This window comes from Paenibacillus sp. MABNR03 (genome assembly GCF_050455445.1).
GTDB lineage: Bacteria > Bacillota > Bacilli > Paenibacillales > Paenibacillaceae > Paenibacillus > Paenibacillus xylanilyticus.
Genome location: NZ_JBCIYR010000014.1, coordinates 1 through 41,729, shown reverse-complemented (window position 1 = coordinate 41,729; position 41,729 = coordinate 1). Strand labels below are relative to the sequence as shown.

Genomic DNA, 41,729 nt, shown 5'->3' with positions numbered 1-41,729 from the left:
TCTTTCGAAGCTTATTTGGTTTGCTTACCGCACCGTGTTTCTCGTGTTTTCTTGGCCGGAATTAGAATATACCATGTTCATATTTTTTATGCAAGTACTTTTTTTAAAAAAATCTTCAATCTCGATTCTCCCCTCCCTTTCTTTGCTTATCTTCTATATATAGCACCATATATCATCTTAAACACTATCGCTTATACAAACCCTAACAAAAGCCAGGCAAGCCCCATCCTCCTCCATCAGGAAGATACAGTTGAGACTCGTATCTGGCTTTTTATAAAACTCTTTTCTTCTATATAAGACACGTTTCGAATCATGTGATATAAGCACTCCATCAAGAGACCGTTATAAGATGCGTTTACCGAGCAGTGAAGCGATCAGTTCTACACCTAATCTTGCGGTATGTCTATTGTGGTCAAACAGCGGATTTACCTCTACAAGTTCCATGGATGTTATCCGGTTTGTCGAAGCCAATAACTCTAGAGCAAAATGAGCTTCCCGGTAATTCAATCCGCCAGGCACCGGCGTACCGACGCCCGGAGCTTCACGAGGATCAAGACAATCCATATCAAAGCTAAGATGAATCCCATCACTTCCTTTTCCTGCTACGGCCAATGCTTGTTCAACAACACACTGTATCCCCATTCGGTCTATATCATGCATCGTGAAGCTTTTAATTCCATGTGCTCTAATCTGCTCTTTCTCATACTCATCCAGATCACGCAGACCAACGTATACCAGATTGGAAGGATTAATGAACGGACCCACTCCAGGAATATGAGACAAATTAAAGGCAGAATGCCCAAGCGCTGCTGCCAAACTCATCCCGTGCATGTTACCAGACAGACTGCGTTCTTCGGTATTCAGATCTGCATGTGCATCAAACCAGATTACACCCAGGTTGGAATAATGGGACGTGAGCCCGGCAAGAGTACCGATCGCCACACTGTGATCCCCGCCGAGAACAAGTGGAAAAGAGCCATCTGCCACGGCACGCGATACTTCAGTGCATACTCGCTCACTCACTTGTCGCACTTCATCTAAATACTTTACACGGTTACGCTCAATCGGAGCATCGGATACCGAAGGACATTCCACTCGCACTTCCTCTGAGAGAACCAATCCCAGTCTCGCAATCTCCCGCTTCAGTCCAGCTGTAATTAGCTCATCAGGGCCTAACTCAGCACCACCTCTTGCACCACCGAGACCAAAAGGAACTTTGATAATGGCTACCTGGCGTTGTTCCATAGATAACAGACTCGTTTCATTACAAGTACTTAGGATGTCTGCAGCTTCCGTTTTATGATTCCCCATTGAGGTCAGCTCCTTCACTGCTTAATTAAGAAGTAATGAATTTAATAATAAGAACCGATGGATACCGCCTAACCTAGACCTCAGTCTCTTAATACCTGTTCAATCCTCTCTACTGCCCAATTGATTTCATCCTCTGTAATGGTAAGCGGCGGCGCAAATCGAATCGTTGTTTCATGCGTTTCCTTGCACAGCAATCCTGCCGACATCAGTTGCTCGCAATACGGGCGGGCAGGCACATGAAGATCAACACCAATAAACAACCCTCTTCCACGTATCTCTTTCACAGCCGTACTCCTAATCCCCTCAAGTCTCTTCATAAAATAATTCCCAAGACGCTCCGATCGCTCCGCCAGCCGCTCATCTTCATAAACCTGCAGCGCTGCAACCGCCACTGCACAAGCAAGCGGATTGCCACCAAACGTGGAACCATGAGAACCTGGCTCAAACAAATTAAGAATCTCAGCATCCGCTGCCACAGCCGAGATCGGCATGATCCCTCCGCCAAGCGCTTTACCCATGATCCAGAGATCAGGCACGGCCCCCTCCCAATCAGAGGCAAAACGACGTCCTGTTCGTCCGAACCCTGTCTGGATTTCATCCGCTACCGTCAATACCTGCATCTCCCTGCATAGAGCAAAGGCTTCCGCAAGATAGCCATCCGGCGGAATGATTATGCCAGCCTCTCCCTGAATCGGCTCCACAAGAAATGCCGCAGTATAAGGAGTGATTGCTTGCCTCAACGCCTCGACATCCCCATAAGGAATAATCCGAAACCCGGGTGTAAAGGGACCAAAGTCTTTTTTGTACTCCGGGGAAGATGAGAAAGACGTGACAGTCAACGTTCTTCCGTGAAAGTTACCAGAGCATACGATAATCTCAGCTTGGTTCTCAGGTACTCCTTTGCAACGATAAGCCCATCTGCGCACTGCCTTAACCGCGGTTTCCACCGCTTCAGCTCCCGTGTTCATAGCAAGAATCTTCGATTTGCCTGTAAATTGCGAAAGTTTTTGATAAAAAAGAGAGGCTGCACTGCTGTGAAATGCCCGCGATGTCAACGTAACCAGGTCAGCCTGGTCCTTCAGCGCCTGAATAAGGACTGGATGTCTATGTCCATGATTCAACGCCGAATAGGCACTTAACATATCCATATACCGAAGGCCCTCGGGATCTTCAACCCAAACTCCCTCGGCCTTTTCAATGACAATGGGGAGCGGATGATAGTTAGGCGCAGCATAATGTTCCGACCATTCTAACCATTTTTGCGAGTCTGACATAACCCCCAGCACCTCCTGCCGATTTTGTATACAAAATACAATATCAATGTATGCTCTGCCATCCCCATTTACGACCCCAATACAGCTATTTCCACAACAGCCCGGTGGTTCCACATATTCATACACCATAGCCCCTGTTTAACGGGAAGTGGAAATTTTGCGTTCCACCCAGGCGAGCAGATTTGCCAGTGTAAATGTGATCACAAAATAGAGAGCAGCGGCAACGAGAAGCGGGGCAAGCGGTTGGAAAGTGACACCTTGAACAGCCCTGGCCGTATAGATAATTTCAGCAATTCCAATCATGGAAACAAGGGAGGAGTCTTTAATGATAATAATGAATTCATTGCCGATTGCCGGCAGCATATTGCGGAATGCTTGTGGTAGTATAATGTAGCGAAGCGTCATGCCATGAGTCAAACCAAGTGAACGGGAAGCTTCCGTCTGCCCTTTATCGATCGCCTGGATTCCAGCTCGGAACACTTCGGCCATATAAGCAGAACTATTCATGGTCAGAGCTACAACCCCAGACATAAATGCTGGCAGATTCACACCGATAACAGTCAGACCATAATGAATGATAAGAATTTGCACCAGCATCGGCGTGCCCCGAATGAGCTCGATATAAGCTGACACCACAAATTTGATTGGCCATACGCGTGATATACGCATCAGTGCAACAATAACGCCAAGGATCGTCCCCAGCAGGACACCAAAGAAAGATAACTCCAGCGTCACCCACGCACTTCGTGCGTAATCCTGCCAATGCTCCGAAAGAAAAGAAAAATCTAAATTCACGGCATATCCCTCACTCGCCCGGTTTAGTCACCGACCAACTCATTCGCTTCAACGACGAACCGTTCGATATCACCATTACTTTTGAGCTTTGCCAGAGTGCTGTTGATCTGATCAACCAACTCCTGATTTCCTTTTTTCACAGCGATCGCCGAACCGGCTTCATCTTCAGCTTGTTCAATCTTCACATCCGACAAGGCTAGCCCCTGCTGATTTTTCACATATTGTTCCGCGACCGGTTTCTCCAGAATAAGGGCATCCACACGACCAGTCTGCAATTCCAGGATCAACTCAGGAATTTTGGCCAGAGATGTAAGCTTGGCACCTTCTACTGCTTGAGCAATCCCTTCTTGAATGGAACTTTTCTGTACACCGACCAGTTTGCCAGACAGATCATCCAACGAGTTTAATGCATCACCTTCACCTTCCCTGACAAGCACGGCCTGCTCTGCATAGTAATAGATGTCCGTGAAATCAACATTCTTCTTCCGCTCTTCTGTAGGAGTCAAACCCGAAATCACAAAATCAACCTTTCCCGTATCGAGCGCCATTAGCAGACCGTCAAAATCCATGTCTTCAATCTTCAATTCAGCTCCCAGATCGGCTGCTATGGCCTTGGCTATCTCGATATCGAAACCTACAATGGTGTCTTTGCCATCCATACTCTTGTGAAATTCATAGGGTGCGTAATCTGCACTGGTACCGAGCACAATCACTTCCTTCTCTTTGGCATCTCCTCCAGCGGAGGAAGCAGGTTCCGAAGCGCTGCCTGTGGTTTGTTTCTGCCCACAAGCCGACATGATTACAACCATTAACATCAGTATCACTGGCAAAAGCACTCTTTTCACAAATCATACCCCTATTCTTTTTTTGGATGATAAGCATTTTAAATTTGTATACAATATACATAACACAATATAAGGGCTTTTATGTAAGTTATACTAACAAACATTTGAATTTTCAGCAATGGTTTTTACACATTTATGGACTTATATTCCAAATTAGCAGCAATACATTACATACACATGACGCAAAATAGGTATTTAAGTTTGCTTGCCCAACTTCCCCCTCGGTGTTAAGATGATAAAAACTTGTTACACCTGAACGGCGCACTACACTGGGCTTATGCCCCACACATCCTATCATCACTATATACAGAAGGGGGGATTCGGTATGGAAGTACCTAAATACCGGTCCTTGAAAGATCACGTTTACGATTACATTGCCCAGAAGATTCAGGATGGAACACTGCTTCCCAATCAAAAGATCAATGAAGCGGAGATATGCAAAAAGCTGGACATCAGCCGCACCCCCACAAGAGAGGCATTGTTCCAGCTTACATCAGACAATTTGCTGCAATACATTCCGCGCCGGGGATTCATCGTTGCACCGTTTGATTCCGGCAAGAAACTCGAATTCTCCCAGGCCATCGGGGTACTGGAGGCACTTGCTGCCACGCTCGCAGCAGATAATCTGAGAACATCTGACCTACTGGAGATGGAAGCACTCGTTGCGAGAATGGACGAGGACATCGCCCAGCTCGATCTCACCGCCTACAGCAAAGATCAATATCAATTCCACAACTTGTACATCCAGCGCTGCGGGAACGCAACGGTGATCGAGATGTTAAATACGCTGAAAAACAGCTTTATTCGCCAGTCGTATGTTAGTGATAATAAACCGAAGTTATCCAGTGTGCTTCAGGAAGTTAACGAAGAGCATCGCCAGATTCTAGGCGCTTTTCGCACCAAAGACAAACCGCAATTGGAGGCCCTTCTCAAACACCACTGGCGCATTATCGACAATGATATGCTGTAAAGCCTCCGTCTGCTATCAGCCCATCAGCAAAATGCAGCGCAAACAAGGCAACTCACGTCGTGGGTTGCCTTTTCTTTTACGTTTTCCCATACATCGACAACGTTCATAGCGTCTGAAACTCATCTTATCCCTTCTCTGTCTCGTTAAGCGGTGCTCTTGCTTCCAACACAGCGTACCCCAACTTTTTACCATACCTTGCGAGCAATCGATCATTGGTTTGACTCATTCGCCGGACCTGCTCATCCTCGAACAGCGCCATATCCAGCTCCCGGTGTGGATCATGATCCACACCCCATTTCCCAATGGAACGCGAATGCTCATGAACTGACACATCCGCAAATCCGCTCTGTTTGAGACGCTTCTTCCATTCCGTCATCGTAGCCAGTGTCCTCATACCGTAAAACCGCTTCAACCTGCGTCGCATCAGATCGGTCTTCCGTCCACACAATATCATCTCACGATCTATTAAACGTCCACCCGGTTTCAAAACTCGCCTATATTCGGCAAGCGCAGCGCGCCAGCGGGTAAATATCGTAACCGACTCTACAAACACCAGATCGAAGCGGTGATCCGGAAAGGGTAATGCAGTGACATCCGCCTGAATAAAACGAATATCCAGGCGTTCTCGTCTTGCTCGCCTCACTGCTTTCTCCAGCATTTCGCGGTGAAGATCAACCGCAGTCACCCGATAACCATTTCGTGCGAGATAACAAGCCGTTCTCCCTGTACCACATCCTACTTCCAGCACTTGACCATGCGCCGGGAGAGACAAGGAATCTATAAGTTGAACTGTTGCTGTAAATCCACCAGGATGCGCGCTTCCTTCACCAAGTTTTGCCAATAAGTCATGATAATCCACAATCTCCAGCTCCTTTCCTCCCTTCAGTGTATGGAGCAACTTCAAAAGCGGCACATCCCTATGCATTTTCCGGGTACTCGTCCATACCATTTCGTTCTTTTTTTACTATGATATACAAACCGTTGATTCAAGCGGCAAACCGCAAAATCTGAGGGGGATATGCATGCACAGAATTCATCCGGTATGTGAAGAGACGGTGTCTCCGCACGTAGGACGCCCTGTTTGTATGATTATGAAAGACGGCAAGCACATATACGGCACACTTGGGGGATGCCGGGATGGCAAGATTTATGTAAGCGGAAGTTTCGAAGGGCCACGTTTATGCTCTGTCAAATCCAAACAACAGCTCCGCAGAAAAGGGAAAAGCAACGCCGTTGCAGCCAAGAAAGTGAAGTCTTCAGCTTTCGGTCCTTACGGTTACGGATATGGCGGAGGTTATGGCTACGGGGCTGGATATGATCTTGCTCTGGTGACCACATTACTGCTGCTTCCATTCCTTTTCATCTAAATCAACAAACCCTTTTCACCTTTTATGCCTAGTTAACAGCAAAAATCCCCCACATTGCACTGCTGCAATAAGGGGGATTTTTGTTATCGTAATCCTCTGCAAAATAAAAAAAGGCATTCGCCATAACGAATGCCGGGAACTTCATATTTTCAAACCCTTATCTTTGCACAAGATGTCAGGTCTTAATTAAAAAAAAACACCTCGTAAGAGGCGGGTAAGCTATGTTAAATCCGATTTCCTTTAGACATCGTTTTCAGGTTGCTATTCGAATTTTCAAGCAATGGCAGCATCCTAGTCGTGCTAACCATCTCAGAAGCACATATCGGACAAGTAGGCACGCTATCAAACGCAAAATTGTCCCGCATCCATCCTTTGCACGTATCACTCGTACACTCCCAGATTGCCGCATCCGCTTGTGGAATCTCTTCCAATGGCTTTTTGCGATTATACATGACTTCTACCCCCTTTGTTATGGAAAAACATCTAACCGACGTTATTTCACAGAAGCCTATACTTAGCTGAAGTTTTGCATCCCGCTTAGGCTACTGCCTCGACAACTTATTGGGCCGACTTTCATCTATCTGCTCAAAAAAAAGAAGCTGCCTTTACCATTATAACATGTTAAAGGCAGCTATGCTTTAATTACAGTTTTACAACTTCTTCTGCTTGAGGACCACGGTTTCCTTGTACAATTTTAAATTGCACGCGTTGACCTTCGTCCAGCGTTTTGAAGCCTTCGCCTGTAATAGCGCTGAAGTGTACGAATACATCTTCTCCGCCTTCAACTTCGATGAAACCGAAGCCTTTATCAGCGTTGAACCATTTTACTGTTCCGTTTTGCATGTGAATTACACCTCCAAATAAAGATTAACATGTTCCTTTGTTCTTTGCAGCAAGCAAATAAAAATTCACACATTGAAAAAGGTACCAGTCATAACCTATAAGTGATCGCCCTTTACAATATGTGAATTAGGTTTTCCACTCTCTCTACAACTTGTTCTTATTATAACTCCATTTCTGCCAAAAAGCAAATCTTTGTATTTTCTTTTCAAACAGCTTTGGAAATACATGTTATTGCTGCGTACTTGGACAAGTCTTGTTCAGTAGGTCTGCCGCTGTTGTGCGGTCTTATGAAAGGATATGCAGATTCGAACCAACTTATACATTTTTTATAAAAGATTTTGGCATGCATATCCATTTCAACTGGAATCACCTGTTCCAATACATCAATAAAACTACGTCCAGGCCCACATGAAGGCATCCCGATCCCAGGCAATTTGCCCGCCATGAAGTTTCCGGAACGCTTTCTTCACCTCTTTCGATAAAGAAGCATTGCCATTCTCATTTACAAAAACAAACTCATCGCCAAAATGAGTCTTCACATATTCAATTGCGGCTTCCTGACGGAGTGTTCCAGTAAATTTAATTTCCTGAACCATCCACTCAGCTACGTCCTGTGCTGTTTTTTCCATTCTTATCACCTGCCGTCTATCCCATTGTGCGGAGGAATGACTACAACAGCAACCCCAGTCAGCCTTACCGCCAGACTGAGTATACCACGAGTACACCGCTGACGGTAAATGGAGCTGGCAAGCTACACTAACGAAGCCCTTAATGAATAACCTTATGTCCTGTAGTCCCTGGATCAGATGAGGATCGTTTCGTTGTCCGGACACTAAATGTTAACCATATACAGTAAAAAACAAGAACAACTAATAGGAAAAGATCATACGGCAAGGTATTGGCATCCTGGAGGTCATCGCTCAGGAATTGAATCAGATTATGTATGAAATGAAACAGAATCAGGGGAATGATGTTCCCATTTTTGAGCATTAGCAGTGCCAGTACGGCTCCGAGCAGCAGTGCATAGACCAGCTGCAGCATCGTATCAGCCACGCTTTGGCCCGAGAGTGCATTCAACATATGCGTAACGGAAAACAAGATGCTCGAGGTCACTACCGCTGCCATTGCACTCCTGCGAAGTAATGTCTTGAATATGAGTCCACGGTAGACGGTTTCTTCCACAAAAGCGACAAGAAGGGTGAAAAAGACAAAAAAGATCACTTTCGTCAAAGTCAGTGTTGTAAAACCTTTCAGGGCGATTGTACCCAGTACAAGGAGTAACGGAATATAATACCTTGCATGCTGAACCGGAATCGTCCGAAGCGAACGAAAACCGGTCTCCCCCCACTTACGCCGCACAGTTAGATAAATCATGAGTACAACAGCCATCGGTGTAAAAGACATCAGTACAGGCGAAGTATAGTCCAGCTGCTTCACTGTCGCTACAGCTCCTGCCGCAAATACAGCGAGCAAGAGCAGCAGTTCAATGATGATTACGGTCAACACCGGTTTGCGCTCGGAAAAAGACGGATTTCTACCAGTTTGCGGGGATGTCATGGTTGGATCAGCCTCATTTCATCTTCATTTGTCGTTGTCATACGAAATGATATGACCATTTAGTTGTATCACATCAACGGAATTTCGAATATCCTTATTTGGATAAAATTATAAAAGTAACAAAATAGAGACTTTCTCCAACTTCTTTTCCCCTAAAATCAGGTATGGCTTGTGTTCCAAACTGTCATCATAGTAGTACGCAAGTTAGCGGCTGCAGGGTTACCTCAACTCCGCAACGTCTTATATAGAGAGAAAATAACGAACATGCACGATGCATAACAAATCAGGGGGTCACTATGAAAGAACTATTTCTGCGCTGGGGGCATCTGCTGGCTATACTGTGTATACCGCTTCAAGGCACCATATATGTAATCCTTGGCAGCAATACGGGGAACGATGTCTTCTACAATTACGCCTGGATCGATACACAAATTCCATTTATCAAAGAATTTATTTACCCATACATCAGTTGGATGCCGATTCTGTATCTTGGATTCATCTATTTGGGACTGACGAATAAAACGTTATTTTGGCGCACACTGCTCACATACAATGTCGGGGTGATTGCGGCCAACATCTGTTTCGCAGTTTTTCCAACGCATGTACCGCGTCCCTTGGTTGGCGGAACAGACCTGAGCAGCACGCTTGTACAATTTATCTATGCAAATGATGCTCCGTTCAACTGTTTCCCAAGCATTCACTGTCTCACAAGTTATCTGCTGTTCATCATCATCAACCGGCACTTGAATTTCAGACCACTCGCAAGAATCTCCTGGTCCGTGTGGCTCTGGCTGATCATCGCTTCAACGGTGTTTGTGAAGCAGCATTCCCTGCTGGATGTGGCAGGTGGAATTCTGTTTGCGGAAGCAGCATATTGGGTGGTTCATGTTTTCTTGGTTCGCAGCGGCCTTGCTCGCAAAAAAGCAAAGCAGCGCGTTGGTGCCACCAACACAAGCAGCAACGCCTAACATTTTCAAAGGCAGACATGAAACATGCTGCATGAAATCAAAAGAGGGCCGAGGCCCTCTTTTTTTAACATAAGTATATTATAGAAGAAACCGATAAACTGTGGCCCAAATTCCGTGATGCATTCTTTCAAATGTTAGATCACCGGTGGACGCTCATGGAGCCAGTCGGAAGGCTGGGTTCCGGTTATGCGTTTGAATATCCGGTAAAAGTATGACAAATCACGATATCCAAGAAATTCAGCAATTTCCTGTATAGAGAGCTGCGACTCAGTGAGCAGATATAATGCCCGTTTCATCCGCTGGTCATGTACATACTGGCTGATCGTTTGGTTCGTCACGCTTTTGAACAACGCTGCTGCGTAGTTGGGTGTCTTGCCAATCTCATCTCCGAGATCTTCCTTCGTCAGTTTCTCCCGGTAATGCCGCTCGATATATCGTTTCATTCGCTCTGCATGCATATGCTTCTCTGGTGGAATGACTCCCCGATCCAGTTCACGATTCACATAAATCAATACTTCCATCAATAAGGCCTGGCTCATCATGACATAATAAGACTGACGTTCCTGCCACTGCTGGTGAATCGCCTTCATGCGTTCATGGATTAGCTCGTAACATCCCGGTTTATGGCGCACAACTTCCGTTCGTTCCAATGCAGGCAATGCATCTGCCTGATCTCCTTGCAAATGCACAACAATTTGCGTATGCGTTACCGTGGGAATGCTTTTGCCATAATAGGAGACACCACCAGGAATCAAGAGCAATTCACCCTTCTCCATGATCTGTTTCTCACCGTTCACCCAATATACACATTTCCCATAAGTAACCAAGCTCAGTCGCCATATCCCTTCGGACTGCACTGCTTCTTCGTACCAACCGACACCATTAATGTGCCGGACTTCTAACGGAGTGATCATAACACACCTCATTACTGGACTATACTCCAATCATTGTACTATAGTTCATACCCTGATTCGACAGAAAACGCTACAATACACACATAAGCAAAACATATGAGGAGGAAATCAGCATGTTGAAAACAAAGATTATTTGTACTATGGGACCTGCTTGTGACTCGATCGAAACATTGAAGGTAATGATTCAGGAAGGGATGACGGTTGCCCGTCTGAATATGGCTCACGGCGAGCTGGAAGATCACGTTACCCGGATCAACAACATTCGCAAAGCGGCTTCCGAACTGAACAAATATATACCCATTATGATGGATATCAAAGGACCTGAAGTTCGTATTGGCAAACTGAAAGAAGCATCCTGCCACCTGCAGGCTGGCAAAGAACTGATCCTGACAACGGAAGAAATTCTTGGTGACGCAGAACGGATCTCGGTAAACTACCCGGAACTGAATCTCGTTGTGAAACCTGGCGATCGCATCCTGATTGATGATGGTCTGGTAGATCTGACTGTACTCTCTGTAGAAGGTTCGGATATTCATTGCAAAATCATCAGCGGAGGCATCCTGAAACCACGTAAAGGTGTAAACCTGCCAGGGATCAAAACGACACTGCCGGGTGTAACCGAGCGTGACGTCATGCATATCGGATTCGGAATCGAAAACGATATCGAAATTATTGCAGCTTCTTTTGTTCGTAAAGGCGATGACATCCGTGAAATTCGCAGCATTTTGAAAGAACGCGGTGCTGAGCACGTACAAATCATCTCCAAAATCGAAAACCAGGAAGGTATGACCAACCTGAACGACATCATCGAGGCATCTGACGGTATCATGGTAGCTCGTGGTGATCTCGGGGTTGAAGTACCGATTGAAGACGTACCTATGATGCAAAAAGAAATGATCGACAAATGTAACCGTGTCGGTAAACCGGTTATCGTTGCTACACACATGCTGGAATCCATGCAGGTTAATCCGCGTCCAACACGCTCCGAGGTCAGTGACGTTGCAAACGCAGTACTCCAAGGCGCAGACGTTGTCATGTTGTCAGGTGAATCGGCCGCAGGTAAATATCCTGTACAATCGGTTCGCACGATGGCTGCTGTTGCCCGCCGTGCAGAAACGATGATTGATTACAAAGAGCAATTTGGACAAAAGTCAGCTCAACAAGTAGCCGACATTACAGAAGTAATCAGCCAGGGAGCTGTAAGCTCTTCCCTCGTACTGAATGCCAAAGCGATTATTACTTCAACAGAGAGTGGCTTCACGGCGCGCATGATCTCCAAATACCGTCCAAAGGCGCCCATCATCGCCGTTACTCAGCATGAAGAAGTACTCGCTAAAATCTGCCTGCTCTCCGGTGTCATTCCGGTTATGGGCGATAAAGTAACGACAACAGACGAAATGTTTGAGTCCGCTACACGTAACGCAATCAAAACGGGCTATATCGAAAAAGGTGACATCATTGTATTGTCTGCAGGTGTACCTATCGGCCAATCCGGTAATACAAACCTGATCAAGGTTCAACAAGTCTAATTCATTTCACGCAGTTAAATTAAACAAATAAAATCCACCGAGGCTCAAATGCCATCCGGTGGATTTTTTATATCAGACTATAGTTTATAACGTTCTACCAGCCAAAATTCAATGTCTTTCCTGTTTCGGCCCAGGATTTGATACTGCTCAAAATCATCCACCAGCTGCTCTGCGCATTCGCAAAGGAAGGATGGTTGTCTGTAAATTGATCATTGATCAAGGTCAGCTTCGTACATTCACCCACGGTCTCGAGCTGGAAGACCACTCTGGATTCAAGCTCGGTATGATTCGCATGGTACGATGGTCCGGGATGCTCACGATAGCTGAGTCTGGACAACGGTTCAAATTCCAAAATATCACCGTACACATGGACTGTTTCAGTACCATCATTGCCAGGCCCTACATAAGCAAACGGCTGACCCGGTTGAAAATTGGAACGAAGTTCACTGCCAAAGAAACTGCTTCGTGTGCCGTCAGGAGAAATCAGGGCATTCCACACGTCTTCCAGCCCGGCATTGATATAAAATTCATATTTCAATTCCATGAACTCACTCCCCTATGCATTGGATGTGCGATCTACCAACTCGCATACCTATCCTACCGTTATACCCTTAACTTCGTATTGTAAAAACACGACAACGGAAAAATAAAATTCATTTTTGAATGCTGACAGCCCCATCCATATACAAGGATTATATCCCCGTATAGTGCTTTCCCAGAAGATCAGATATACTAAAATGGAATGAAATAACAGCTTGTTCCCTATGTATTGATAGGGCTTAATCAGAAAGGAAACGAGACATGAGCCAAACCACAAATATCATGGGCATTTCTTTTCCCAATGTAACGATGGATCAAACCGTTGCCATCCTTAGCCATGTTGTCGAACAGCGCAGAACGGAACTCTTCCATGTGATTACGGGAAACCCGGAAATCGTCATGTCCTGTCAAAAGAACCGCACACTTCGCGCGGTGGTGGACCAAGCTGGATTGGTGACTGCAGACGGGGCAGGCATCGTAATGGTATCACGCGTTCGAGGTGGACAATTAACCGAGCGGGTAACCGGCTGTGATCTTTTATTTCGTTTACTGGAAGAAGGAAACCGGAAAAGGTGGTCCTTTTATATGCTCGGAGCAGAGGAACATGTCAGTGAACGGGCATTGGAAGTCATTGAGCAGAATTATCCAAACGTGGTGGTTAGCGGCAGACACCATGGTTACTTCTCAACCGATGAGGAGCAACAGATTGTGGAGGAGATTCGCGATGCAAATCCCGACTTTCTCATCGTGGCGCTTGGGGCACCCAATGCAGAACAATGGATCGATAAATACCGTCACCAACTGAACGCTCGTGTAGCTATAGGCGTCGGCGGAAGTCTGGATATCGTCGCAGGCAAAACCAAACGCGCTCCCGCCCTGTGGCAGAAACTTAACCTGGAATGGTTGTATCGACTTCTCAGCCAGCCTTCAAGATGGCGCAGACAGCTTATTTTGCCTCGTTTTGCTGTTCGAGCGCTGCTGTTCAGAGAGCAAAAGTGACAGGATAACACCTACACGTTTCAACATCTTCACAGGAACAGGAAGGGACAGCCACACCAAATGCAGAGGGGATGAACAGAATGGATTCCACAACTCATTTCAGCAGGCCCAGCATGGGACTGTTGAATCTGAATGAAGGCGATAAAAGATATCAGCTGACACGGCATGCTCCTTCCGAAGCACTTAGCCCTTTTGTTAAACATTTCTGGGTGGTATCGTGGGATCTCAATGGACTTGATTCGTATCCCCAACATGTGGTGCCGAATCCCTGTGTCAATCTGGTCATAGAGCGGGGCAACACCTTCTTCTTCGGACCTTCCGGACGCAAATTCTCCTATTTGATCAACGGAAAGGGCAGTGTGTTTGGTGTGAAATTCAAACCAGGTGGATTCTTTCCATTCATTCGGGTTCCTGTCTCATCACTGTATGGACAACCCATGGAGGTTTCCGGTGTTCTTGACGTCAGCGCTGAATCATTGGAAGAACGACTGCTAGGAGATGGCTGTGATGCGGATAAAGCCCGTTATATGGATTCGCTTTTATGCGCACACCTTCCAGCTGAGGATGCGCAAGCGAGGCTGGTTCACAATATCGTGCAGCAGATTGAGCAGGATCGGGAGATGTTGCGAGTGGATGACCTGTCATCTTCTTGGAACATTCACACCAGAAAACTCCAACGTCTGTTTAATCAATATGTGGGAATCGGCCCCAAAACCGTAATCAAGCTGTATCGTCTGCAAAATGCCGCCGATCTGATTGACCGCGGTCTTCACTGCGATCTGGTTAAGCTCTCTCAGGAGCTCGGATATCATGATCAGTCCCATTTCATCAAAGACTTCAAATCGATTATCGGGAGTACGCCCGAAGAATACGTCAACTCACGAAAAAACCTGTCCTCAAATATCAGGACAGGCGGATAACTTCAATCGTATCACCCGTATGGATTACACCTTCCCGTTCAACCGAACAGACGATACCGCGTTTTTTGCGGGCGGCTGGCACGAATTTTTTACGCAAACCATCCTGTTCATACACTTGCTCAATGACTTTTCCCGGATGTAAACAAGGAAGATTCTCCCCTTCGCATATCAAACCCGTTCCATCAGGAAACAGAAGCCGCGTTCCGGCAGGCAGCTCAGTCAATTGATCAATGCCTCGGACCAGCATGTTGGCCCCAAGCCATTCCGGACGCACTTCAGGAATATTCATTTTCTCGGCAATAAGAGCGCATTCCTCTTCAGAAACAATACTGATCTGCCGACGATTGGCAATCGGTGTGCCTCGCTTATATATTTTCTGTCTGGAGTCCGCTGGACGCAGCAGACCGTAATGGCGGTCTCCCGGAATACCAGCGAGCTCAATATCAATAAAGGGTACTACCCGTGTAACAAATGTCGCCGGATTATCCGCAAGCAGCACAAATTGAACGGTCCCCATGCCAATCCCCTCTTTTCCATGAGCTTTTCATTTCCCATGATATACATTATTACCCAATGGGGATATTTCAGCAATCGGCATATGTTGATCTTGAGACCTGACTCGCGCGCTGAGCATCATTCGTCATGTAAAATCTGCTGACTTCCTTCCCTTCGGCAGCACTGGCCCCAAAATGGACGCCCCTGCCAGAAACAGCACACCACTCACGGTAAATACCGTCACTAGGCTCAACTGATCCATCAAATAACCTGCGAACGACATGCTAATTACCATCATGCCCATAAATACCGGGGTAACCGCTCCCCCCACACGGCCAATAAAGGCTGTATCCGTATTACGCATGATCATCGTCTGAATCCCTACATGAATCCAAGGGTAAAAGAATCCATTGATCATCTGTGCCGCCATGGTAAGCAGAATGCTCTCGGACCATCCCATCATAACCGTTCCCAATGCACTGAGTAGCAGCCCTACCGCGAGCAGGACCTGCGGCTGAAGTTTTTTGGCTGCACTCATGATAACCCCGCCTCCAATCAGCATGGCCGCTCCATTAACCATGAGCAACCACTGAAGAAAGGTTTTGTCCTGACCTAGATTATCGATGGCAACAAAAAGCATTAACGGCTGAATCAACCCTGCTGCAAGCCCGGATACAGCAAAGGTCATAACCAGTGTCCGCAAAGCCGAACTCGCATACACATATCGAAATCCTTCAGCCAGCTCTTGACGAAAAGACCCCTGAATGACTGCACCTACAGACGTCATTTCATCCTTAGGTAACCGCGAAAGGACAAAACCCGAAACGAGGAACATCACCGCTGTAACGACAAGAGATACTTCAATCCCGTAGTTCTGATAGATGACCGTTCCGATCATGGGGCCAACCACCATAAAGACTGCCACCATTGTTTGGAACATAGCCATTACTCCCTGCAGTTCCTCACCCGGCACGTGCTGCTTGAACAGCTTCATTGCCGAAGGCTGAGAGAACTGGGAAAAAACAGCCGACACCAAGGTACCCAGCAATACTGAATACCATGGACCAAACATTAATGCAACCAGCACAGCCACCGCAGACAATGAGGAGAGCACATCACACCACACCATGGTACGCTTGGGCCTCCAGCGATCCGCAAACGTTCCTCCGATGATGGCAAACACAAAAATCGGAGCATACTCCGCTACAGAGATCCAAGATACGGCCTGCGGGTCATTGTTGGTCAGATCCGTCACATACAACAGAATGGCAAAATTGCGTATCCAAATCCCCAACTGCAAAAGAATTCGCGAAACGACAATCGTTCGCACATACGGATTACGAAACAACTTCAACTCCTCCTTTAAATTCCACCAAACATAATTTTAATGAATTTTGTTTGTTTATTTATAGACAATATATAATAATGTTTGTTTATAAGCAACAAGTTTATCAGATCGTTCGCTTTGGATATATTTAATTACACAATTAATTTGTGCAAAATTAAATTTACACTTTTAGTTCTCGTTACGAACATTTATACTGAGAAGGCAATGAACTAAAATACATAAAAGAAAGCTAGGTGTTCCCATTGATTGGTGCAATTTTTGTAGCTCTCGTAGCCATTGAACACATCTATATCCTGGTGATGGAAATGTTTATGTGGACCCGCCCACGCACAATGAAAACCTTCGGTCTCACTCCTGAATTAGCAGAATCGACCAAGTCTCTGGCTGCCAATCAGGGGCTATACAATGGATTTCTCGCGGCGGGGCTAATCTGGGGGCTGTTGTACCCCGACCCCATTGTTAGTCAGCACATTCAGATCTTCTTCCTGGCTTGCGTAATCATTGCAGCCCTATATGGAGGGGCGACAGCTTCGCGGTCTATTATCGTCAAACAGGGATTGCCTGCGATTATCGCACTGCTCTTGGTCCTTTTCCTTTAATCACCGCATGCTTGGCAGCTCGCCGCCCTGATTCATTACAAACCAAGCATGGTATGGTAAGGTAATAGTGGCAACAAGTCATGCCAATCACCGTGATTGATCTGGAAAGGAGAACGTCTCATGGGACTGTTTGACAAGCTTCGGCGTCGCAAAAAGGAACCTGTACCCGCAGGCGGAGCCGTGGAATCTTCTTCGCATAGTGAAACCATTGTTGGTTTTATACTATTGGAACAGGATGACTGTGATTTTGATCGCTTCATCCAAACGATGAAGAATGATTGGGATATTCATATCGATGAGAATTCGGAAGAGGGCAATCTTTTCTTTGAGGTAGATGGAATGCAGGTGGTATGTGCTCATATCGGTGCCCCTGTCCCCAACCACGAAGTGGAGGAGAATGCCAAATTAAATATATTGTGGCGTGAAGCGGAGCAAGTTACTTCCAGGCATCAGTCACAGATTATCGTTTCTGTTCTGAACGCAGCGGATGCCATCCAGGGACATATCCTGTTTACCAAGACAGCGAGCGCCCTGTTGCAGCTTGACCACGCACTCGCCATATATTTGGCGCCGCTCGTTGTCGAGGCACGTCAATATGTGGAGACGAGTCACAGTCTCAAGCAGGATGAGCTGCCGGTCTCCCTTTGGATTTTTATCGGTATGTACCAGAGTCCTGAAGGCGCCTCAGCCTATACGCATGGATTGCGAAACTTCGGAAAAGAAGAGATCGAGATCATACATTCAGCCAACCCGTTAAGCGATGTTTTTGAAATGATGTTCATGACCATGACTTACGTGGTTGAAAATGATGTCACTTTGCATGACGGAGAGACTCTCGGATTTACAGCCGAGCAGAAGCTCTCGATCACCCGGTCCAAGGGAATAGCTGCTGAAGGAACCAGTTTGAAGATTGGATTTTAGTTGAGCCGTTTGAATTACATGCTGCAAAATGCAGCATGTATGAAATGAAAAGTTAGATTTTTCAATAAAAAATGAAGTGCTTATTGTAATCTCGATGGCATATATATTAACACAGGAGGGGATATGTTTGTTGACAAGCATATTCCCTCCCCCTATAATCTAAAAAAAACACCAGCTTCTACCTGTTAGCAGCTTAACAAATGAGGGATTTCGTTGGTTCAATCCATTGATCGCGCAATGCATATTGTTCAGCTTCTGTTATCCGGAAACACCCGCTCCGGCTGGGCTATATCAGACATCTCAGAACGTGTAGGCTTGCCTCTAAGCACCACCCACCGGCTCATCAGCTCCATGATGGAACACGGACTTGTCACGCAGATTCCGGATACCAAGCGCTACAAAACCGGGTCACGCTGGATGGAAGTCGGCCTACAGCAGTTGGAGGAATCCGATATGCGCCTTGCTGCGAGACCCATCATGGAACAATTGGCGGATGAAGTTAAAGAAACTGTATTTCTGAGCATGCCTTACGGGCTCTACTCCATGGGCGTGGACAAAGTAGAGAGCCAAACCAAGCTTCGCGTGGTAGAAAACCTGGGCGAGCGCATCGCCATGCATATCGGCGCACCCAACAAGGCCATGCTTGCCAGCATGGACCCCAGAGAAGCTGAGGCCATTCTCATTCGACTCATCGATGACACCAACAAGCGCAATGAGCTGTTGCAGACATTACCCTCGATTAAGCAGGCCGGCTATTGTGTCAGTTATGCGGAACTTACCGAAGGGACCGTGGCCATCTCCTCCCCCATTATGGGATTCGGCCGCAAAGTAGAGGGAGCCATTGGCATTGGTGTTGTCAGTTACCAGCTCACGGATGAACGGGTTGCCTTTCTTGGCAAGCTGGTCACCCATGCGGCGCTTGAAATATCCAACCGGATTGGCGGATAGCCCGCCTGATCCGGCCTGTACCGGGTCTCATTTTCAAGAAGTCTGTCTCTTCACATTCAACGATTCAGCCCCTTACATCATGACCACTTCACTCAACCCTACATCAAGATATTCAACCAGCACTCCAGTTACACACACTGATCCGCCTTCCTGAAGCTTTATTGTCCATCATCTCTGTCACTATAATCGGAAACACTTTCCGAATTACGGAAATTTCACTTGACATGAAAAGAGGGATTCGATGAATAACGTACAGACCACCATTGAACAGACAGAACGCTTGGGAGCACACAATTACCACCCCCTTCCCATTGTAATCGCCCAAGCAGAAGGCGTCTGGGTCGAGGATCCGGACGGCAAGCGTTATATGGATATGCTTAGCGGATACTCCGCCTTGAATCAAGGGCATCGTCATCCCCACATCATCGCAGCACTGCATAAGCAATCCGCCAAGGTCACACTCACCTCGCGCGCCTTCTACAATGAACCATTAGCCGAATTACTGGAGAAGCTGACCCAGTACACCGGCAAAAATATGATTTTGCCCATGAATACAGGTGTCGAAGCTGTAGAGACCGCCATCAAAGCGGCACGGCGCTGGGGTTACCGGGTAAAAGGAATTCCTCAAGGGCAGGCCGAGATTATTGTCTGTTCCGGCAATTTTCACGGGAGGACCCTTACGGTAACATCATTCTCCTCCGAACCTTCCTATCGGGAGGATTTTGGTCCATTTACACCGGGCTTTACCATTATTCCTTACGGTGATATTCGAGCTTTGGAGCAGGCCATCACAGCAAACACAGCAGCATTTCTCGTTGAACCGATCCAGGGTGAAGCTGGCATTGTCATCCCACCGGATGGGTATCTGCAGCAAGCGGCGGCGCTCTGTCGTCAGCATCATCTACTGCTCATTGCTGACGAGATCCAAACCGGATTTGGCCGAACCGGTAAACCCTTTGCCTGTGATTGGGAAGCAGTTGTCCCAGATATGTACCTGATGGGCAAGGCATTGGGCGGCGGTGTACTCCCTGTGTCTGCTGTCGCTGCAGATCGCAGTATTCTCGGTCTGTTCGAGCCCGGCTCCCACGGTTCCACCTTCGGCGGCAACCCGCTGGCTTGCGCCGTAGCCATAGCCGCACTTCAGGTGACTGAAGGTGAAAAACTGGCTGAGCGCTCTCTTCGGTTGGGCGAGCAACTCCTGTCCAGGTTAAAGGCCATTAACCATCCGATGATTATTGACATCCGCGGAAGGGGATTATTCATCGCCATTGAGCTGAGCGGTCCGGCAAGACCTGTATGTGAGAAGCTGCAGCACGCTGGACTGCTCTGCAAGGAAACACACGAGCATGTTATCCGCCTGGCACCCCCACTCATAATTTCCGAAGAAGACCTGCACTGGGCTGCAGATGCCATCATCGATGTTTTTGCCAGTCTATAACCAGAGCACACGTTTTCTTGCGACTCATCTGCACCATCATTCCATAAGAAGAGGTGTTCCCTATGAAAAAATGGTCTACTCCACAACAAATCGCCGCATTGCTAAGCGATCTGATCCGCATCCCGAGCATCAGCGAATCGGAAGCCGAGGCTGAATTTCCTCTTTTTATCACACAACAACTAAGCGAGCTCGATTATTACAGACAGCATCCTGAATATCTTCAATCCCATCCCACTGGAGATGGCCGCACACTCGTAACCGCTTTGGTCAAAAGCCAAATACCCACAGCACGAACGATTATTGTACTCAGCCATTTCGACGTGGTAGAGGTGGATTGTTACGGAGACTGGAAGCCTTATGCCTTCAATGTGGAGAAACTGACAGAACTTTTCCACAGCAACAAGGAGCGTCTGCCGGAGAAAGTCCGGGCCGATATTGAGACGGATGATTGGATCTTTGGACGTGGTGTAATGGACATGAAGTGCGGTCTCGCCCTCCAGATGTCCATGATCGAACGAGCTTGTCACGGAGAATTTGACGGCAATCTGCTGCTGCTTGCAGTCCCCGATGAGGAGGTTAATTCTGTTGGCATGCGCGCCTCCATTCCTGTATTGCTCGAACTTGCCAAACGCCACGGCCTGGAATATGCACTGCTGATTAATTCGGAATCCCATTTCGGGGATGGTGATGAAAGCGGACGATATCTGGAGAAAGGCTCGATCGGCAAAGCACTGCCCGGATTTTTGTGTTACGGCAAAGAAACCCATGTCGTTTATCCATTTAAAGGTCTCAATGGCAACTACATGGCTGCCGAAATTACAGCCGAGCTGGAGATGGACACCACCTTCAGCGAACATGTTGAGGGGCAATCCACTCCGCCTCCAACCAACCTGATTCAACACAGCATGATGAATGCCTATTCGGTAACGATCCCCTATCGTGCTGTGACCATGAGCAACCTTCTGCTGCTGGAGAAATCGGTGGATCAACTGATCGAACCCCTGCTGGATGTAGCTCGCCGCGCCGCTGCCCGTATTGAACAGAAATACCATGCACGCGCATCCGCCTACCTTGGTGATTCCTCAGAGGAGACAAACATTCAGGTAAAGGTGATGACGTATGAAGAGCTGCTCCGTTATGCCCATCAAACCTATGGTGAAGAGCAGGTAACAGCCGTCATCCAGGAGGCACTTCATCGCAACCCTGAAGCGGATGACCGCGGTAATACCTCAGCCGTTGTTGATGCTCTATCTCTTCTGTGCAAGACTCTGTCTCCCATGATCGTGCTGTTTTTCGCGCCGCCTTACTACCCGCCAAACAGCTCGTACCAGTCCCAGATGGTGACTGAAATATGCAACAGCCTGTCCGAGTATGCTCTGGCACACCATCAGTTCGAGCTTCATCATGCCAACTTTCATAGCGCCATGACTGATCTGAGTTATGTAGGCTCCACTTCAGGCACAATTTCACATGACCGCCTGGCAGACAACATGCCGCTGTGGAACAACGGTTATTCCATTCCGCTGAACGAAATGGAGCAGCTCGCCATACCTGTCATGAATTTGGGTCCTTACGGCAAGGATGCGCACAAATGGACTGAACGTCTGAATGTGCACTATGCCTTTGTTACGATGCCTGATTTGCTCTCCACCTGCATTACCATGGCGCTTGCAGCCGGAGCTTCTACACAAGCGGTATAGTTTCATATCGTACAGACTTCATAATACGACTCATGTTGACAGTATTCATGGCAAAAATGCATTACTCCGGCTATTAATGTACATTAATATGACACAATAAGTGATTTAATTATAAAACTCCGAACATTTTAGGGTGAATAAAAGATTTTGCGTCACTCATATGTTATTCTAATTGACACCGAATAACTTCTCTTTTATGATGTAAGAAAAATATCAGCCTGATCACACTCTATCACTTGGTAACCCTGTCAAGAGCGACCCGACTTATTGCTTGTTATATTTTCGGAAAAGTTTTCCGTATTACGGAAAGAAACAATTTCAAGCTAAATCTCACCGGAAGACGGAACGCACTAATGCTCACTCTCCACGCAGAGTATGCCCGCATAAACGGCGTTCCGGACCGTAAATCAGGAGGGAAGCGTGTGGGCAGATATATCGCAAGGCGAGCGGTCACCGGAACGCTGACTGTCATCGTGGCCATAGTGTTTAGCTTTTTGCTTATCCATCTCGCGCCTGGAGACCCCGTCAGCATTTTGTCAGGCCGGGATAACCCTTCGCCGGCAATGGAGCAGGCTCTGCGCGAAAAGTACGGGTTGGACCAGTCCGTCGGCATGCAGCTGCTCACGTATTTCAAAAACCTGCTTCAAGGAGATCTGGGACAGTCTATCTCCAATAATCGACCCGTCACCGAGATGATTGGCGAACGGATCGGACCTACCCTGCTGCTGTCACTCACCACGGCGATACTCTCCCTTATTATCGGAACAGTACTGGGAATCTACTGCGCCCGGCGCGCAGGCTCCAAACTGGATACTGCCATGAACGGCATATCCTATCTCTTCGATGCCATGCCAGGGTTTTGGCTTGGCATGATGCTCATCATGATTTTCGCTTCATGGCTGAATATCCTTCCCACCGCAGGCATGGTTGACCTGAGAGGCGGGTACACGGGATTCGCCCATATAATGGATGTCATGAAACATCTCATTCTGCCAGGAATGACGTTAACTCTGATCAGCGCCCCCTACTTTTTCAGAATTGCCCGCTCTTCCGTACTTCAGGTCATGTCAGAGGATTTTGTAACCACACTACGGGCAACCGGCATGAATGAGGGCCGGATATTCCGCAAATATGTTTTCAAAAATGCTGTACTTCCTACCATCACTGTTTTCGGGATTACATTAGCCTATATCTTCACGGGTGTAGCCATCATCGAAATTGTCTTCAGCTGGCCTGGCATGGGCAGCTTCATGCTCAAGGCAATCAGCAGCCGGGATTACCCACTGCTTATGGGCATCTACCTCATCTTATCCATCTCGGTTGCCGTCACCATGATTATCGTTGATCTGCTCTATGCATTTATCGATCCCAGGATCAGGTACAAGTAAGGAGGCCATGTCCCATGGAAACGACAATAACCACACAAAGCTCCTTCAAACGGATGGTTCTTACAGTCAATGGCATTCTTCCACTAAAAATAGGTCTCGGCATTCTGGCCTTGCTGGTGCTGGTCGCCATCTTTGCTCCACTTATAGCTACGCATGACCCATATGCACTTGGTGAAGAACTGACAGCTCCCCCTGGGGCCGTGCATCTGCTCGGTACTGATGGACTGGGGCGTGACGTATTCAGCATGATTATCTACGGTGCAAGGACTTCACTGCTCATTGGCGTAGTAGCTGCTCTGATCTCCGGGGTCATCGGTACCCTGCTCGGCGGTATCGCCGGATTTTATCGTGGACCATTGGACAAAGTGCTCACCGAGGTCAACAATATTTTTCTCATCATGCCTACCTTCTTCCTCATCCTTCTCGTCATTGCCCTGTTTGGCAGCAGCATGCTGAATGTCATGCTGATTATCGGCTTAACCAGTTGGGTGGGTAATGCCAGGCTCATGCGCGCACAGGCAATGTCACTGCGTGAACGAACCTTCATACTTAGCTCAACAGCCATTGGTGAGAGCCGCATTCGCATTTTATTCAAACATATCATTCCCAACGGCATTTTCCCGATTATCGCCAACACCACCATGAACATCTCCGGTGCCATTCTAACCGAGGCAGGCCTCAGTTTCCTTGGATTGGGCGATCCCAACGTGGTCAGCTGGGGACAGATTGTTTTCAACGGACGTGCCTATCTGACTTCCGGCTGGTGGATCTCTACCTTCTCCGGCTTGACCATTGTGATTACCGTGCTGGCATTTTATCTGATCGGAGACGGATTGAATCGCATACTCAGTCCCAAGCTGCGCGGCCATCACTAGACTTCATTACTTATAATCCACTAGGCATCCCTGCAGTCCATCCCCACAAGAGGAGGCAAACATTATGCCCATGGTTAAATTGAATAATCTCAGCGTCACCTATAAAACGAAACAAAGACATGTCACTGCCGTGGACCGGGTGTCGTTAACCATCGATGAGCGTGATTCCATCGGCATCGTTGGCGAATCAGGTTCCGGCAAATCCACACTGGCCATGGCTATTCTCCGATTGCTCCCCGAACAGGCAGCCGAAGTTACAGGTGAAGTGCAGTTTAACGGAACTGATCTATTATCACTTAACGAAAGTGAGCTGGCTCGTCTGCGTTGGACTGAACTTGCTGTCGTGTTTCAGAAGTCAATGAGTGCATTAAGCCCGGTACATCGCATAGGTGCCCAAATGTCTGACATTTACCGCATGCACGAGACCAAAGTCTCCAAGCGTGAAGCAAGAAGTCGCATGGTTGCGCTGCTGCGCATGGTCAATCTCCCGGAACGTGTATATGACCTGTATCCGCATGAACTGTCAGGCGGTATGATGCAGCGGGTTGCAATCGCGCTCAGTCTGATGCACCAGCCCAAGCTGCTCATTCTTGACGAGGCCACAACGGCTCTTGATGTCGTGACCCAGGGTCAGATTTTGAATGAAATGCTTGAATTGGAACGTAAACTGGGCATTACTCGCATCATGATTACTCATGATATGTCGGTGGTGGCCTCTGCCTGCAACAAGGTTGCTGTAATGTATGCAGGACGAATCGTGGAAACGGGACTGGTGAAACAGGTACTGACTCACCCCCTTCATCCTTATACGCAAGGATTATTAAGGTCCATTCCGTCGTTTACGGGGGAAAAGGAAAATGTTCGTGGCATTCCGGGTTCCATTCCCGATCTGGCACTCTTGCCTACCGGATGTATTTTCGCCAGCCGCTGTGATCATGCCGTAGAGCTATGCCGCCAAGTCAATCCGGACGAAACCTTGTTCCAGCAAGGGCATCGCGTGGCCTGTCATCTCGTTGGAGGTGAACTCGCACATGCCCACTAATTCCCCCAAAGCGATTGTAGCCCAGGATCTGGTCAAGTATTACACGCAGCGCAAACGCATGGTCATCAATGGCAAAGTATCACGCAAACAGGACGTCAAATCGGTCGATGGTGTCAGTTTTTCTTTGGAACAGGGGCAGGTACTTGGCGTTATTGGCGAGAGTGGCTGCGGCAAATCCACACTCGGCCGACTGCTCACCAAGCTGGAGGAGGTTACGTCAGGGCAGATCAATTATGCAGGCGTTCCCTCACAAGAGTTGTACAAACGGAGCCCATCCGAATTCCGCCGTACAGCCCAGATGATCTTTCAAAATCCGTTTGATACGTTCGACCCTCGCTTCACGATTGCCAAGATTCTGACAGATACCCTGAAACTGCATCGAATAGGTCAAAATGATGCCGATCGCCTCGCGCTATGCTCGGAACGAATGGAGCAAGCCGGACTGCGTCCTGCTTCCGACTTCCTGTATCGTTACCCGCATCAGCTATCTGGTGGTCAACTGCAGCGCATATCCATCCTGCGCTCGATGCTGCTCAATCCTCTTTTTATCGTAGCAGATGAACCTGTTTCCATGCTCGACGTTTCCGTTCGGGCTGATATCATCAATATGCTGACTAACATCTGCCGTGAAGAGAATACGGCCATGGTGTTTATCAGCCACGACATTATATCCACCCGTTATGTATCCGATCAGGTTGCTGTCATGTACCTGGGGCGTTTCGTGGAAACTGGCCCCACAGATGAAGTGCTGCATCATCCGAAGCATCCGTATACCAAAGCACTCATCGCCAGTTCATCCAAACTGGAGTCCATTGGCCAGCCGCAGGAAACGATTCGGATTCAAGGTGAGCCTCCAACTCCCATTCATACCGGTCCAGGTTGCTACTTTTATTCCCGTTGTTATCAGAGGAGAGATTCATGCCTTTCCCAATATCCCGAAGCTGTTGATTTGGGCAACGGTCATTGGGTCAGCTGCCCATATACAGAGGATGATCCCACAGAAGCGAGTTGGCAACAAAAGCAGGATCCGCAGTTAATTTAACTACGACAAAGGGAGTGGAGACATGAAAAAAAGGTTGGCCTTATTCTCGGTACTGATTCTGATGGTGGGTCTGCTCGCAGCCTGTACGGGGGGCGGGAGCGGAAGCAATTCGGAAGGAACAACTGAACCTTCGGGCAATACGGCGGAAAATGGTGTGAAGGAAGGCGGCACTCTACTCGTTGGCCTAACCGGTGATCCGTTATCATTCAATCCTGACGGAACTTCCGACGATTATCTATACCCTGTTGCACAGAATCTGTTCAGCCGCCTGGTCAAAATCAACAACGATCAACAGATCATCTCCGATCTGGCCGAAAAGTGGGAGATCTCGGATGATGGATTAACGTATACGTTCCATCTTCATCCGGAGGCCACTTGGCATGACGGCGAGCCGGTTACCTCCGCCGATGTTAAGTATACGTTTGAAGCCATTAAGGAAAACAGTGGCCTTGCGGTGGAAAGCATCAGTGGCATTACAGGTATCGAAACCCCCGACGAGCATACGGTTGTCATTACGCTGGGCGAACCGGATGCGTCCTTCCTTGGTTATCTGGCCTGGTATGGAACGTTCATTCTGCCGGAACATATCTACAGCACCGCTGAATGGAATACAGGTACATCGGGTACGCCCATTGGCAGTGGGCCATTCAAATTTTCTGAATACACCACTGGCGTGAACGTGTCACTGGAACGCAATGAACATTATTTTGGGCAGGTTCCCCATGTCGATAAACTGATCTTCTCCATCATTACCGATCCTAATACCATGCTGCAATCCTTCTATAACGGTGAGCTGGATGTCTTCGGCGGTGATCCGCCGTCTTCCGAGCTACAGGTGATGATGCAAAAACCAGAAGTCGTTATGAAGAGCAGCCTTTGGCCATCCAGAACCTATCTTCTGTTTAATTTTGATCAGGAGCCATTCAATAAACTTGAAGTTCGTCAAGCTGTTGCTTATGCCATGAACAATCAGGAAATTCTGGATAAAGCCCTGAAGGGACAGGGTCAAGTTGCTGAAACTTTCATATCTCCTGTCTATGACTGGGCCATTGATGACACTTATACAGTCCCTGAACCAGACGCTGCCAAAGCCAAAGCTTTGCTTGAACAGGCAGGACTTACACCAGACGGCAATGGAAACTATCTGAACGTTACCCTTGATATTTTCCAATATGATGTTTACCAGGATATCGCTACTGTAATTAAGGACCAACTCGGCAAAGTAGGCATTAATGTGACGATTAACGTGAGCGATTATGCTGCCTGGGATACACAGGTCGTGCAGGAACGGAAATATCAGCTCAGCATTCTCGGTGGCTATCAAGGTCCCGATGTAGGGGCGATTACGAACCGGATCGGTACCGACCGTCCATCCAACATTATGGGCTACAGCAATAAAGAATTGGATCAGCTGCTGGCTGAGGGCGGAAAACTCGTCAAGGAAGACGAGCGCAAGCCGAAATATGCGGAAGTTCAACGCATTCTGTCAGAAGATCTGCCCATCATTCCCATCAGTGAATATGTCGGTTCCAATCCGGTGCATCAATATGTGAAGGGTGATCCTTCTTCTGCTGAAGCACTGCCGTATACATCCTTTTCCGAGTACAACTATGTATGGCTGGATAACTGATCAAAAGGCCCAGGTGCGAATGCACCTGGGCAACTAACCTTGATGAATCATAGAGGTAGACTTTCAAAAAACGGGAGGTATGTTCAGTGAATATCGAAGAAGTGATTGGCCGCGTGCCCGATTATGAGACGTTCATGACGATCGATGAGATGGATGAAAGCACACGCAAGCTGGCATGGGATTATCCTGATGTGGTGACAGTCTTTGAAGCGGGTACCTCACGTGAGGGGCATTCCATTCTCGGAATCAAAGTGGGCAACGGTCCGCTGAACGCCGTATGTTTTGCTTGTCCTCATCCCAATGAACCAATTGGCGCAATGACGATGGAGTTTCTGTCTCGTGAGCTGGCGGAGAATGCAGGGCTTCGGGAAGAACTCGGATTCACCTGGTACATTATCAAGTGTATTGACCCGGATGGGTTCCGGTTGAATGAAGGCTGGATCAAAGGCCCGTACACGATCTATAACTATATGAGGCATTTTTATCGTCCGATCGGGTATGAACAGGTGGAGTGGACCTTTCCGGTTGATTATAAGGAATTGCACTTCGATAATCCGCTTCCCGAAACGCAGGCGGTTATGAGGCTCATTCAGGAAAAACAGCCTGCCTTTCTCTATTCCCTTCATAATGCAGGATTCGGCGGAGCCTACTGGTACATCTCTGAGGATATGCCGGAAATCTATGACGATCTGCGGGCTGCCGCCGAAAAGCAGGATGTTGCTCTGAATCTGGGCGAGCCGGAAGCGCCTTTTTTGACAGAGTTTTCACCCGCTGTATTCCAGACGATGGGCATTGCACAGGAATACAATTATGTAGAGCAAAATACAGGTGAACCCCCAGTCGGTTTCAACTGTGGCACATCCAGTGGCGATTACGCATCTGCGCATGCAGAGGGCTGTGTTACCTTGCTGGCTGAGCTGCCTTATTTCTTCGATGCTCGTGTGCAGGATCTCCGTCTATCCAACATTAGCCGACGGGATGCTGTCCATGCTAACGTGGACCGCACAACTCTGTTTCTCACCAAAGTAGATGAGTTATTGCAACCCGTTCGTCCATACATTACAGAAGAGAATCGGTTCATCAAGCTGGTCAATATGTCGCTGGATCACATGAAGCAAGGTGGTGCCGCGAAGAAAAACTGGGCAGATAGCCTGCCGGAGTTTCAAGAAGCAGCTACGTTTGCTCAATTGTTCGATAATGTGGAGACCGCTGCGTTCTATAACGGACTGTCTCTCGCCTTGTCCCTCCGTGCAGTTGAATTCGAGATTGAACGACTGGAACGGGACGGCACAGATACCCAAGAGGCTTTGTCCCTGCTGCAACATGCGCGACACACGGCTAGTGATTTCCTGATCCAACACTGCGAAGAGCTCGAATCCAGGCTGGACTATTCGGTTATTCCGATTCAGAAGCTGGTTCGCATTCAAACGGAGAGCGGCCTGATTGTCACCAAACGTATCCATGAGCGAAGCCAGCAGGAGATCCACAACTGAAAGGAACGTGATCAGGATGTACGTCCCAGCGGAATATCAAATGAAGGATCAACAGAAGATGATCCAGTTCATCCGTAAGCATAGCTTTGGTGTGCTGTTCTCACAGCAAAACGGTCTGCCACATGGCACACACCTGCCCTTCCTGATCGAAACCGGAGCAGACGGGGACTTATATCTGGTCAGTCATATGTCCCGGGCCAACCCCCAGTGGCGCAGCATTGACAGCCAAGTGCTGACGGTTTTTTCCGGACCGCATGCCTACGTCTCTCCCACCTGGTATGAGCAAAAAGGATTTGTACCTACCTGGGATTATATGGCCGTTCATGTGTATGGTGAATTCATGCATGTTGACGATGCAGAGGGGCTCCGGACCATTATGGAACAGACGATAACCTATTACGAATCCGGTATGGATGAGCCCTGGGACGGACAAATTCCTGACCATATCTATCATCGTCTGATCCAGGGTGTGATGGGGTTCAAAATCAAAATCACCGACATGCAGGCTCAGTGGAAATTGCATCAGGATCACTCCCCCGAGCGTCGCAATAATGTCATTAGGCATTTAAAAAAGACCGGGGAACCTGATGCACTGAAAATTGCTGAGGCGATTAAGGCAGCCAATCCGGACAACGTGTAAATGTGTAATGCTATCGAATGAACAAGCATATGGGATTGTGCATGGTTATAGAGCTATCTATGTCGTAAAAAATCATTTCAGTAGTCCTACCGTGCGATTGCCCTAATGCAGCTGAACCGGATTTCCAAGGAATCTGAACATCAGACGGAATTTCAATGGGAAACCTATGATGAAGCATTGGCGTTTTTGCTGAAATAAGAGAAGCGTTCCCTTAGGGGAACGCCTTTTTAATATATTCTCTGTTGAGCTCGCTTATAGTCAGGATGTTGGATGAAGCGTGCATAGCATGGTGACCGATGTGCCGCACATCTCTCTCTCCTCAAATCCAAAACGTCGATAAAGTCGGATGGCTGCATTGTCTGGATCTACACTGAGTGACACCGCCTCGATCTCCCGCTTCCGAGCTTCCTCCAATGCCGCTTGCATCAACAGGGTGCCAACTCCTCTGCCCCTAGCCTCCTCAATGACCGCCATTCCCAATTCAGGTGTAGCAGCGTTCACGTAACCGTACCCGGCACTGTGATCACTATAGAACCGCAATGTGACTGCACCCAGTCTGCTGCCTTGTCCGTCTACAGCAATGAATCCAAAGTCCCCTTCTCTTCCCCATCCTTCCACGTACTTGGACAGTTCCGGGCTGTGTATGATATCGGGTTCCAAAGGTTCATCACCCTCCTTCGTAAACAGCGAAGCATATAACATTTCCCACAGGAAAGGAATATCCTCTGCCTCTATGGGACGCAATTGGCAACCTGTCATGAGTTCTCCTCCTTTGTTTGATCAAAGAGATGCTCCATCTTGTACCAATTCATTTCTTGCTCCACCTTATACTCCTGAGTTTTATCGCGCGTGCTGCTGCCGTTATAAATGGTCATTGAATGTTTGTTATAAAAGGTAATTCCAAAACCATTGATTTCCCGCCCCTCTTTGTTCATCATAAGACGCCATTCATAATAATAGGGAGTCTCCTGTTCTGGATTTCTTTGATTTACTTTTTTCAACTCAACATCCTTATAGTCTTTTAAAATATCCTGGATTTCCTCCGTATCCTTGATGATCACTTCTTCCCTGTCACCTGATGCACTGGAGAATCTCGTAATTTCCAAGCGGTCAAACTTGTCCAGCATGGTCATATGATCCGTAACCTCTGCCCGAAACGTGGTGTGTTGCTGAGATATGTACATCGGTATGGCGAAAGCTGCTATGGCAACCAAAATGACGATACCAACGATAAGTCTCTTTCTATTTTTCACACAATCTCCCCTCTCATTAAGCTGTATGCCTTTGGAAAAACCTATGGATGGATAAACCCTGAACCGCTAAAATGTTTTGAATCTTCTACCTTCTGATGCTGGCCTCCCGATTCATCTTCGTTTACTTTGTGTTCTGTATAACCATTGAAGCTGATCTGTAATTGGGAGCTATGTTGCAGCGTACCCACAACATAGTTTTTTACAAGTTCTATTGAGTTGGAATTCTGGGCTGACAGATAGCCGGTATTCTCATACACTTTGCGGAACTCTTTGCGTATCGTTTCTCCATCCCTAACCTCCTGGACCTGCACCAGAACTCCCGCCTGCACAAAAATCTCTTCACCCAAGTCTATAATGGCCGCATACTCTGCCTCGTAACTTTCGATTATGTCGGGCGAAAACTGTTCTTCCGCAAAATTAATCCCCTGACTCTCTTTGTCCTGATCGTTGATTATCTTTGGTGCATCCTCACCCGTGATTTCGGTATATCTCACTTGAAATTGTTCATGCGATAAATTCGTAATCTCCCAGTTAATTACGTTAGTCTGTGAAGTATCCCTTATAAAAGATCCACTTGGCGACTCTGTATGGAATTCCTTTTGAACAAGGGGAAAATCAAGTAATAATAATGCCGCAACGAAACAAATGGATGCAACCAATCCCCACTTTTTAATAGAACCACCCATCCCTCAAACCTAATAAAATATAAATACTGGAAAAAGGTATTTTGATCTAGTATACCATTTCATCCATATATTGTTCTATAGCAATATATCTATCCAATCCATCTTTTGTATTTCCACGTTACCATACATCGGACTAACAAATTACTGCATAGCCTACTAAAATCAGATAGATTTTTGATGCTTTTCAAATGCAGAGCAGTCTAATCTCGTCATTCAAACGCAACAAGCCGCGGTCAACCCTATGGAGGTTGAATGCGGCTTGTTTTTTCATGGGTCGAATTGATGTCATACCGGATTGCTGATTTCAAGATTAAACGGATGCAACACCTGTTGACTCTCTAATAACCAGTTCAGGTTTCAGTACGATTTTCTGTGGCGGTTTACGGTCATCCTTCAGCTCGTCTATTAACAGATCCACAGCAAGACGCCCCAAATCCTCAATAGGCTGGGCAACCGTTGTAAGTGGCGGGTTGGTCACGGATGCAAGAATGGTATTATCGAATCCAATGATGGATACGTCTTCTGGCACTCGCAAGCCGAGCTCTTTGGCTGCCTGCAATGCGCCAATAGCCTGCATATCATTACAACAGAATATGCCGGTTGGCCGATTGGCTTCATCAAGCAGCACAAGCATCTCCTTTTTGGCCGAGTTCAGGTCCGCAGCGGACTCTCTGATCTGCCATGGTTCAAGAGAAAGACCCACTGCCTCTACCGCTTCACGGAATCCGCGTATGCGTTCCTGACTGCTGCTGACCTTGAATGGTTCTGACAGTACCGCAATGCGGGTATGACCCATTTCAAGCAGATGCTGCGCAGCCAGTGCACCGCCAAGTCTATCGTCAATCGCAACGGTATGTACCGAAAGTGATGGCATATGGCGAGCAATCAGCGCAACGGGTATGGATTGCTGCAGAAGCGGTGACAGGATCTCGGCATTATCAATGCCCGTTCCGATCATCATGCCATCGACTCTTTTCTGCTGAAGCAGGTTCAGGTAACGCTCTACCCGCTCGTCCTTATTGTCCGTGCTGCAGATCACGACGCTATACCCCAGCTGGCGACTTCGATCCTCTACCGCTCTGGCAAGCTCGGCAAAATACGGATTGGATATATCCGGGACAAGCAGCCCAAGCGTATACGTTTGCTTGCCTGTAAGTGCAGCGGCAATCGCGCTGGGCTGATAGTTAAGACGTTCCATGATCTCCATCACTTCGGCGCGGCGCTTTTCACTGATTTTCCCTTTGCCGTTAATAACCTGGGAGACCGTAGCAATGGATACACCCGCCTCCCGTGCGATATCGTAAATGGTTGCTTTCATTGTTAATTCCCCATCTGTGCTATATACAAGATCCTTATATATAGGTAATCGTTTTCTTCTCATTATGCAGGGGGAAGTCCGCATACGCAACTTGAAGCCATTGAAGAAGGTGTATATAGGGCAGTATTACCTTTTCATCAGCCACTCATGGTCAGGGTCGTTATGAAACTTCCAGGTTCGGGTTGGACCCGCCATCACATTGAGGTAGTACACCTCATATCCTGGTGGAGCGCCCACTGGATGGTATCCGCAAGGAACAAGCACCACTTCACCATTGTTCACTGCAAGCGTCTCATCCACGGAGCGATCATCCGTATAAATGCGCTGAATGGCAAATCCCTGCTCTGGCTGCACACGGAAGTAATACGTCTCTTCCAGCAAAGATTCTTCAGGCAAAGCATCCCGATCATGTTTATGCGGCGGATAACTGGACCAATGCCCATCTGGCGTGAACACTTCGACGACGAGCAGGCTGTCTGCTTCCTTTTGTTCCGGTAAAATATTGTGAATCTGGCGCTCCAGATTGCCGTATCCACGAGTCTCTACCCCGACCTCTTCCGGTGTAATGAGACGGGCTGGATGTGTTCCCTTTCCTGGTGCCGCACATATGGCTATTTCTAAAGCGGAAATGGCTGTGATCTCGACCTGATCCGTGCTGGATAAATAGACCGAATAGGGAGGTATTTTTTCGAATATGCTCATTCTTTTCCCAATATTCTTCCACGTATGCTCCCTTGTACTCACGTTCGCCAAACCACTGAGAAGTACGATACAGAGCTCCTGATCGCCGCTGTCACGGGTAAAGGACTGTCCTTTCGCAAGCTGTACTACCTGAAATTCTACGTATTCCCAGCCCGCAGATTCCGGTGTTACTGTTAAAAGTGTGCCGTCTCCCTCCGGATTCACTACCGGCTTCACGATACGTTCTGACATGCTGCCACCCACTCCTTTCTGTAACTATCCATAACAAGCCATGTTCCTGCCAAACAGAAACACATCGTCTGCAATAAATAAGGTTCTTAGAAAGAATTAATTTATGGAGCAGTTGATTCCATCGTTACTCCGGGTACCTCCCGAAGCTTCACAGGTCTTCCCTGTTCCATCGACATCCGTGCCGCAAGTGCAATCCGTTCCGCCTGAACCGCATCATGACCGTCCACAGTAACGGGTGTATCATTCAGGATCGCTTCGATAAAAAGGGCTGTCTCCTGCACATATGCTTCATTGTATCTTTCCAGAAAGAAGTGCAGCGGCTTATCGCGCATGAGTCCGGCCGCTGTACTGATCTCTGCCGTATTGGGATGATCGTTCCCGGCAGTTGCACTGCCCAGGGATCCAAATACTTCAACTCGCTGATCATATCCATAGACGGCCTGGCGGCTGTTATCGATGACGCCGATGGCTCCATTTTCAAAACTCATCGTTACAATCGCCGTATCTACATCTCCATGCTCTGCAAAAACCGGCTGAATCAGCACATTGCCCTGAGCGTACACTTCCTCCACTTCACTTCCCGACAGGTAACGCGCCATATCAAAATCGTGAATCATCATATCCATGAAAATCCCGCCAGACACCCGAAGGTACTCTGCAGGCGGCGGACTCGGGTCGCGTGAAGTGATTTTGATAATATGTGGATCACCAATCGTTCCTTCCTGAACATGGGCACGCACCCGCTTGAAGTTATGATCGAAACGGCGGTTGAATCCGATCTGCAGTTTCACGCCGGCCTCCTGCACGGCAGTAACAGCGGCTTGGGTCTGGCTCAAATTCATACTGACCGGTTTTTCGCAGAAAATGTGTTTCCCTGCCCGGGCTGCCTGCACGATCAGCGGCACATGTGTATCTGTTGAAGAGCAGATCAGCACCGCATCCACGTCCGGCATTTCAATCAGTTGGCTGCTATCTGTCGTCACGACAGGAATACCCCTTATGGATGCCCAAGCCTCCAGTTCTGGCCCTGCAAACAAATCACTGATACCTACGATCTCGGCATGCGGATTGCGCATGAGATTATCTGCATGAATCTTGCCAATCCGCCCAGCACCGATGATGCCAATTTTCACTTTATCCTTGCCCATCCCGTTATCCTCCCTGTCTACGCCCATATGGGCTGGGATCCCCCTTCGCCCGGATCACCCTATGTTATTACCAGCGAGCAGTCACCATTTTTTTGCGAGTATAAAATTCAACGCCATCCGTGCCATTGGCATGCAGATCACCGTAGAACGATTTCTTCCAGCCGGAAAAAGGGAAAAATGCCATCGGTGCAGGTACACCCAGGTTAATACCAAGCATGCCTGCATCAATTGTTTCACGGAACTGCCGCATGCTCGCTCCGCTGCGGGTAAACAGACAAGCTCCATTGGCAAAATCGGAACGGTTCGCCAGCTCAATCGCTTCCTCCAGTGTAGCCACTCTTGCCACAGAGAGCACCGGGGCAAAGATTTCATCCTTCCAGATTTTCATGCTGCTCTGCACCTCATCGAATACCGTGGGTCCAACAAAATAACCGGGTTTGCCCGCCGCTTCATCCTTGCGACCATCCCGAATCAAGGCAGCACCTTCCTGTTCTCCGGATTCAATGTAGCTGAGTGTACGTTCTTTATGTGGTCCGCGAATCACGGGGCCCAGGAATATACCCTCATCCATGCCATTACCAATTGTAATGCGATCCGCTGCTTCCACCAGCTGTTGTACTAGCGTGTCCGCAACATCGCCAACAGCGACAACAACCGAACAGGCCATGCAGCGTTCTCCTGCCGAGCCGAAAGCCGCGCTGGTGATCTCTTTCACCGTCAGATCAAGGTCGGCATCTGGCATCACGATCGAGTGGTTTTTGGCACCGGCGAGCGCCTGCACCCGTTTACCATGCGCGGATGCGGTGGTATAGACGTATTCAGCCACAGGCTGTGAGCCGACAAAAGAGATCGCTTGAACATCCTTGTGTTCAAGCAGTCCGTTCACGACGTCATGTGCACCGTGAACGATGTTCAGCACGCCGTCCGGAAGCCCCGCTTCCTTGAACAGTTCAGCCAGGCGGCCCGCCAGCAGCGGTGTACGCTCGGACGGCTTCAGGACAAAGGTATTCCCGCACGCAATGGCCAGCGGGAACATCCAGCACGGTACCATCATCGGGAAGTTGAAGGGGGTAATTCCCCCGATTACGCCAATTGGGTACCGATACATGCCCGATTCCAGCCCGGTGGCGATGTCGGGCAGCTGCTTGCCCATCATCAGATTCGGGGCACCTGCCGCGAATTCCACACATTCAATGCCTCGCTGAACTTCCCCATAGGCTTCAGCGTAGCTTTTGCCATTCTCCAGTGTGACCAGCCGTGCGAGTTCTTCCCAGTGCTCCACCAGCAATTGCTGATAGCGGAACAAAACACGTGCACGACGGGGAACCGGTGTGCCGCTCCAAGATGGGAATGCGTCCCGTGCCGTCTGCACGGCAAGATCAACGTCCGCTTGTTCCGACAGCGGCACGTGTGCAATAACCTCTTCCGTGGCCGGATTTACGACCGGCTCGGTACGGGTTGCCGCCGGGGTCACCCAGGCACCCCCAATCCAGTTTTGTACCATCGTTACTGTTGCAGACGCTTCTGAAAGCCCTTTTCCCATAGCCCTGTCTCCCTTCGCTTATATGTGTTCCGTATGTTCCGATTACTCCAACGCGATTCAGGACACGGTAATTTCGCCCCGATTGCAGCGTTCGATATAGTCATTCACCTGCTCCACCGTCGGCATCGCATCCGAACAGCTGTGACTGGAGATGACGATACTCGCCGCCGCACTGCCAAACGCCATGCTTCGTTCAATCGTCCAGTTCTGCATAATGCCGTATAGGAATCCTGCTGCATAGGAATCGCCTGCTCCAAATGTCTTCACCACACGCGCAGGATAGCTTTCCGCTCGATGGGATAGCCCCTCACGGGTATACGCAATGGAGCCTTCTTTGCCATGCTTAATCACGACGATTTTTGCTGAGTAATCAAACCACTTTTGCGCAGTTACCTGATCACTATGTTGTGGATTATGGTCAAACGTCTCCATCATGTCGAACTCTTCGCGGGTACCCAGAATGATGTCGCATTTTTCAGCTGCGAGGTTGTAATAGACTGCCGTTTCTTCGGCTGATGTCCATGTGTAGGGGCGATAATCAAGATCAAATATAATGACGGTTCCATGTTTTTTCGCGTAGGTTAAAGCCTGGAATACCGCTTCACGGGATGGACTCTGGGCCAGAGCCGTTCCGGAGATCAGGAGCACCTTGGAGTCAGCGATCAGCTGCTCCTGCACTTCACGCGCCTGCAGCAACAGATCTGCTGCATGGTCGCGGTACATCAGAATGCTGCAGTCCGTTGGACTTTTGATTTCGGTAAAAGCGAGACCTGTCACCGCTCCTGTGTCGTCCGTTACCACATTCGAAATATCGATTCCGTTGCGTTCCAGATAACCTTGGATGAACCTGCCCATCTGGTCATTGGCGATTTTGCCGATAAAGGCCGTTTCCATGCCGAGCCTGGACATGCCAATCGTAATATTGGCCGGAGAACCACCCACATATTTCGTAAACGTCATCGTCTCTTCCATCGGACGGTTGATCTCATTGGCATTCAAGTCGATACACAGACGGCCGATCGCGGTGAAATCCATCTTCCTGGATGAAGGAAAGGAAACGTAAGTCATTGGTTCTGAACCCCTTTCGGTGATGGGATAGTGATCCGGATGGAAGGTGCTGACCGACTTATGTTGAACAGACTGACTTTCGGTCTGCACCTACTGTCTACAACTTCTATGTGTACGTGGACTTGAAAAACACTTCGTTACCTCATCGTATGGGCTTCAAGTTGACGCCATGCCGAATCAGCTGGGCTGATCAATCAATGAATTCATATACAAAAGGGATCGTTTTGCATACTCATATGGATTATGAATTGCGGGGTCCTGCTCCCCTTCAAGCATCGCCCAGCCATCATATCCCCGGTCGATCAACTCTTGCAGAATCGGAGCAAAATCAATACATCCATCTCCAGGTACGGTGAACACTCCTTGGCGAATACAGCCCACAAAATCAGATTGTGCTGCCCGCGCTTCATCCAGTACATCCGGACGAATATCCTTCAAGTGGATATAGGCAATCCGGTCATAATGTTTTCGCAGCAATGCGAGTGGATCTGCTCCTCCGTAGTAGGCATGACCCGTGTCATAGAGCAAATACACGAGAGAGGGATCGGTCAATTCCATCAAACGGTCGATCTCATCCGGTTGTTCTACCACTGTGCCGCCGTGGTGATGGTACGTCAGCTTTAGTCCATATTCGCGGGCTATAGCTCCTGCTTCGTTCAATCCTTCGGCAAGGATATGCCACTCAGATTCACTGAGCCGTAGTACTTCCTTTTCATGTGGAGTCCGCCGGGGATCAAAATGTAAGGAACCACCTACCTCTGCTGTGCTAATCACCGTACTGCCCATCGATTGCAGAAATTCAGCATGTCTGCGGTAGCTGTCCAGCTCAGACTGTCGATAAGCCGGATCGGAGAGCAGCACCGATTTCCACTGAGAAACCAGACGGATATTCCGCTTCCCTAATTCCTCTCGCAATGCAGCTGGGTCTGTCGGATATTTGCGCCCCATCTCGGTACCTGTCAGACCAAGTCGCTGAATGTCATCCAAAATCTGCTCACACGTGGTGTCGTCTCCATGCTCCTTTACATCCTCGCCGACCCAGTTGATCGGATGAATCCCGAGCTGAAATGGCAGCTTATTCATTGCTCCACGTCTCCTTTTTTTGAGTTCAGCGTAATGTTCGTTCAGATGCACTGTGCTGAATTAAATGGGCCTTGCTTTGGCTCGGCTGGCTTGCATTGCGTGGTGAGCACTAATAACCTTTTCTTCCGTAGATACTTCCGGCACCCCTACATTCCACCAGGATTCATATCCTCCTGCGTTCGTCCCCGGCACAACCAAGATTTCGATCAGTGTGGTTATCGTTTCGTTCCGTGCATCTCTGAGCGCCTGCTCCAGCTGCTCTGCTGTTTCCACTTGATACGCTTTTGCTCCCAGACTGCGGGCATGTGCTGCAAAATCCATTGGCATGTAATCTCCACTCAGTTGCCCTGTCTCCGACTCACGGTAGCGAAACTCGTTGCCAAACCCATCACTGCCGTGCTCGCGCTGTAAATTATGAATACACTGGAAGCCGTTGTTGTTGAATAGCAAAATGGTAAACTTCTTCTGTTCCTGCAAGCTGGTCACTAGCTCGGAATGCAGCATCAGGTAACTGCCATCGCCAACCATGGCGTATACCTCACGATTCGGCTCTGCAAGCGCTGCTCCAAACGCTCCACTCACCTCATATCCCATGCAGGAAAAGCCATATTCCATGTGATACGTCTTCGGTGCTGCCGCACGCCAAAGGCGATGCAAGTCTCCGGGTAGGCTTCCCGCCGCGCACACAATGACGGAAGATGGATCAATTGTCCGGTTAATGACTCCAACAGCGGTGGTCTGCGCCAGCCCTGCTTCGTGCTGGAGTTCATACAGCCGATCTACCTCACGATTCCATTCGACCCGCAGATCAGCAATTTCGGATGAGCTGTATCCGCTCTGATACTTCCGTTCCTGCAATGCCGTTTGCAAAGCATGTAGACCTTCCCGCGCATCTGCCAGAATCGCTTCCCCGCCCAGCTTGGCTGCGTCCATGCCGTTCAGGTTAATGTTGATAAATGTAATCTCAGGATGCTGAAAAGCGGACCGGGAGGCCGTCGTGAAATCCGAGAACCGGGTGCCGACGCCGATCACTACATCGGCTTCTCTAGCGAGCCGGTTGGCCGCTAACGAGCCGGTAACCCCAATGGCCCCCACATTGAGAGGGTGATCCCAGGGCAATGCACTCTTGCCGGCCTGTGTCTCGGCAACCGGAATACCAAACGCCTCGGCGAACGCAGCAAGCTGTGTGGAAGCCTCGGAATACAGCACACCGCCGCCTGCAATCAGCAGTGGCCTCCTGCCACGGGCAAGCTGTTCCACTGCCCGTTCAATGGCCGCATGCACCGGGGGGCGGCGGTCCAGGTAATGCACTTTGCGGGCGAAGAACGATTCCGGGTAATCGTACGCCTCCGCCTGTACATCCTGTGGGAGCGCCAGTGTTACCGCACCTGTCTCCGCCGGGTCCGTGAGGATGCGCATCGCCTGCGTGACAGCGATCATCAACTGTTCAGGACGAACAATGCGATCCCAGTATTTGCTGACCGCTTTAAATGGGTCTGTAGCCGAGACTGTATAATCACTGCTCACTTCCAGCTGTTGCAGTACCGGGTCCGGCTCTCGTGTGGCAAAGTTATCACCGGGAAGCAGAAGTACAGGAATCCGGTTAACCGTTGCTGTTGCCGCTGCAGTAATCATGTTCAGCGCACCGGGTCCGATCGATGTCGTACATGCGTAGATCTGTCTGCGGTTCTTCTGCTTGGCATAGGCCGCTGCCGTATGTACCATGCCCTGTTCGTTTTTGCCCTGCATATACGTCAAGCTGCCCGAACTGCGTTCCAATGCTTCTCCAATTCCTGTTACATTACCGTGTCCGAAAATGCCGATGACGCCCTTCACAAATTTGGTTTCTACCCCATCTACGGAAATGTACTGCTGATCCAGGTAGCGGAGCAGTGCCTGAGCCATTGTCAGCCGAATCGTTGTCATGGATTTCGTCTCCTTCCCCTTTATGGGTAAAGCGCTTAATCTACGTTAAGGATAAGCGCCTTACCCATAAAGGTTAAGCGCTTAATTGATATGGTATTATAACTTGATGAAATAGGCAAGATATTTTTGTAAGCGTTTTATAAAATATAGTAACGTTAATTATCCGTGCGCTGCTAAACTGCGTCGACCACACTCTGAAGAAATCGTCCATTTAGATATGTGGACTATACCAGGCATTAATCTTGATGAAACTCTATGAACGCAAAAAAAAGAGATAGTATATACCATCTCTTGTTTCACGATATTAAGCGGGTGATGGGAATCGAACCCACGCTATTAGCTTGGAAGGCTAAAGTTCTACCATTGAACTACACCCGCAT

General features: G+C 48.4%; 42 protein-coding genes and 1 tRNA gene. 19 read left to right on the top strand and 24 right to left on the bottom strand.

All coding sequences use genetic code 11. The features are described 5' to 3' along the window. A partial coding sequence (locus AAIH57_RS29135) for a hypothetical protein (RefSeq protein ID WP_430023868.1) occupies positions 1 to 297 on the top strand: 297 nt, incomplete at its 5' end. A gap of 45 nt (positions 298 to 342) precedes the next feature. Here AAIH57_RS29135 and rocF read toward each other — a convergent pair. From rocF to AAIH57_RS29115, 4 genes are all read right to left on the bottom strand, one after another. Then, positions 343 to 1,311, bottom strand: a complete 969-nt coding sequence (gene rocF, locus AAIH57_RS29130) for an arginase (RefSeq protein WP_312884210.1) — start codon at positions 1,309 to 1,311, stop codon at positions 343 to 345. 80 nt (positions 1,312 to 1,391) lie between these two features. Beyond that, positions 1,392 to 2,585 carry an ornithine--oxo-acid transaminase gene (locus AAIH57_RS29125; protein WP_175394485.1) on the bottom strand — a complete coding sequence of 398 codons (1,194 nt, stop codon included), beginning with the start codon at positions 2,583 to 2,585 and terminating at the stop codon, positions 1,392 to 1,394. 138 nt (positions 2,586 to 2,723) lie between these two features. Next, positions 2,724 to 3,380 (bottom strand): amino acid ABC transporter permease, encoded by a 657-nt coding sequence (locus tag AAIH57_RS29120; protein ID WP_175394484.1) that lies wholly within the window; start codon positions 3,378 to 3,380, stop codon positions 2,724 to 2,726. A 23-nt stretch (positions 3,381 to 3,403) separates the two neighbouring features. Beyond that, positions 3,404 to 4,225: an ABC transporter substrate-binding protein gene (locus AAIH57_RS29115; RefSeq protein WP_175394483.1), complete on the bottom strand. Its 822-nt coding sequence runs from the start codon at positions 4,223 to 4,225 to the stop codon at positions 3,404 to 3,406. A gap of 325 nt (positions 4,226 to 4,550) precedes the next feature. Here AAIH57_RS29115 and AAIH57_RS29110 point away from each other — a divergent pair, with 325 nt between their 5' ends. After that, entirely contained in the window at positions 4,551 to 5,195 is a 645-nt protein-coding gene (locus AAIH57_RS29110; protein ID WP_175394482.1) for a GntR family transcriptional regulator, read from the top strand. Between the two features lie 124 nt (positions 5,196 to 5,319). On the opposite strand, the gene AAIH57_RS29105 is transcribed toward AAIH57_RS29110, so the two are convergent. Continuing rightward, positions 5,320 to 6,099, bottom strand: coding sequence for a class I SAM-dependent methyltransferase (locus AAIH57_RS29105; protein WP_175394481.1), 780 nt, complete (start codon positions 6,097 to 6,099; stop codon positions 5,320 to 5,322). Between the two features lie 118 nt (positions 6,100 to 6,217). Between AAIH57_RS29105 and AAIH57_RS29100 the strand changes: the two genes are divergently transcribed. After that, positions 6,218 to 6,562, top strand: a complete 345-nt coding sequence (locus AAIH57_RS29100) for a hypothetical protein (RefSeq protein WP_175394480.1) — start codon at positions 6,218 to 6,220, stop codon at positions 6,560 to 6,562. Between the two features lie 224 nt (positions 6,563 to 6,786). Here AAIH57_RS29100 and AAIH57_RS29095 read toward each other — a convergent pair whose 3' ends face one another. The 4 genes from AAIH57_RS29095 to AAIH57_RS29080 form a co-directional block, all read right to left on the bottom strand. Further along, a complete protein-coding gene (locus tag AAIH57_RS29095; protein WP_056697134.1) occupies positions 6,787 to 7,014 on the bottom strand; it encodes a cold-shock protein in 228 nt (75 codons plus the stop codon). 190 nt (positions 7,015 to 7,204) lie between these two features. Next, the gene (locus AAIH57_RS29090; RefSeq protein WP_024633772.1) at positions 7,205 to 7,405 is read right to left on the bottom strand and encodes a cold-shock protein; all 201 of its coding nucleotides are present in this window, start codon (positions 7,403 to 7,405) and stop codon (positions 7,205 to 7,207) included. Between the two features lie 392 nt (positions 7,406 to 7,797). Further along, on the bottom strand, positions 7,798 to 8,034 hold the full coding sequence (locus AAIH57_RS29085) for a DUF6953 family protein (protein ID WP_175394479.1): 237 nt from the start codon (positions 8,032 to 8,034) through the stop codon (positions 7,798 to 7,800). A gap of 139 nt (positions 8,035 to 8,173) precedes the next feature. Further along, positions 8,174 to 8,962, bottom strand: a complete 789-nt coding sequence (locus AAIH57_RS29080) for a CPBP family intramembrane glutamic endopeptidase (protein WP_430023867.1) — start codon at positions 8,960 to 8,962, stop codon at positions 8,174 to 8,176. A 296-nt stretch (positions 8,963 to 9,258) separates the two neighbouring features. Between AAIH57_RS29080 and AAIH57_RS29075 the strand changes: the two genes are divergently transcribed. Then, positions 9,259 to 9,930 carry a phosphatase PAP2 family protein gene (locus tag AAIH57_RS29075; protein ID WP_430023866.1) on the top strand — a complete coding sequence of 224 codons (672 nt, stop codon included), beginning with the start codon at positions 9,259 to 9,261 and terminating at the stop codon, positions 9,928 to 9,930. 134 nt (positions 9,931 to 10,064) lie between these two features. On the opposite strand, the gene AAIH57_RS29070 is transcribed toward AAIH57_RS29075, so the two are convergent. Next, on the bottom strand, positions 10,065 to 10,844 hold the full coding sequence (locus tag AAIH57_RS29070; protein WP_430023865.1) for an AraC family transcriptional regulator: 780 nt from the start codon (positions 10,842 to 10,844) through the stop codon (positions 10,065 to 10,067). A gap of 113 nt (positions 10,845 to 10,957) precedes the next feature. On the opposite strand from AAIH57_RS29070, the gene pyk reads away from it, so the two are divergent. Then, entirely contained in the window at positions 10,958 to 12,373 is a 1,416-nt protein-coding gene (pyk, locus tag AAIH57_RS29065; protein ID WP_175394475.1) for a pyruvate kinase, read from the top strand. A gap of 94 nt (positions 12,374 to 12,467) precedes the next feature. Here pyk and AAIH57_RS29060 read toward each other — a convergent pair whose 3' ends face one another. After that, a complete protein-coding gene (locus AAIH57_RS29060; RefSeq protein WP_175394474.1) occupies positions 12,468 to 12,917 on the bottom strand; it encodes an SRPBCC family protein in 450 nt (149 codons plus the stop codon). A 257-nt stretch (positions 12,918 to 13,174) separates the two neighbouring features. On the opposite strand from AAIH57_RS29060, the gene AAIH57_RS29055 reads away from it, so the two are divergent. Further along, entirely contained in the window at positions 13,175 to 13,912 is a 738-nt protein-coding gene (locus AAIH57_RS29055) for a WecB/TagA/CpsF family glycosyltransferase (protein ID WP_430023864.1), read from the top strand. 80 nt (positions 13,913 to 13,992) lie between these two features. Beyond that, the gene (locus tag AAIH57_RS29050) at positions 13,993 to 14,832 is read left to right on the top strand and encodes a DUF6597 domain-containing transcriptional factor (protein WP_430023863.1); all 840 of its coding nucleotides are present in this window, start codon (positions 13,993 to 13,995) and stop codon (positions 14,830 to 14,832) included. Here AAIH57_RS29050 and AAIH57_RS29045 read toward each other — a convergent pair. Further along, positions 14,816 to 15,349: an MOSC domain-containing protein gene (locus tag AAIH57_RS29045; protein WP_430023862.1), complete on the bottom strand. Its 534-nt coding sequence runs from the start codon at positions 15,347 to 15,349 to the stop codon at positions 14,816 to 14,818. The two genes, AAIH57_RS29050 and AAIH57_RS29045, sit on opposite strands and share 17 nt — an antisense overlap. A gap of 123 nt (positions 15,350 to 15,472) precedes the next feature. Beyond that, positions 15,473 to 16,675, bottom strand: coding sequence for an MFS transporter (locus tag AAIH57_RS29040; RefSeq protein WP_430023861.1), 1,203 nt, complete (start codon positions 16,673 to 16,675; stop codon positions 15,473 to 15,475). A 242-nt stretch (positions 16,676 to 16,917) separates the two neighbouring features. Here AAIH57_RS29040 and AAIH57_RS29035 point away from each other — a divergent pair, with 242 nt between their 5' ends. The 12 genes from AAIH57_RS29035 (at position 16,918) to AAIH57_RS28980 (ending at position 30,391) form a co-directional block, all read left to right on the top strand. Continuing rightward, positions 16,918 to 17,274, top strand: a complete 357-nt coding sequence (locus AAIH57_RS29035; protein ID WP_175394471.1) for a DUF1304 domain-containing protein — start codon at positions 16,918 to 16,920, stop codon at positions 17,272 to 17,274. 120 nt (positions 17,275 to 17,394) lie between these two features. Next, entirely contained in the window at positions 17,395 to 18,195 is an 801-nt protein-coding gene (locus AAIH57_RS29030; RefSeq protein ID WP_430023860.1) for a DUF4261 domain-containing protein, read from the top strand. 213 nt (positions 18,196 to 18,408) lie between these two features. After that, entirely contained in the window at positions 18,409 to 19,143 is a 735-nt protein-coding gene (locus tag AAIH57_RS29025; RefSeq protein ID WP_175394469.1) for an IclR family transcriptional regulator, read from the top strand. 241 nt (positions 19,144 to 19,384) lie between these two features. Continuing rightward, positions 19,385 to 20,581 (top strand): ornithine--oxo-acid transaminase, encoded by a 1,197-nt coding sequence (locus tag AAIH57_RS29020; RefSeq protein WP_430023859.1) that lies wholly within the window; start codon positions 19,385 to 19,387, stop codon positions 20,579 to 20,581. 62 nt (positions 20,582 to 20,643) lie between these two features. Then, on the top strand, positions 20,644 to 22,281 hold the full coding sequence (locus AAIH57_RS29015; protein ID WP_430023858.1) for a M20/M25/M40 family metallo-hydrolase: 1,638 nt from the start codon (positions 20,644 to 20,646) through the stop codon (positions 22,279 to 22,281). Positions 22,282 to 22,703: 422 nt separating this feature from the next. Then, entirely contained in the window at positions 22,704 to 23,669 is a 966-nt protein-coding gene (locus tag AAIH57_RS29010) for an ABC transporter permease (protein WP_430023857.1), read from the top strand. Positions 23,670 to 23,683: 14 nt separating this feature from the next. Continuing rightward, entirely contained in the window at positions 23,684 to 24,544 is an 861-nt protein-coding gene (locus tag AAIH57_RS29005; RefSeq protein ID WP_430023856.1) for an ABC transporter permease, read from the top strand. A 64-nt stretch (positions 24,545 to 24,608) separates the two neighbouring features. Then, a complete protein-coding gene (locus AAIH57_RS29000; RefSeq protein ID WP_430023855.1) occupies positions 24,609 to 25,586 on the top strand; it encodes an ABC transporter ATP-binding protein in 978 nt (325 codons plus the stop codon). Continuing rightward, positions 25,576 to 26,628, top strand: a complete 1,053-nt coding sequence (locus tag AAIH57_RS28995; protein WP_430023854.1) for an oligopeptide/dipeptide ABC transporter ATP-binding protein — start codon at positions 25,576 to 25,578, stop codon at positions 26,626 to 26,628. Before AAIH57_RS29000 ends, AAIH57_RS28995 begins: the two co-directional genes overlap by 11 nt. 22 nt (positions 26,629 to 26,650) lie before the next feature. After that, on the top strand, positions 26,651 to 28,258 hold the full coding sequence (locus AAIH57_RS28990) for an ABC transporter substrate-binding protein (protein ID WP_430023853.1): 1,608 nt from the start codon (positions 26,651 to 26,653) through the stop codon (positions 28,256 to 28,258). 86 nt (positions 28,259 to 28,344) lie between these two features. Then, entirely contained in the window at positions 28,345 to 29,751 is a 1,407-nt protein-coding gene (locus tag AAIH57_RS28985; RefSeq protein WP_430023852.1) for a M14 family zinc carboxypeptidase, read from the top strand. Next, a complete protein-coding gene (locus AAIH57_RS28980) occupies positions 29,720 to 30,391 on the top strand; it encodes an FMN-binding negative transcriptional regulator (protein ID WP_430023869.1) in 672 nt (223 codons plus the stop codon). The genes AAIH57_RS28985 and AAIH57_RS28980 overlap by 32 nt, the downstream gene beginning before the upstream one ends. 258 nt (positions 30,392 to 30,649) lie before the next feature. On the opposite strand, the gene AAIH57_RS28975 is transcribed toward AAIH57_RS28980, so the two are convergent. From AAIH57_RS28975 to AAIH57_RS28925, 11 genes are all read right to left on the bottom strand, one after another. Beyond that, positions 30,650 to 31,150: an N-acetyltransferase family protein gene (locus tag AAIH57_RS28975; protein WP_430023851.1), complete on the bottom strand. Its 501-nt coding sequence runs from the start codon at positions 31,148 to 31,150 to the stop codon at positions 30,650 to 30,652. Further along, positions 31,147 to 31,644: a hypothetical protein gene (locus AAIH57_RS28970; RefSeq protein WP_430023850.1), complete on the bottom strand. Its 498-nt coding sequence runs from the start codon at positions 31,642 to 31,644 to the stop codon at positions 31,147 to 31,149. Before AAIH57_RS28970 ends, AAIH57_RS28975 begins: the two co-directional genes overlap by 4 nt. Before the next feature lie 41 nt (positions 31,645 to 31,685). Beyond that, positions 31,686 to 32,138: a hypothetical protein gene (locus AAIH57_RS28965; protein ID WP_430023849.1), complete on the bottom strand. Its 453-nt coding sequence runs from the start codon at positions 32,136 to 32,138 to the stop codon at positions 31,686 to 31,688. Between the two features lie 502 nt (positions 32,139 to 32,640). Further along, positions 32,641 to 33,648 carry a LacI family DNA-binding transcriptional regulator gene (locus AAIH57_RS28960; RefSeq protein WP_175394458.1) on the bottom strand — a complete coding sequence of 336 codons (1,008 nt, stop codon included), beginning with the start codon at positions 33,646 to 33,648 and terminating at the stop codon, positions 32,641 to 32,643. A gap of 126 nt (positions 33,649 to 33,774) precedes the next feature. Beyond that, positions 33,775 to 34,581: a 5-deoxy-glucuronate isomerase gene (iolB, locus tag AAIH57_RS28955; RefSeq protein ID WP_430023848.1), complete on the bottom strand. Its 807-nt coding sequence runs from the start codon at positions 34,579 to 34,581 to the stop codon at positions 33,775 to 33,777. A gap of 101 nt (positions 34,582 to 34,682) precedes the next feature. Next, positions 34,683 to 35,729 (bottom strand): inositol 2-dehydrogenase, encoded by a 1,047-nt coding sequence (gene iolG, locus AAIH57_RS28950; protein WP_430023847.1) that lies wholly within the window; start codon positions 35,727 to 35,729, stop codon positions 34,683 to 34,685. A 67-nt stretch (positions 35,730 to 35,796) separates the two neighbouring features. Beyond that, positions 35,797 to 37,272 carry a CoA-acylating methylmalonate-semialdehyde dehydrogenase gene (locus AAIH57_RS28945; protein WP_430023846.1) on the bottom strand — a complete coding sequence of 492 codons (1,476 nt, stop codon included), beginning with the start codon at positions 37,270 to 37,272 and terminating at the stop codon, positions 35,797 to 35,799. Between the two features lie 57 nt (positions 37,273 to 37,329). Continuing rightward, entirely contained in the window at positions 37,330 to 38,340 is a 1,011-nt protein-coding gene (gene iolC / locus AAIH57_RS28940) for a 5-dehydro-2-deoxygluconokinase (RefSeq protein WP_175394455.1), read from the bottom strand. A gap of 177 nt (positions 38,341 to 38,517) precedes the next feature. Then, entirely contained in the window at positions 38,518 to 39,423 is a 906-nt protein-coding gene (gene iolE / locus AAIH57_RS28935; RefSeq protein WP_430023845.1) for a myo-inosose-2 dehydratase, read from the bottom strand. Between the two features lie 60 nt (positions 39,424 to 39,483). Then, on the bottom strand, positions 39,484 to 41,349 hold the full coding sequence (iolD, locus tag AAIH57_RS28930) for a 3D-(3,5/4)-trihydroxycyclohexane-1,2-dione acylhydrolase (decyclizing) (RefSeq protein ID WP_430023844.1): 1,866 nt from the start codon (positions 41,347 to 41,349) through the stop codon (positions 39,484 to 39,486). Between the two features lie 307 nt (positions 41,350 to 41,656). Beyond that, positions 41,657 to 41,727: transfer RNA gene (locus AAIH57_RS28925), tRNA-Gly, on the bottom strand. Between the last annotated feature and the right edge of the window lie 2 nt (positions 41,728 to 41,729).

Excerpts from the sequence above, each read along its gene's own strand:
- rocF (WP_312884210.1), bottom strand. The coding sequence starts at position 1,311 with ATGGGGAATCATAAAACGGAAGCTGCAGACATCCTAAGTACTTGTAAT.
- AAIH57_RS29125 (WP_175394485.1), bottom strand. The coding sequence starts at position 2,585 with ATGTCAGACTCGCAAAAATGGTTAGAATGGTCGGAACATTATGCTGCG.
- AAIH57_RS29110 (WP_175394482.1), top strand. The coding sequence starts at position 4,551 with ATGGAAGTACCTAAATACCGGTCCTTGAAAGATCACGTTTACGATTAC.
- AAIH57_RS29100 (WP_175394480.1), top strand. The coding sequence starts at position 6,218 with ATGCACAGAATTCATCCGGTATGTGAAGAGACGGTGTCTCCGCACGTA.
- AAIH57_RS29095 (WP_056697134.1), bottom strand. The coding sequence starts at position 7,014 with ATGTATAATCGCAAAAAGCCATTGGAAGAGATTCCACAAGCGGATGCG.
- AAIH57_RS29090 (WP_024633772.1), bottom strand. The coding sequence starts at position 7,405 with ATGCAAAACGGAACAGTAAAATGGTTCAACGCTGATAAAGGCTTCGGT.
- AAIH57_RS29085 (WP_175394479.1), bottom strand. The coding sequence starts at position 8,034 with ATGGAAAAAACAGCACAGGACGTAGCTGAGTGGATGGTTCAGGAAATT.
- AAIH57_RS29080 (WP_430023867.1), bottom strand. The coding sequence starts at position 8,962 with ATGACATCCCCGCAAACTGGTAGAAATCCGTCTTTTTCCGAGCGCAAA.
- AAIH57_RS29075 (WP_430023866.1), top strand. The coding sequence starts at position 9,259 with ATGAAAGAACTATTTCTGCGCTGGGGGCATCTGCTGGCTATACTGTGT.
- AAIH57_RS29070 (WP_430023865.1), bottom strand. The coding sequence starts at position 10,844 with ATGATCACTCCGTTAGAAGTCCGGCACATTAATGGTGTCGGTTGGTAC.
- pyk (WP_175394475.1), top strand. The coding sequence starts at position 10,958 with ATGTTGAAAACAAAGATTATTTGTACTATGGGACCTGCTTGTGACTCG.
- AAIH57_RS29060 (WP_175394474.1), bottom strand. The coding sequence starts at position 12,917 with ATGGAATTGAAATATGAATTTTATATCAATGCCGGGCTGGAAGACGTG.
- AAIH57_RS29055 (WP_430023864.1), top strand. The coding sequence starts at position 13,175 with ATGAGCCAAACCACAAATATCATGGGCATTTCTTTTCCCAATGTAACG.
- AAIH57_RS29050 (WP_430023863.1), top strand. The coding sequence starts at position 13,993 with ATGGATTCCACAACTCATTTCAGCAGGCCCAGCATGGGACTGTTGAAT.
- AAIH57_RS29045 (WP_430023862.1), bottom strand. The coding sequence starts at position 15,349 with ATGGGGACCGTTCAATTTGTGCTGCTTGCGGATAATCCGGCGACATTT.
- AAIH57_RS29030 (WP_430023860.1), top strand. The coding sequence starts at position 17,395 with ATGGGACTGTTTGACAAGCTTCGGCGTCGCAAAAAGGAACCTGTACCC.
- AAIH57_RS29020 (WP_430023859.1), top strand. The coding sequence starts at position 19,385 with ATGAATAACGTACAGACCACCATTGAACAGACAGAACGCTTGGGAGCA.
- AAIH57_RS29015 (WP_430023858.1), top strand. The coding sequence starts at position 20,644 with ATGAAAAAATGGTCTACTCCACAACAAATCGCCGCATTGCTAAGCGAT.
- AAIH57_RS29005 (WP_430023856.1), top strand. The coding sequence starts at position 23,684 with ATGGAAACGACAATAACCACACAAAGCTCCTTCAAACGGATGGTTCTT.
- AAIH57_RS29000 (WP_430023855.1), top strand. The coding sequence starts at position 24,609 with ATGCCCATGGTTAAATTGAATAATCTCAGCGTCACCTATAAAACGAAA.
- AAIH57_RS28995 (WP_430023854.1), top strand. The coding sequence starts at position 25,576 with ATGCCCACTAATTCCCCCAAAGCGATTGTAGCCCAGGATCTGGTCAAG.
- AAIH57_RS28990 (WP_430023853.1), top strand. The coding sequence starts at position 26,651 with ATGAAAAAAAGGTTGGCCTTATTCTCGGTACTGATTCTGATGGTGGGT.
- AAIH57_RS28980 (WP_430023869.1), top strand. The coding sequence starts at position 29,720 with ATGAGCGAAGCCAGCAGGAGATCCACAACTGAAAGGAACGTGATCAGG.
- AAIH57_RS28975 (WP_430023851.1), bottom strand. The coding sequence starts at position 31,150 with ATGACAGGTTGCCAATTGCGTCCCATAGAGGCAGAGGATATTCCTTTC.
- AAIH57_RS28960 (WP_175394458.1), bottom strand. The coding sequence starts at position 33,648 with ATGAAAGCAACCATTTACGATATCGCACGGGAGGCGGGTGTATCCATT.
- iolB (WP_430023848.1), bottom strand. The coding sequence starts at position 34,581 with ATGTCAGAACGTATCGTGAAGCCGGTAGTGAATCCGGAGGGAGACGGC.
- iolG (WP_430023847.1), bottom strand. The coding sequence starts at position 35,729 with ATGGGCAAGGATAAAGTGAAAATTGGCATCATCGGTGCTGGGCGGATT.
- AAIH57_RS28945 (WP_430023846.1), bottom strand. The coding sequence starts at position 37,272 with ATGGGAAAAGGGCTTTCAGAAGCGTCTGCAACAGTAACGATGGTACAA.
- iolC (WP_175394455.1), bottom strand. The coding sequence starts at position 38,340 with ATGACTTACGTTTCCTTTCCTTCATCCAGGAAGATGGATTTCACCGCG.
- iolE (WP_430023845.1), bottom strand. The coding sequence starts at position 39,423 with ATGAATAAGCTGCCATTTCAGCTCGGGATTCATCCGATCAACTGGGTC.
- iolD (WP_430023844.1), bottom strand. The coding sequence starts at position 41,349 with ATGACAACGATTCGGCTGACAATGGCTCAGGCACTGCTCCGCTACCTG.